This window comes from Elusimicrobiota bacterium (genome assembly GCA_016180815.1).
GTDB lineage: Bacteria > Elusimicrobiota > Elusimicrobia > JACQPE01 > JACQPE01 > JACPAN01.
In genome coordinates, this window is sequence record JACPAN010000004.1 from 80,644 (window position 1) to 127,812 (window position 47,169).

At 55.8% G+C, this 47,169-nt stretch carries 46 protein-coding genes (1 of these 46 only partly in view); 17 read left to right on the forward strand and 29 right to left on the reverse strand.

Translation table 11 applies throughout. From position 1 onward, the window contains the following. Both HYT79_01720 and metG read right to left on the reverse strand, forming a co-directional pair. A protein-coding gene (locus HYT79_01720; GenBank protein MBI2069293.1) for an NYN domain-containing protein crosses the window boundary here: on the reverse strand, positions 1-2 show a 2-nt sliver of it. It extends 763 nt beyond the left edge of the window; a 2-nt sliver of its 765-nt coding sequence is all that appears in the window; the start codon is cut by the window's left edge — 2 of its three bases fall inside, at positions 1-2; its stop codon lies off the left edge, out of view. A gap of 5 nt (positions 3-7) precedes the next feature. Next, complete coding sequence (gene metG / locus HYT79_01725; protein MBI2069294.1) at positions 8-1,654, reverse strand: methionine--tRNA ligase; 1,647 nt, start codon at positions 1,652-1,654, stop codon at positions 8-10. A gap of 207 nt (positions 1,655-1,861) precedes the next feature. Between metG and HYT79_01730 the strand changes: the two genes are divergently transcribed. Both HYT79_01730 and HYT79_01735 read left to right on the forward strand, forming a co-directional pair. Continuing rightward, complete coding sequence (locus HYT79_01730; protein MBI2069295.1) at positions 1,862-2,896, forward strand: hypothetical protein; 1,035 nt, start codon at positions 1,862-1,864, stop codon at positions 2,894-2,896. A 154-nt stretch (positions 2,897-3,050) separates the two neighbouring features. After that, entirely contained in the window at positions 3,051-3,713 is a 663-nt protein-coding gene (locus HYT79_01735) for a hypothetical protein (GenBank protein MBI2069296.1), read from the forward strand. Here HYT79_01735 and HYT79_01740 read toward each other — a convergent pair. Beyond that, entirely contained in the window at positions 3,710-4,900 is a 1,191-nt protein-coding gene (locus tag HYT79_01740; protein MBI2069297.1) for an MFS transporter, read from the reverse strand. The genes HYT79_01735 and HYT79_01740 overlap by 4 nt on opposite strands. Further along, on the reverse strand, positions 4,900-5,385 hold the full coding sequence (locus HYT79_01745) for a type II secretion system protein (protein ID MBI2069298.1): 486 nt from the start codon (positions 5,383-5,385) through the stop codon (positions 4,900-4,902). The genes HYT79_01740 and HYT79_01745 overlap by 1 nt, the downstream gene beginning before the upstream one ends. 76 nt (positions 5,386-5,461) lie before the next feature. Between HYT79_01745 and HYT79_01750 the strand changes: the two genes are divergently transcribed. Further along, positions 5,462-6,235 (forward strand): hypothetical protein, encoded by a 774-nt coding sequence (locus HYT79_01750; GenBank protein ID MBI2069299.1) that lies wholly within the window; start codon positions 5,462-5,464, stop codon positions 6,233-6,235. On the opposite strand, the gene HYT79_01755 is transcribed toward HYT79_01750, so the two are convergent. Beyond that, the gene (locus HYT79_01755; protein MBI2069300.1) at positions 6,232-8,400 is read right to left on the reverse strand and encodes a hypothetical protein; all 2,169 of its coding nucleotides are present in this window, start codon (positions 8,398-8,400) and stop codon (positions 6,232-6,234) included. The two genes, HYT79_01750 and HYT79_01755, sit on opposite strands and share 4 nt — an antisense overlap. 134 nt (positions 8,401-8,534) lie before the next feature. Here HYT79_01755 and HYT79_01760 point away from each other — a divergent pair, with 134 nt between their 5' ends. Continuing rightward, positions 8,535-9,182: an endonuclease III gene (locus HYT79_01760; protein ID MBI2069301.1), complete on the forward strand. Its 648-nt coding sequence runs from the start codon at positions 8,535-8,537 to the stop codon at positions 9,180-9,182. 6 nt (positions 9,183-9,188) lie between these two features. Here the strand turns inward: HYT79_01760 and HYT79_01765 are convergent, their stop codons facing one another. The 15 genes from HYT79_01765 to HYT79_01835 form a co-directional block, all read right to left on the reverse strand. Continuing rightward, a complete protein-coding gene (locus tag HYT79_01765) occupies positions 9,189-10,355 on the reverse strand; it encodes a tyrosine--tRNA ligase (GenBank protein ID MBI2069302.1) in 1,167 nt (388 codons plus the stop codon). A 30-nt stretch (positions 10,356-10,385) separates the two neighbouring features. Continuing rightward, the gene (locus HYT79_01770; protein MBI2069303.1) at positions 10,386-11,519 is read right to left on the reverse strand and encodes a D-alanine--D-alanine ligase; all 1,134 of its coding nucleotides are present in this window, start codon (positions 11,517-11,519) and stop codon (positions 10,386-10,388) included. Continuing rightward, the gene (gene mnmA, locus HYT79_01775; GenBank protein MBI2069304.1) at positions 11,509-12,576 is read right to left on the reverse strand and encodes a tRNA 2-thiouridine(34) synthase MnmA; all 1,068 of its coding nucleotides are present in this window, start codon (positions 12,574-12,576) and stop codon (positions 11,509-11,511) included. Before mnmA ends, HYT79_01770 begins: the two co-directional genes overlap by 11 nt. Before the next feature lie 28 nt (positions 12,577-12,604). Continuing rightward, entirely contained in the window at positions 12,605-15,289 is a 2,685-nt protein-coding gene (gene acnA, locus HYT79_01780; protein MBI2069305.1) for an aconitate hydratase AcnA, read from the reverse strand. 35 nt (positions 15,290-15,324) lie between these two features. Beyond that, the gene (locus tag HYT79_01785; GenBank protein ID MBI2069306.1) at positions 15,325-16,128 is read right to left on the reverse strand and encodes a hypothetical protein; all 804 of its coding nucleotides are present in this window, start codon (positions 16,126-16,128) and stop codon (positions 15,325-15,327) included. After that, positions 16,125-16,583, reverse strand: coding sequence for a protease complex subunit PrcB family protein (locus HYT79_01790; GenBank protein MBI2069307.1), 459 nt, complete (start codon positions 16,581-16,583; stop codon positions 16,125-16,127). Before HYT79_01790 ends, HYT79_01785 begins: the two co-directional genes overlap by 4 nt. Next, positions 16,580-17,983: a TldD/PmbA family protein gene (locus HYT79_01795; GenBank protein MBI2069308.1), complete on the reverse strand. Its 1,404-nt coding sequence runs from the start codon at positions 17,981-17,983 to the stop codon at positions 16,580-16,582. The genes HYT79_01790 and HYT79_01795 overlap by 4 nt, the downstream gene beginning before the upstream one ends. Next, positions 17,980-19,548, reverse strand: a complete 1,569-nt coding sequence (locus HYT79_01800; protein MBI2069309.1) for a GAF domain-containing protein — start codon at positions 19,546-19,548, stop codon at positions 17,980-17,982. The genes HYT79_01795 and HYT79_01800 overlap by 4 nt, the downstream gene beginning before the upstream one ends. Positions 19,549-19,589: 41 nt before the next feature. Then, positions 19,590-20,270, reverse strand: coding sequence for a hypothetical protein (locus HYT79_01805; protein MBI2069310.1), 681 nt, complete (start codon positions 20,268-20,270; stop codon positions 19,590-19,592). 1 nt (position 20,271) lies between these two features. Next, complete coding sequence (locus HYT79_01810; protein ID MBI2069311.1) at positions 20,272-21,048, reverse strand: triose-phosphate isomerase; 777 nt, start codon at positions 21,046-21,048, stop codon at positions 20,272-20,274. A gap of 67 nt (positions 21,049-21,115) precedes the next feature. Beyond that, complete coding sequence (locus HYT79_01815) at positions 21,116-21,685, reverse strand: hypothetical protein (protein ID MBI2069312.1); 570 nt, start codon at positions 21,683-21,685, stop codon at positions 21,116-21,118. Between the two features lie 5 nt (positions 21,686-21,690). Further along, positions 21,691-22,494 (reverse strand): hypothetical protein, encoded by an 804-nt coding sequence (locus HYT79_01820; GenBank protein MBI2069313.1) that lies wholly within the window; start codon positions 22,492-22,494, stop codon positions 21,691-21,693. Next, a complete protein-coding gene (locus tag HYT79_01825; protein MBI2069314.1) occupies positions 22,491-24,107 on the reverse strand; it encodes a bifunctional metallophosphatase/5'-nucleotidase in 1,617 nt (538 codons plus the stop codon). Before HYT79_01825 ends, HYT79_01820 begins: the two co-directional genes overlap by 4 nt. Positions 24,108-24,131: 24 nt before the next feature. Continuing rightward, complete coding sequence (locus HYT79_01830; GenBank protein ID MBI2069315.1) at positions 24,132-24,746, reverse strand: DUF47 family protein; 615 nt, start codon at positions 24,744-24,746, stop codon at positions 24,132-24,134. Further along, a complete protein-coding gene (locus HYT79_01835) occupies positions 24,746-25,732 on the reverse strand; it encodes an inorganic phosphate transporter (GenBank protein ID MBI2069316.1) in 987 nt (328 codons plus the stop codon). Before HYT79_01835 ends, HYT79_01830 begins: the two co-directional genes overlap by 1 nt. Positions 25,733-25,843: 111 nt before the next feature. On the opposite strand from HYT79_01835, the gene HYT79_01840 reads away from it, so the two are divergent. The 6 genes from HYT79_01840 to upp are packed head-to-tail and all read left to right on the forward strand — an operon-like array spanning position 25,844 to position 29,973. Continuing rightward, the gene (locus tag HYT79_01840; protein ID MBI2069317.1) at positions 25,844-26,284 is read left to right on the forward strand and encodes a GAF domain-containing protein; all 441 of its coding nucleotides are present in this window, start codon (positions 25,844-25,846) and stop codon (positions 26,282-26,284) included. Continuing rightward, the gene (gene rsmI / locus HYT79_01845; GenBank protein MBI2069318.1) at positions 26,188-26,988 is read left to right on the forward strand and encodes a 16S rRNA (cytidine(1402)-2'-O)-methyltransferase; all 801 of its coding nucleotides are present in this window, start codon (positions 26,188-26,190) and stop codon (positions 26,986-26,988) included. The genes HYT79_01840 and rsmI overlap by 97 nt, the downstream gene beginning before the upstream one ends. After that, positions 26,957-27,583: a threonylcarbamoyl-AMP synthase gene (locus tag HYT79_01850; protein MBI2069319.1), complete on the forward strand. Its 627-nt coding sequence runs from the start codon at positions 26,957-26,959 to the stop codon at positions 27,581-27,583. The genes rsmI and HYT79_01850 overlap by 32 nt, the downstream gene beginning before the upstream one ends. Continuing rightward, positions 27,580-28,044 carry a low molecular weight protein arginine phosphatase gene (locus tag HYT79_01855; protein ID MBI2069320.1) on the forward strand — a complete coding sequence of 155 codons (465 nt, stop codon included), beginning with the start codon at positions 27,580-27,582 and terminating at the stop codon, positions 28,042-28,044. The genes HYT79_01850 and HYT79_01855 overlap by 4 nt, the downstream gene beginning before the upstream one ends. 15 nt (positions 28,045-28,059) lie before the next feature. Beyond that, a complete protein-coding gene (locus HYT79_01860; GenBank protein MBI2069321.1) occupies positions 28,060-29,346 on the forward strand; it encodes a serine hydroxymethyltransferase in 1,287 nt (428 codons plus the stop codon). Beyond that, on the forward strand, positions 29,347-29,973 hold the full coding sequence (upp, locus tag HYT79_01865) for a uracil phosphoribosyltransferase (protein MBI2069322.1): 627 nt from the start codon (positions 29,347-29,349) through the stop codon (positions 29,971-29,973). Here the strand turns inward: upp and HYT79_01870 are convergent. After that, a complete protein-coding gene (locus tag HYT79_01870) occupies positions 29,970-30,311 on the reverse strand; it encodes a 4a-hydroxytetrahydrobiopterin dehydratase (protein ID MBI2069323.1) in 342 nt (113 codons plus the stop codon). The genes upp and HYT79_01870 overlap by 4 nt on opposite strands. Positions 30,312-30,339: 28 nt before the next feature. On the opposite strand from HYT79_01870, the gene HYT79_01875 reads away from it, so the two are divergent. From HYT79_01875 to HYT79_01885, 3 genes are read left to right on the forward strand one after another with little or no spacing between them, the layout of a single operon-like run. After that, the gene (locus HYT79_01875; GenBank protein MBI2069324.1) at positions 30,340-31,455 is read left to right on the forward strand and encodes a permease; all 1,116 of its coding nucleotides are present in this window, start codon (positions 30,340-30,342) and stop codon (positions 31,453-31,455) included. Positions 31,456-31,461: 6 nt separating this feature from the next. Then, complete coding sequence (locus HYT79_01880; GenBank protein MBI2069325.1) at positions 31,462-33,726, forward strand: PBP1A family penicillin-binding protein; 2,265 nt, start codon at positions 31,462-31,464, stop codon at positions 33,724-33,726. Continuing rightward, positions 33,723-33,890: a hypothetical protein gene (locus tag HYT79_01885; GenBank protein ID MBI2069326.1), complete on the forward strand. Its 168-nt coding sequence runs from the start codon at positions 33,723-33,725 to the stop codon at positions 33,888-33,890. Before HYT79_01880 ends, HYT79_01885 begins: the two co-directional genes overlap by 4 nt. Before the next feature lie 12 nt (positions 33,891-33,902). Here the strand turns inward: HYT79_01885 and HYT79_01890 are convergent, their stop codons facing one another. Genes HYT79_01890 through HYT79_01905 form a run of 4 tightly spaced genes read right to left on the reverse strand, consistent with a single transcriptional unit; the run spans position 33,903 to position 38,209 of the window. Next, positions 33,903-34,865, reverse strand: a complete 963-nt coding sequence (locus tag HYT79_01890) for a DUF4340 domain-containing protein (protein ID MBI2069327.1) — start codon at positions 34,863-34,865, stop codon at positions 33,903-33,905. Beyond that, the gene (locus HYT79_01895; protein MBI2069328.1) at positions 34,865-36,505 is read right to left on the reverse strand and encodes a GldG family protein; all 1,641 of its coding nucleotides are present in this window, start codon (positions 36,503-36,505) and stop codon (positions 34,865-34,867) included. Before HYT79_01895 ends, HYT79_01890 begins: the two co-directional genes overlap by 1 nt. Next, on the reverse strand, positions 36,502-37,299 hold the full coding sequence (locus tag HYT79_01900) for an ABC transporter permease subunit (protein MBI2069329.1): 798 nt from the start codon (positions 37,297-37,299) through the stop codon (positions 36,502-36,504). The genes HYT79_01895 and HYT79_01900 overlap by 4 nt, the downstream gene beginning before the upstream one ends. After that, positions 37,283-38,209 carry an ATP-binding cassette domain-containing protein gene (locus HYT79_01905; GenBank protein MBI2069330.1) on the reverse strand — a complete coding sequence of 309 codons (927 nt, stop codon included), beginning with the start codon at positions 38,207-38,209 and terminating at the stop codon, positions 37,283-37,285. The genes HYT79_01900 and HYT79_01905 overlap by 17 nt, the downstream gene beginning before the upstream one ends. A gap of 252 nt (positions 38,210-38,461) precedes the next feature. Between HYT79_01905 and HYT79_01910 the strand changes: the two genes are divergently transcribed. The 4 genes from HYT79_01910 (at position 38,462) to HYT79_01925 (ending at position 41,768) form a co-directional block, all read left to right on the forward strand. Next, positions 38,462-38,905, forward strand: a complete 444-nt coding sequence (locus HYT79_01910) for a response regulator (GenBank protein MBI2069331.1) — start codon at positions 38,462-38,464, stop codon at positions 38,903-38,905. After that, positions 38,898-39,683 carry a response regulator gene (locus HYT79_01915; GenBank protein MBI2069332.1) on the forward strand — a complete coding sequence of 262 codons (786 nt, stop codon included), beginning with the start codon at positions 38,898-38,900 and terminating at the stop codon, positions 39,681-39,683. Before HYT79_01910 ends, HYT79_01915 begins: the two co-directional genes overlap by 8 nt. Continuing rightward, a complete protein-coding gene (locus HYT79_01920) occupies positions 39,680-40,057 on the forward strand; it encodes a response regulator (GenBank protein ID MBI2069333.1) in 378 nt (125 codons plus the stop codon). The genes HYT79_01915 and HYT79_01920 overlap by 4 nt, the downstream gene beginning before the upstream one ends. A gap of 76 nt (positions 40,058-40,133) precedes the next feature. After that, a complete protein-coding gene (locus HYT79_01925; protein MBI2069334.1) occupies positions 40,134-41,768 on the forward strand; it encodes an NAD+ synthase in 1,635 nt (544 codons plus the stop codon). Positions 41,769-41,859: 91 nt separating this feature from the next. Here HYT79_01925 and HYT79_01930 read toward each other — a convergent pair whose 3' ends face one another. The 4 genes from HYT79_01930 to carB form a co-directional block, all read right to left on the reverse strand. Next, positions 41,860-42,906, reverse strand: coding sequence for an AAA family ATPase (locus tag HYT79_01930; protein MBI2069335.1), 1,047 nt, complete (start codon positions 42,904-42,906; stop codon positions 41,860-41,862). Then, positions 42,903-44,093, reverse strand: a complete 1,191-nt coding sequence (locus HYT79_01935) for a putative DNA binding domain-containing protein (GenBank protein ID MBI2069336.1) — start codon at positions 44,091-44,093, stop codon at positions 42,903-42,905. Before HYT79_01935 ends, HYT79_01930 begins: the two co-directional genes overlap by 4 nt. Positions 44,094-44,284: 191 nt before the next feature. After that, positions 44,285-44,677 (reverse strand): SEC-C domain-containing protein, encoded by a 393-nt coding sequence (locus HYT79_01940; GenBank protein MBI2069337.1) that lies wholly within the window; start codon positions 44,675-44,677, stop codon positions 44,285-44,287. A gap of 7 nt (positions 44,678-44,684) precedes the next feature. Continuing rightward, on the reverse strand, positions 44,685-47,169 hold a 2,485-nt coding region (gene carB, locus HYT79_01945; GenBank protein MBI2069338.1), incomplete at its 5' end, for a carbamoyl-phosphate synthase large subunit.

Below are 47,169 nucleotides of genomic sequence, written 5' to 3' on the forward strand. Positions count from 1 at the left end.
ATAATTTTTAAGGCGCGACCGGTTCCCTCTCGATTTTTCGAAATAGGGGGCCGATCTCGCCGAACAAGCGTCCGGGCTCAAGCTTGGGGGCGCGCTCCCCCCAGTCTCCGGGACCCAGCGGCTTGTCAAAGCCCAACATGGACCAGGCGCGGGTCGCGGAAAAAGGCAGGTAGGGATGAATGGCCACGGTCAAACAGCGGCAAAGATCCAACGCCGCATACGTCACGCTTTGGCAGCGCGCAGGGTCTTGTTTGGCCAATTTCCACGGCGCCTGGCCGTTGACATACTGATTGCCGGCCTGGGCCATGGCCAAAATTTCGCGCAGTCCCTTTTTGAATTCGCAGGCTTCGATGGCTTGGCCGGCGGCCTCAAGATGACGCTTGGCGGCGGCCTCAAGCATCGCTTCATCGGGTCCAGGGATGGCCGACGGTTGAGGAATTTTGCCGAATGTCTTCTGGGCGAATAACAAAACACGGTTGATCAAATTGCCGACCGTCGACAGCAGCTCATCGTTATTTTTTTGGATGAAATCATCCCAGGAAAAATTGGCATCCGACGCCTCCGGCATGATGGACGCCAGGTGATAGCGAATTTGATCGGGATCGAACGCCTCCAGGCACTCGGTCAAACTCGCGCCGATACCCCTGCTCTTGGAAAATTTCTCGCCGGATAACAGCAGGTACTCGTTGGCCGGGACATTGGTCGGAAGATTCAAGCCGCCCAACCCCAAAAGAATGGCCGGCCAGATAATCGTATGAAAAGGAATATTGTCCTTGCCGATAAAATAATAGGACTCTGCTTGGGGATTCGTCCAAAACTCTTCCCAGGCCTCCGGGGAACCCGAATCCTTGGCCCAGAATTGAGCCGCCGAAAGATACCCGATCACCGCCTCGAACCAAACATACAGGCATTTGCCGTCATGGCCGGGCAGGGGCACAGGCACGCCCCAATGAAGATCACGGGTGATCGGCCGGTCGTTCAATCCTTCTTTGATCCAATTTTGCGTGAAGCGCAGGACATTGGAACGCCAGCCTTTGCGGCTTTTTAAATAGTCCTCAAGTTTGGCGGATAAGGCCGGCAGCCTTAAATAATGAAGCCTGGTTTCCCGGAATTCGGGTCTGTTGCCGCAGAGCCGGCAGCGCGGACTTTTCAGGTCGGCAGGGTCCAAGGTTTTTCCGCAGCGATCGCATTGATCCCCGCGCGCGTCAGGCGCTTGACAATGGGGGCAGACGCCTTCCACGTAGCGATCCGGCAAAAAACGATTGCAGGCAACGCAAAAAAGGGCCTGCGAGGCCCTTTCAACGATTAATCCCTTCTCCAGAAGCGTTAAAAAAATCCGCTGGGCGACTTGTTTATGAAACGTATCTGTGGTGCGGAAATAGCATTCGATGTCCACGCCCAAACGCTTCAACGCGTTGTGATTTTCCGCATGAAAACGATTGACGATTTCCTGCGGAGTCTTTTTTTCCTTGTCCGCGGTGACCGTAATGGGCGTGCCGTGCTCGTCCGAACCCGACACCATAAGCACCCGATGACCCCGAAGGCGATGATAACGCCCGAAAATGTCGGCCGGCAGCCAGGTGCCGGCCACATGCCCCAAATGAAGCGCGCTGTTGGCATACGGCCAAGCCACGCCGATGAGAATCGTCCGCATCAAATAATTGTAGCGGATTCCCAAGCGAGGGGGTCCGCCCGGTATTGAAAAATTCGCCATAACGGCCTAACCTAAAATATGGAACGCCGCCGCTTAAATGCTTCAGCGCCGGTCAAGGCCAAAGCAACGCCAAATACACGGCCGGAAACGCCAAAAACAGGCTTTTCCGCGAATCGGGAAACCCTAATAGTCGGGGGCGTCGGTTTCTTGATGTTTCTGTTGGGCGCCATGGTCATGTCCAAAATGCTGGGCGCCAACAACGAAGAAGTTTGGGAAAACCCCTTATCCGACGAAACCATTCAAACGAATGACCAGGATCAACATGCTTCCTTAGTTACCGCCGAATCCTCGGCCGTATCCGAGGAATATCTGCATGCCATCGAAACTTCGGCTCCCCCCAACATTCCATCGCCGCCCAAAGCGCACGATGAACCGAAACAGGAAACGACGGAGGATATCCCCGATTTAACGGTGGAATACGCGGCGCCGGATCATTCCGCTCAAGCAACGGCCAGGGGGCGCAGGCTCGCCCCGCTCCTTGAATTTAAAACCACGGAGCCGAGCAAAAAAATTTATTGGGTGCTTGCTTCATCCTTGCTGGATAAGGCGCTCAAAAATACGAGCACCACGCGAACCCTCCAGGGTCCGGCCATAGCGCCTAAACGTCCGCCGGCCACAAAAATTCACGGCCCCGGCACTAGAAAGCTGCCGAATAAACGCGGCGGAGGCACGGGCATTGTGCGCGGGACTCAAAGCACAAGCTGGCTGATCAGCGGCCCTGTTTCTATGGGGATCGTGGGTCCTGGAGGCGGAAACGAACCGGGCATTGTTTCAGGAGAACCGCCGGGAAGCCTGCCCGTTGACGTCACCGTCAGAGGTCTTCAAATCAGAATCGCTGTCTGGGATTGCGGAGGAGTCGATGACGAGGATATGCTTAAGCTCACGCTTAATCCCGATGAACCCACGGCCCAGCAAGCCGTGATCACGCCTCATTTCCCCCGCGGCCGCACGGTGGATTTCGACCCTCCGGATTCAAGCTTGACCACCGCGGTCAGCTTCACTTTGAAAAAAGGCCGCAACAAGCTGCGGTTTACGGCTCTCTCCGAAGGCAGCTCACCCCCCAATACCGGCTGCCTTCGCTATGTGCCGCCCACCGACCTCATCAAAGGGCCGGCCAACCAAAATTGGAAATCCGGACTTAAGGCCGGGCAGACGCACGACATCATCATTGACTCGCCTTAAGGGACCGTTAAGGAATTAATGATCCACGTTCCGGACAAAAGTCCCTAATTTACCCAGGTCCTTGCCTGCATATTTTTTAGGACCATGGGCTCAGGCGGATTTTGAGTGTTTCAAGATACGCTTATTTGGAATCGCTGAATTTTTAGGAGGTTTGATGAAACGCTCATTCGCCGCCGTGCTTGCCGCCGTATTATTTGTTCCCGCGTTATGCGGAACCGTCTTAGCCGATGATTTTGAAAAAATCCGCCTTACTTTTGACGACGGCCAAGGCGGCATCCTCCAGGCAGACAGCGGCGGTGGAACGCCGAATCAATCCAAGAAAAAACAGAATCCTCGCCGGCGCGAGCGCCGGCCCGATCCCCCGCCGAATCAAACCCCGGCCCAAACCGGCGGATCAGTGGTTCGAGACGTTTCTCCGGATGATGTCGATGCCGTCATCCAGAATTCAACAGCGGCCTTCGTGGTCACGTTTTACTCCCCCACCTGCCCGCACTGCCACAGCTTCCTGCCGCTTCTGGAGGAAGTAGCCCGCGATTACCAAGGCCGGGTTCTTTTTTTCAAAATCAATGTGGATTCCCATTCGATCTCCGGGCCCGTGCCCACGACCCTTTTTGTCCGGCCTGACCGGAAAGTCGCGGTTCTGGAAGGCACGCACCCCGACCCGGATGTAGTCAAAACAACGTTGCGCGACACCATCGATAATTTTGTCCTAGCGCCTAATCCGCCGTCCAACGGGCAACAAAACGGCGGTCAAAATCAAATGCAGCCTCATGTTGCACCCAACCCCGGAGCCAGGCCAGGGAGAATAGACCTTTAAACCTGTTGCCTAGGCGCCCAGCGGCGAACCCAGGGTAATAAGGCAAAGGCCGGAAGCGCGAGCAGGAAAGTCAAGGCAAAATAAGTCGTATAGCCGAAGGTCTGAGCGCCGAAACCAGAAAACGCTCCGGCCACGGAACGCGCCAACCCAAAAAACGCGGATAAGAGCGCATATTGCGTAGCCGCATGCGCTTTGTCGCAAATCACCATTAAAAAAGCCAAAAATGAAGCTGTGCCTAAGCCGCCGCAGAACGCTTCCGTAATCACGGCCACATACATCATGGCATCCGATGGCGGCAGGGCTGCGGCCAAGGTATAAACCAAGTTGGAAACGGCCTGAAACAACCCTAAAATCCAAAGGGCCCGAAAAATCCCCCACTTCGTCGTCAAGCGTCCGCCCAGCAAGGCGCCCAACACCGTGCTGATAACGCCGACCGTTCCCGGGACAAGCCCGATTTGAAACGGCGTGAATTTCCGGTCCACCCAAAACGTCTTGCTCATGGGGATGAGCGAATAATCGCCCACTTTAAAGAGAAGAATGAAAATCATGACCGCGATGAAACCCGGGCGGACGAGGAATTGCTTCAACGGGGTCCAGACCGCATCCATCACCGGCTCCCCAGAAGCTTGCCGTCGCACCGTGGCAAAAGGCGTCCGAGCAGCGGCAGCGGACATCAACAACAAAATCCCCGAGGCAGCCATCAGCGCGCCGCGCCAGGAAATCGCTCCGGCCAACGCCACCAGCAGGCCGCCGGAAACAATGAGCGCAATCCGGTAAAACATGACGCGGATGCCGTTGGCTTGCCCCATTTCGCGGGGATCCAAAAATTCGATCGTGTAAGCGTCGATGGCGATATCCTGAGTGGCTGAAAAAAACGCCATGGCGACGAGCAAGCTCCAAAAAAACACGCCCGCGGACGAGGGGCTCGGCCCTAAGGCGAAAAAAAGCCCGGATACGGCCAAGAGCGCCAGACAAGCCGAAATCCACATTTTGCGTTCAAAAAAAACGTCGACGGCCGGAGCCCAGAGGAATTTCAAAGTCCAGGGCAGCCCGATCAAACTCAAGAGCCCGATTTCCTGAAGGCTCACGCCGTAAAAACGGAAATAAACCGGAAAAGCCTCGTTGATCAAACCGAACGGAAACCCTTCCGCGAAATAAAGAACCGCGACCCAGAAAAGCTTGCCCATCAACGAGTATTCCAAATAACGGATTTGGAATCATTGTGCGCGCAGCCGATGTAAAAGTGGCCCCAATTGATCGAGGTGTTATTGTTGATGTACTTCCAATTGCCTGTATCCACGGTGGAGGAGAACTCGACGCTGTTGACCTCGTCGCCCCCGGTATTGTGATGCCCGGGATTACCGACATCCGAAAAAGCCGGGATAATGCAATCAAGAGCATCCTGGGATTTTAAATACTTGCTGTTGGCGAACAGCGCGTCGATATCCAATGGCGGCATGCCTTCGGAATCGCTGTAATAGATGGAGAGGGCGCTTCGAATCGCCGACAAATTGCCCCGCGTCCTGCCTTCCTGGGCTTTTCTGACCAGTTCGGCGAATTTAGGAATCGCAATGGCCGCCAAAATGCCGATGATGGCGACTACGATCATCAGCTCGACCAAAGTGAAGCCTCGGGGCCGTTGAACATGAGCCGATGATCCCACGCGCAACATTCTAACTTTATGGATTTAAAAATATCAGTATGGAGGGTATGGAGATAGCCGGAGTGTATTCGATAAAATAAATGCCGTGGGCAAATTTTTACATGTCAAATCCCCCTGGCTTTTAAGCGGCGGCGCCGTCATCGCCGTGGGGCTGGCCACCGTCGTCGCCTTGCGCCAGCTTGGGCGCGTGGCCGAATCAATCAACCGGGAGAGCGCGGCATCCGCCCGGGCGGCCAAAGAACGCGGCCGCTCGCTCGAGTCTCTTCCCCGGGAACTTGCCGGCAGCCTCAACGAAGCCGCGGCCGAGGCTCGAGCGCCGATTCCCGGCCGGCCGGACAACCCTCCGGCAACCGTTTCGAAAAAAAAGAAAAAATCCGAAACCGCCAAGCAACCCGCGCCCCCGGCAAAAACAACGGCGCCATCCAGGGGCCCTTCAAAAAGCGATTTGACGGAATCCGAACTCCTGGCCATACTCGCTCCTCAGGATGATTCCTGCTCCCCCAAAAAACCCGAGCCATGCGCCGAAGAAACCGCGAAAAAAGAATGGTCCGGAGGCGGCGGGCCTGAACAAGCGGGGACGCTCATCGCCAAAAACGAAACCGAATGGAAAATTCTTTGGGGCAAGGTATCGTCCGAGCCGCCGCCTGTCGTGGATTTTTCAAAGGAAATGGCGGTGGTTATATTCGGCGGCAAGACGAGGGAATTCAGCCTGGAAATCGCGGGGATTGGCGAAGAGCCCGGGAAAATCGTGGTGCGCTACCGGCGCTGGCCGGGGCTGCCCAAGGGCGGGCATCCCTACATCATTCGCCTGGCTCCAAAATCCGATCTTCCGGTTGAATTCAAAATAACGGATCGCTAGCGATCCATTCGATCGAATGCATCAAGCAACGCGCCGCGTCCGACCTCGGCCGGCGCCAGGCCGCGCGTAACGCCGAATTGCGAATTAAGCTCCTCGCCCGCCATCAAGAGTTCCAAGCCTTCGCGATTACCCTGGGTGCGCCCCGCCTCAAACAAATAATCGGCGAACGCATCCACGAACTCTTCCGGCGTGCCTTGCCTTAGGATATCTTCCATGCCCGCCGGGATCATATTGTTTCTAATCCAATCAGCCACCAAACGCAATTTCTCCTGATAGGATAGGGCGCTGAAGGTCCCCGGATTCATGTTCATGGCTTTGATGCCGACATTGTAAATCAACCAGTCTTTAAACGCGTCTCTGTCTGAGGCGGTCAACGGCGGCAAGGGCGTTAAGCGGCCGCTCATCATGGCGCCCATGGCCAATAAATCGCCGGCGTTGCGTCCTTCCCCGCTTAATTCGTTCATCAGGCGATTGCGCGTAATCCTTAGGGCCAAGTCGCTCAAGAGCTCAGGGTCTTGGGTGATGCCCAGCGTAGCGTCGACCACCGGCAAGCTGCGATAAAGCGACATGCAATCCCTCAGCTCGGGATTTGTATACGTATAGCTGCCGTCTCCCGCCGGACCGGAAAATTGATGCCCTTCTTCGTCGGCCATGATGCTCGAACAGGCCAACCGCAGCAATCCTTCCCGAACCCCCGGCGAGCTGTCGAGAAACAAAGAAATAATCCTGCCGTCTTCGGGGTCATTGCGCAGTTCATCAAGCACTTGATCCCGGGCCGCCACCAACCCATCCGACGACGGCACGGGTTCGCGGCGGGAATTCCTGGAGTTCACGCCGAAGGCGCCCTGTCCGTAGACGCTGACGGGGCCCGCATCCAAATTTCCGCCCACCGCGAAAAGAACGCCGCCGGCGGTGCGCTGGGCTCCGCCATAATCGATCGAGTCGACAAAACCGTTGACGCCCACGGCCAACCCACCGACCGGTGAAACCGTCAAGCCGGCCATACCGCCTTGCCTGAAAAACTCGATGTCGCGGCCTTCCTCCCGGTAATATTCCCCCGTCACTTCGAAAGGCCGGTCCCAGGCCCTCCCTCCTACGCGAAGAACGTGGCGCTGCTCAACGGTCATGGGCGGCCACCAATCCGTGACCGTTAAACCATTTAATTGGACCCGGCTTTGCACCTCAAAAAAACCGTCGGGAATAAACGGCAATCCGCTCCAAACGCCGACGCCCGCATGGGGAGCATGGTCGAAATGAAAACCGACCAAATCGCTGTAAGAACCTTGGGCGTCCTCTCGAACCCTCAACGCCTCGCGCAAAGGATTAAGCCCGACGGGCGAATAATTTTGGCTGTCGCCGATAAAAAGGGCCGCGGCCGCGCCGAGGGGATTCCTCGGCCGCCAGCGCAAACCGAAGCTTAAATCGGTTTGGCCGTTGCCGTAGATATGCGGCTGTCCTGTGCCGCCGTCTAAATTGGTCCAGGTATCCACCACCGCGGTCACCGCGGTCGCTAAATCAAAATCTCCGCCCAGATGAAAACCCCGCGCCAATTGAGCCTCCATGCTGGCAAACAACAGATGATAAGCGTTGAATGAAGAATCCGGGGCCCCGGTCATTGCCAAAGCATCCTCAAGACGCTGCGCTCCAACCGAATCCGGATTAAGGCTTGAGCGAAAAGCGTCCCGCTGGGCCTGGTTCCAGCCGCGGCTGAAATCTTGGCTCTCGACCAATTCCTGGGCGAAGGCGTCGGTTTGATCGCGAGAGGAGGCCGCGCCTTCATGATAGCCGTCAAGAAGCCGCGCGCTGCGGGCGTTCTCGCCGGGGAAAGGGCGGCCCTGTAGTTGAAGGTAACCGGTGCGCAGACCAAAAAGAAAATGGGTTCTCGTGTCCGGACTTGTCTGCCAGCGGCCTTCCAAGGCCGCAAAAGGGCTGGGGTCGAAGTGATCGGAGCCGTTATTTAATCCAAAAATCCCCAGTTGAAGCTCAAGATGCGCCGGGTCCAGATTGACGGCCATATACGTATTGGCGTCAGGGCGAACGGGGAAGCCCTGCGGCCGATGGCTGCCGTCAAAGACTTGGGCTCCTTGCTCGGCGTCCTGAGCAAACGCCGGGGAATCCACCCAAAGCAAGGGCGCGCCGAAAAAAAGGAACAGGGTCCAGAGCAACCCTTAATGGTACTGAGTTTCCCGGCAATCTGACATGGGTCTTAAGACCCTTAAATGCTGGGCCAAAAGGCCCTGATCAAAAAAGATCGAAAGGCCTTCCTCAAAGGCTCCCGGCAGGGTAGAATGCGCTATCCATGAACGATCGCGACATTCATCAAGCAATTCGAATTTTACGCCGCGAAGTCCGCCGATGGAACAAACCCATTGTCGGGCATTATAAAAACAACCCGTTTACCGTACTGATCAGTTGCGTTCTTTCGTTGCGCACGCAAGACAAGACAACCGAAGGCGCCAGCAAACGCCTGTTCGCCCAAGCCGAGACGCCGCAGGTCATGACGGCATTGCCCGTCAAAACAATCGAAAAGCTGATTTACCCGGTCGGGTTTTACCGGACTAAAGCTAAAAATATCAAAGAAATTTGTCGAATTTTATTGGAACAATATCAGGGCAAGGCGCCCGATGAAATCGACGAGCTGATGAAACTCCCGGGCGTCGGGCGAAAAACGGCGAATTTGGTGGTGACCTTAGGCTACGGCAAGCCGGGCATTTGCGTGGATACGCATGTCCATCGCATCAGCAATCGCTGGGGCTATGTCAAAACCAAAACCCCGGAGGAAACGGAAATGGCCCTGCGGCGCAAGCTGCCCAAACAATACTGGATCAAAATCAACGATTTGCTGGTCGCCTACGGTCAAAACCTTTGCAAACCGGTGTCGCCCCTATGCAGCCGATGCCGGCTGCGGCCCTATTGCGCCAGGAGAGGAGTTGAGAAAAGCCGTTAAAAGGACCTACGGCAAAACCTTGACGAAGCCGCGCTTGCCCAGATTCACGACGGCCGGGGAGGACAGCTCGACTAAGATATCCTCCTTGGCGACCTTGCCGTCTAAGCGCACACCGCCTTCCGCAATCTTTCGTTGAGCCTCTTTGCGGCTGGGCGCCAAACCGCTTAACGCAAGCAACTGGGACAAAAAAAGCTTCTTGTCTTTCGGCAGGCGGAATTCGGGCATGCTTTCCGGAAGCTCGCCGGATGAATGCACGCGCTCAAAATGCGTTCTGGCTGCGTCCGCGCCCTGTTTGCCGTAAAACTGAGCCGTAATCGTTAAAGCCAACAGCTTCTTGGCTTGCATCGGGTGCATGGTTCTCATTTGGGTCAAATCAAGCCCGGTCAAGAGTTCGGCCCATTGCCACATGGTGTCATCTGAGACCGACATCACCTTGCCGAAAATATCCTCAGGCTTATCCTTGATGGACACGGCGTTTCTGTAGGTCTTAGACATTTTTTTAACGCCGTCGGTCCCCACCAGAATGGGCAGCGTCATGGTCACTTGAGGCTCCTGCCCATGATCCCTCTGCATATCCCGGCCGAAGAGAAGATTGAACATTTGATCCGTTCCCCCCAATTCCACGTCCGCTTTGACGGCCACGGAGTCGTAACCCTGGAACACCGGGTACATGATTTCCAGCATGGTGATGGGTTCGCTTTTTGAAATGCGCGTTTTAAAGTCTTCCCGCTCCGTCAAACGCGCATGGGTGACTTTGGGCAAATACTCCAAAATTTTCCCGGAGGACATGAAGGGGTCAAGCCACTCCGAATTAAAACGCAATTCCGTTTTTTCCGGGTCCAAAATCCCAAAGGCCTGCTCTTTGTACGTTTGGGCGTTGGCGTGGATTTCCTCAGGCGTAACCACGGGCCGCGTTTCGCTCCTGCCGGAAGGGTCGCCCACGCGAGCGGTGAAATCCCCGATGATCAAAACGCCCGTATGGCCCAGTTCCTGGAACGCGCGCATTTTTTTGAGGCAAACCGTATGGCCCAAATGAAGGTCCTTGGTCGTGGGGTCGACGCCTAATTTCACCCTCAACGAGCGGCCGCGGCTGAGTTTTTCGGCCAGCTCTTTTTCGGTCGTGACCGAAGTCGCGCCGCGCAGAAGGATTTTCAGTTCTTGCTCAAGGGCCATGTTTAAAAAAAGGGACAATGGTGTCTGTCACTATTTTTTGGGTTGATAGTCGATGAGGCGCGCGCTTTGGCGCCCCTTTCTTTTCATCGCCAACTCGATGAGGCGATCCAGCAAGCGCGCGTAGGGAACGCCCGAGGCCTCCATCATTTTAGGGTACATGCTGATGGAAGTGAACCCCGGGATGGTGTTGATCTCCCCGAAATAAAAAACGCCGGAGCTCTTATCCAGAAGAAAATCCACGCGCGCCATGCCTTCGCCTTCAAAAGCCAAAAATACGGTTTTAGCCGCCTCCCGGACCGAGGCCGCTTCCGAAGCCGTCAATTGAGCCGGGATTTTTAATTGGGCGCCGTCAGGGTCGATATATTTAGCCTCGTAAGAATAAAACTCGTGTTTGGGAATCACCTCGCCCGGCGCCGACACCAAAATATCCTCATGATCCCCCAGCACCGCGCATTCGATTTCCCTGGCGTCGATGCCTTTCTCGATGATGATTTTGTCGTCGTAGCGGAACGCCTCGCGGCAAGCCTCGCCCATGGCGTCGGCGGTTTTGATTTTGCTGACGCCGACCGAAGAGCCCAGGCGGGCCGGCTTGACGAATACCGGAAACCCCAATTCCCGGCCGAACTCGGCGGCCGCGGCATCGGCTTTTCTTACGAATTTATTCCATTCATAGCGGCGAAGCACATGATACGCAGGCACGGCAAGGCCGGCCTGAGCCGCCAGCCTGAAGGCGACGTCTTTGTCCATAGCCACTGAACTCGCCAATACGCCGCAGCCCACATAAGCCGTATCAAGCAGTTCCAACAGCCCCTGCACCGTGCCGTCTTCACCCATGGGACCGTGCAACGCCGGAAAAACAACGTCGAATTTGGGAGAAATCTTGACCGCAGGTTTGGCCGGAACCAGGGTCTGGCCGTTGATTTTAGGGTTGATCAATAAATCGGTCGCCTGATCGAAAACCGGCAACGTATCTTTGGCCGAAGCCAGCAGTTTGCGGGCGTCCTGAAAGCGCCATTGCCCGTCTTTGCCGATGGCAATGGGGATGACCTCATATTTTTTCGGGTCTAAATTGCGCCAAATGGACAAAGCTGAAACCCGGGAAATTTCATGCTCCGCGGAACGCCCGCCGAAGAGCAAGGCGACTTTGATCTTTTTACCGGGCATGGGTAATCTTGCCGCCGCCTAAAACCCGGACGTCATCGTAAAAAACCGCAAACTGGCCGGGCGTCGGCGCGCGCTGGGGTTCGTTGAAACGCACCATCGCGGTTAAGCCGTCCCGCGCTTCGATCATCGCTTCAACAGCCGGGCTTTTGGAACGAATTTTGACCTGGGCCGGGATTCGGGACCCCGGCGCGTCTCCATGAACCCAGGAAATATCCGCGACTGAAATTTCGCTTCTCAACAGCTCGTCATCCGCGCCCACATAAACGGTTTTCTGCGCCGGATCGATGGCCGTCACATACAAAGGCTCGCCGACGGACACGCCGAGACCGCCGCGCTGGCCGATGGTGTAATTAAAGTAGCCCTGATGCCGGCCCAAAACCCGGCCCGAGCGTTGTTCAATAATCGGTCCGGCCTGATCGCTGTGATTGAGCAAATTCCGGTAATCCCCATCCGCCATCGCGCCCACGAAACAAATCTCCTGGCTTTCCGCCTTTTGCGCGGTGGGCAAACCAGCCTCCTCGGCGATGGCTCTGACCTCGGTTTTCTTTAAACCGCCCAATGGGAACAAAATCCGGCTCAGTTGATTGTCCTTAAGCATATAAAGGAAGTAGCTCTGATCTTTCCGCTCATCATGCGCCCGATATAAACTGAGGCTTTTCTCGTCCTCGTTTAAACCGATCCTGGCGTAATGGCCGGTGGCTACGGCATCGAAGCCCCAGGACTCGGCCAATTCCAACATGGGGCCGAATTTCATGGAACGGTTGCACTCGACGCAGGGATTCGGCGTTTCGCCCTCTTCATAGGAACGCTTAAAAACATCGATAACGCCTTTTTGGAAGGCTTCGGTTTCGTCAAGGGTATAGTGAGGAATGCCGATCATGCGCGCGCAGTCTTTGGCGTCATAAACGTCGCGCGGGCTGCCGCAGCAGCCGGGCCCCTCCTTGCTTAATTCAAAAAGTTTAAGCGTGGCCCCGACCACCTCATGGCCCTCTTTTTTCAACAGATACGCGGTCGCGGACGAATCCACCCCGCCGCTCATCAACGCTAAGACACGCATCAACCAATTATAACCGGATCAGACGGGTTTATTTGGAACGCAGCATCTGCCTTAAGACAGCCGGCAGGATGCCGCCGTTGGCGTAATAATCGACCTCGATGGGACTTTCGAGGCGCACGGTGACCGGGAAACTTGATGCCTTGCCGCTCTTGACCGCTTTGACGACAAGCTCCTGGCGCGGCTTAAGGCCGGATTTTATCCCCTCGATGGTAAATTCTTCTTCGCCGGTCAATCCCAGATCGGCGGCTGAATCGCCTTTGTTAAATTGAAGCGGCAGCACGCCCATGCCCACCAAATTGCTTCTGTGGATGCGCTCATAGGTTTGCGCGATCACGGCTTTAACGCCCAAAAGCGCCGGGCCCTTGGCCGCCCAGTCGCGGGAGGAGCCGGAGCCGTATTCTTTTCCGGCCAGAATGACCGACGCAACGCCGTTGTTCTGGTAGCGCATAGCCGCGTCAAAAATCGACATCAATTCGCCCGAAGGTTGATGTTTGGTCCAGCCCCCTTCTTTGGGCGCCGCCATCAAATTTTTCAAGCGGATATTGGCGAAGGTTCCGCGCATCATCACCTCATGATTGCCGCGGCGGGCGCCGTAGCTGTTGAAATCTTTGGGCGCGGCGCCGCGCTCCACCAGGTAACGTCCGGCCGGGCCGTCGGCGGCGATGGAGCCGGCCGGGGAAATATGATCGGTGGTCACCGAGTCGCCCACGATCGCCAAGGCGCGGGCCTTCAGGATATCGCCCGGCGGCGAAGGTTTCAAACTGAACTCTTTGAAAAAAGGCGGCTCTTGGATGTAGGTCGAGGCCGGGTCCCAGGCGTACAAATCCCCTTCGGGCGCGGGGATTTCCCGCCAATGCTCATCCCCGTCGAAAACTTCGCCGTAGCGCTCGGTGAAGGTTTTAGCGTCCACAAATTTGGCGACGGCATCCTTGATTTCCGCAGGCGTCGGCCAGATATCTTTCAAATAAACCGGGGCTCCGTTTTTGTCCTTGCCCAAAGCGTCTTTCGTTAAATCGACGTTCATGCCCCCGGCTAAGGCATAGGCCACGACCAACGGCGGCGACGCGAGGTAACTCGCCTTGACCAAAGGATTGATCCGCCCTTCGAAATTTCTGTTGCCCGAGAGCACGGCCACGGCCACCAAATTTTCGTTCTTAATGGCCTTGGCGACATGCTCCGGCAAGGGGCCTGAGTTGCCGATGCAAGTCGTACAACCGTAACCCACCAAATGAAAATTGAGTTTTTCAAGATAGGGCAGAAGCCCGGATTTCTTCAAATACTCCGTGACCACGCGCGAACCGGGAGCCAAAGAGGTTTTCACATGGGGTTTGACCGAAAGGCCGCGTTCCACGGCCTTTTTAGCCAACAAGCCCGCGCCGATCATCACCGAAGGGTTCGACGTGTTGGTGCAGCTGGTAATGGCGGCGATGACCACCGAGCCGTCGGCGATCTGGCCTGAGCCTCCGTTGAGCGCGACTTTGCGCTGGCCCTTAGGCGCCGAGCCTTGGGGAAAAAACGTGGGGAAGGATTCGGCAAAATTTTTCGTTGAAGCAGCGAGCGCGACACGATCGTGCGGACGCTTGGGCCCGGCCAGCGAGGGCTCGACCGTTCCCAAATCAAGCTCCATGGTTTCGGAAAAATCAAACTCCTGCCCCGTCCCCGCAAAAAGCCCCTGTTCTTTCAAATAGCGCTCGGCCAAGTCCGCGGCCTCGGACCGGCCCGTCATTTTAAGGTACCTTAATGTCTCGTTATCCGCCGGAAAAAATCCCACGGTGGCGCCGTACTCGGGCGCCATATTGGCGACCGTGGCCCGGTCGGCCAAGGACAGCGCGGCCAAGCCCGGACCGAAAAATTCAACGAATTTATTCACCACGCCTTTTTTGCGCAACATCTGCGTGGCGGTCAACACCAAATCCGTGGCCGTGGCTCCGGGCTTCAACTCGCCGGTCAGTCTAAACCCGACGACTTCCGGCGCCAGCATATAAAGCGGCCGGCCCAGCATGGCGGCTTCGGCTTCGATGCCGCCCACCCCCCAGCCGAGAACGCCCAAGCCGTTGATCATGGTCGTGTGAGAATCGGTGCCGACCAACGTGTCGGGGAACGCCGTGGTCGCGCCGTTTTCTTTTTTCGTCAGCACAACTTTGGCGAGGTACTCCAGATTCACCTGATGCACGATGCCGGTGCCCGGCGGAACGACCGAAAAATTATGAAAAGCCTTCTGCGCCCAGCGCAAAAAGGCATAGCGCTCCCTGTTTCTTTCATATTCAATGCGGACATTCGTCTCATAAGCCTCGGCGGTTCCGTAAACATCGACCTGCACCGAGTGATCGATGACCAGGTCGACGGGGACGAGCGGGTTGATGCGCTTGGGGTCGCCTCCTAATTTTTTGAACGCGGACCGCATGGCGCTTAAATCAACGACAGTGGGAACGCCGGTGAAGTCCTGCAGGATGACGCGGGCCGGGATAAATCCGACGTCGCCCGCGCCCGGGGATTGAGGGCTCCAACGGCCTAAAGACAGCACATCGTCTTCCTTGATCAGGCGGCCATCGCAGTTTCTCAAAACGTTTTCGAGCAAAATACGGATGGAAACCGGGAGCCGGGTGAGATTTTTAACCCCCGCTTTCTCCAGCGCAGCCAAACGAAAATACGCGAGATCTCCGGCCGAAGTTTTAAGCGCCGCGCGGGAGCCGAAGGGATTATTATTGGCCATGGATTTCCTTTTTATTGTAACAATCCCTTGAGGGCCTAGGGGCCGATCAGCAAATCAACATGCGCCGCGCGTTTAGCGAATTCGATGCGGATGGATTCGGCCAGTTTCTTGTTAATGGATTTCGGCAGCTGCATGGTCAGCACCTCGCCCGGGTAAAGGCCCCGGAACCTTTTGAGAAAATCGGGCGCATTAAGAATTTTCCGATCCGAATGAACGACGTCGACGTCCCGAATGCGGCCGTTGGGATCGGCCGATAAGAAAAAAATGTGCATTTCCGCGCCTTTGGAGCTTGTTTCGCGCAGGCTCACATAGCACGATCCGCCCACGACCCCATCGCGGCCCTTGGCCAGGAAAACGACCCCATAATGGTCGATATCCTCGATGTTTTTGGCGCCCGCGATTTTCTCAAGCTGATTCATTTGAATGGCCGACAATTTCTTCTCAAACGTCGAGAACGCAACGGCTTGCGGAAAAACCAGGGCCATGGATTTTAGCGGCGGCTTGATCGGCACGATTTCCAACAGCCAGAGCCCGGGGTCTTCCGGCGTGCTCGAGGCGTCGCCGGGATTGGACTTGGCCTCGATTTCCCGATTGGTCGCAAAACCGTCTTTATCGACGTCGATTTTTTCCAAATTCTTCATGGTGTCCGACGACGCCCCCAACGCAAGGATGGCGTCGCCGTAATGATTCAAACTCCAGTCATTCTGCAGGTGGCAAAGGGTGCAATTGACGCGGTAACCGTATTTCGATTCATAAAGACTCTCAAAGGGAGGAATGCCCCAAGAGAACACCGGAGCGAACACGAGCAAGAAAAACCAAACCCTGCCCGCAGCCGTCATGGAAGCGCCTTAAATTCCACCGGTTCGTTGAAACGATCCACAACCTTAATGTGATAGGGGCTGGTGACGGCCTGAATCACAAAGGCGTCCCCGGACGGTTTAATTTCCTTAAACCGGACCAGCGCCTTCTTTTTTTTCCTCTCGACGCGAACGATTTCCACGCCCCAGCCGCCCGTGTTTTTGGTTCCCAAAAACGAGGCCAAGACCATTTTCTTTTCGAAATCCACGACCGGCAAAGCGTCCTGACGGATGCGCGTCCAATAATTTTTCCAGGTTTCGGAATCCCGGATCACATGATGGCCGCCTTCAGGCAAGCCGCCGAACGATTCTTTCCATTCCATAATCTGCGCCTGTTTCTCCTTATTCTTGCCCGTCGCCGAAGCCTTGGATTGCGCCGAAACATCCGCAGCGATCAACCCAAAACCTAGCGCTAAAACAAAAACCGCAACACTCACTTGGCATTTCCTCCCACCAAGAGTTTATCAATCAAAATCGTCGGCAGGCCATCGGACACGGGCACGCGTTGGCCCCCTTTGCCGCAGGTGCCGACCGCCCAGCCCAAATCCCGGCCGATACGGCTGATGCGCCGCAACGCCTCGGGGCCGCCGCCCAATAAATTGGCGTCGCGGATCATCCCGGCCAAACGCCCGTTCTTGATGCGCCAACCCTCCTCGACTTCGAACATGAATTGACCGGTCGCGGTGTCCACCTCTCCGCCGCCCATGCGGGTTACCAGCATCCCATCGGCGACGGCGCCGATGATTTGCTCAGGGTTGTCGGCGCCCGGCTTTAGGAAAAGATTGGACATGCGCGGCAGGGGGCGGTTGCCCGGCGCTTCGCGCCGGCCATGGCCGTTGGAAGCGCGCCCGGCGCGAAAACCGCCCGCGCGATCAAAAAGAAAATCCTTGAGGATGCCGTCCTCAACCAGAATCGTAGGCCGGGCCGCCACCCCTTCATCATCGAAACGATAGGAGCCCCGCGCCCCCGGAAGCGTCGGGTCATCCACGATGGTCACCCCCGCAGCCGCCACGCGGCGCCCCAACCGACCCGCAAAATAAGGGCTGGCGCCATCTAAGACCGCATCCGCTTCAAGGGCATGGCCGACGGCTTCATGCAAAAAAGTTCCGCCCGCTGAAGACGCGATCACAATCGGAAATTCGCCGGCCGGCGCGGGCGAAGCCTCCAGTTTGCCCAAAGCGCGGCGCACGACCATGTCCGCCAAGGCCCCGAGATCGGCACGTTCGATCAATTCCCATCCGCCCGCGCCGCCGATGGACTCATAAGCTCCCTGACGCATCCGCCCGGATTCAGCCAGCACATAAAGGCTCAAATTCACCAACATTTTTTCCTCACCGATGAGCGTTCCCTCGCTTGTCCACTGAACGACCGTGGTTTGAGCCTCGGCATAATGGGCCGTCACCTGGCGCAGGTTTGGACCGCCCAAGACGCGCATCCTGCGGTCAAGATCGAGAAGAAAACGAACTTTGCCATCGAGGGTTTGGCCGGCCACGGAATCAGCCGCCTCATGGCGAAACCATTGCAGATCCGGCAGAGGCCGCGACAATTGTTTTTTGCGCGACGCTCGGAATAATTCCCGGTCGATCAAAGCGGCCAAAGTTTTGGGGTGCGCGTCCGACGCGCTGAATAAAAGCGTCGGGCCTTTTGGGGTTTTCAGGCAGCGCCAAGCCGCTTCACGATCTTGCGTTTGGGCCGCCTGCTCGATGGCTCCGGACTCAAGCCTAACGACGAGCGAGCGGCTCTCTTGCCAATGAATATCTCCGTAACAAGCCCCCTTAGGCAAATAGCGCCAAAGAATATCCCAAAAGGATCGCCGGTCTGATTCCGCCGGCGTCAAACGCCGTCCTGCGCTTTGGGCAAAGTGACGGTGAAGGTCGTCCCTTCGCCGACTCGGCTGATCAACTCGATGCTGCCTCGATGCAAATCAATCACTTTTTTGACGAACGCCAAACCCAGGCCCATGCCGCGCACTTGACCGGTGAAATCCTGTTCGATTTGACGAAATCCGCGAAAAACCCGATCCCGCTCCTCCGGCGGAATACCGGGGCCGTTGTCTTCGACGCTCAGGAGCACCGCATTGGCCTCGCAGCGGACGCCTAATTTCAAAACTTTGCCGCTTTTCGTGTTGAAGCGGATGGCATTTTCCATCAAGTTTTTGATCATGTCGATGAGCATCACCGTATCGCCCATGATCTGGGCCTGAGGATCGAAATTTTTGACCACGGAAACGCCGTCGCCCTCGATCAAAATAGCGACTTTGCTCAAGGCGTCTTCGACCAAGCGCGAAGCCAATGACTTGTTTTGAGCCAGCTTGGTGTCCCTGGTAAAACCGGCGACCGTCGTGAACCGCAGCAAATCCTCAATGAGATAGGCCAGATGCCGGCTCTCCTTGTCGATCGCGTCTAAGGCGCGCCTATTATGCTCCGAAAGCTTATTTGCCTCTTCTTTAATGAACGGCAGATAGCCGGTGATCGCGACCAACGGCGTTCTTAGCTTATGCGAAATCACCGAAAGGAAATTTCTCTGCAACATTTCCTCGCGGCGCACGTCGGTGACGTCGCGAAAGATGAAAATCATTTGATTTTCTTCGCCGTCGGGACCCGCCAAACGCGCCCAGGAACCGGAAAGAATGAGCAGCACGGGTTTGGCCCGTTGGATTTCAAGATGACCGCTTTTGGCCGGGCTGGCCAACAAGCCGTTGGGCTCGGGGTCCCAAATGTAGCCCTGAGGGTCGAAATCGCTCAAATGCTGAATATTCAAATCCTTGAACCAGGCGGCCGCTTTGTTGTTCATGCGCAGGATTTCGCCTTCGGACGTCACCAGCATGGCGCCGTCGGCCATTTTATTGAACGTTTCCTCGATGGTTTGTTTTTCCGAGCGCAGGCTGGAAAACAAGCGGGCGTTTTCGATGGCCACCGCGGCTTGGCTGGCGAAGGCCTCGAACAGGCGCAATTCCGCCGCCGTGAAGTCCGAGCCCTCCGCCTTGTTGATCGCCTCGACAACGCCGATGATCTTGCCCTTGACTTGCAGGGGACAGGCCATCATCCGGCGCGTTTCAAAACCCGAAGAGCCGCCGGGGCCGCCTTTCCAACGCTGGTCTTTGCTGACATCGTTGACGATGACGGATTTTCCTTCCTGGGCGACCCAGCCGGCGATGCCTTGTCCCAGCGGAATACGGATGCCTTTGATCTCTTCCCCGGCCCCGCCCACGGCGACGTCGAAATAAAGCTCTTTTTTCTTCTCGTCAAGCAGCAAGACCGAACTGGCCTCCACCTTCATGACGCGACCGGCCAAATCCATAATGGAATACAGCAGCTCCGCGATATCGAGTTTGGAAGAGAGAAGACGATTGGTTTCTAAAAGAAGTTCTAAGTCGTCGGCCGTGATTTCCGGATTAGGCATGGATACTTAAAGGTTAAGCTTTGAAAAGCCTTTCGTCAAGGCTATTTTTTGACAAGGTCCCGCCAGCCCGGCGTCTCATACTCTTCGGGAAAAAACTCACGGTAGTTTGCGGGGGCTTCCTGGCGTCCTAAAATTTCGATTTCTTCAACGCCTTTTAAGCCCGCGGCATTGGCCTCATCCGTGTCCAAATGAAATTCGAGGCAATACCAGGGCGCCGCGCGCACCCAAACGTACTCAAAAATAACTTCGCGTCCCGACCCGTCGCCGGCTTTGATGCGGACAAAATCATTGGGGCCCAATCCCAACGAGCGAGCCTCCTCAGCGCTCATGTGGATATGGCGCCAAGCCACAATGCAGCCTTCTTTGAGCTCGAGCGTGCCTGCCGGACCAACCAAAATAATCGCGGCTGAGCCGGCCACATCCCCGGACTTCCTCAACGGAGCTTTAATGCCCAGGGCAATGGCGTCCGTCCTGGTCACCTCAACCTGGGTTACCGGGCGCCACGGATGCACGACGCGGGCATGTTCGATTTCCCCTTTGGGACCGATTAATTTGACCGTTTCCCATCCGGCGAAATAACCGGGCTGGCGCACGCCTTTCAAGCGGCGGGGCTTGGCTTGGGCGCCGAAAAGAAGCCCGAAATGTTCCTGAGTCAGATGCACGTGGCGCGGATCGATGCCCACGGGCGCTTTACCGGTCAACGCTTGTTCCTGTGCGGGCATTTTATTTTCCCGTTAAAATTTCGATTAATCTTAAAAATTTTTGAGAATCAAGGCTGGCCCCTCCGACCAAGCCCCCGTCCACATCCGGGCCGTTGGCCAGCGAAGAAAAATTTTCGGGCGTCACCGAGCCCCCGTAAAGCAGGCGCATGCCCTCGGCGCGCTCCGCGCCCCAATGGCGGCGCGCGGTCTCGCGCAAAAAATGATGGACTTCCTGGGCTTGCTCCGGCGCGGCGTTTTTGCCGGTGCCGATGGCCCAAACAGGCTCATAAGCCAGCACAAACGACGAAGGATCGGGCACGAGCTCGGCCGGAACATCCCTTAAAACGGACATTTGCTCCTCCAAGACCTTAAAGGTGCGCCCCTCTTCCCGCTCTTGGAGCCGTTCGCCGACGCAGAAAATGGGGATTAATCCCGCCTTAAGCGCGGCCAACAATTTTTTGGTGAGCATCTCGTTGGTTTCATGGAAATACTGCCGCCGCTCCGAATGCCCGATAATGACATAGCGCGCCTTCAAATCTTTGAGCATCGCCGGCGAAACGCATCCGGTAAACGCCCCCTTGTCCTCCCAATGACCATCCTGAGCGCCTACGGCGATACCGGCCGGCAATAAATGATCCAGCGACAGAGCCGTGATATGCACGAACACCGGGCAAATCACGATATCGACATGGCCGATGGTTCCATGGGGAAGCTTGCGCTTGAACTCCTGGGCGAATTCCCGGACCTCCTCCAAGGTTTTGTTCATTTTCCAGTTAGCGGCCAGCAATGGTTTGCGCATTGTTTTCTCCTCTTTCGCAGAGCTCCGAGGACGCTGGCCCGCCCTAGGCGGGACCCCTGCAGTCCTCTCAACCGGTAAACGGCAATATCCATTCGCCGTATTTCCCCGGCGAATAATTTTCTTTATACGAACTTTTTGAGGACCGGCGCGCGCGGATTGCCCAGATGCCGGCCTTGCGGCACTCCTCCATATCCGAATCCGAATCCCCGATGAAACACAGATAACGGTGGCGCTTCATGACCAACGCCTTGTCACGGGTGAAGATGAAGCCGTCATGCAGCCAGTCCCACTTGGCGACCAGCTCATCGGCATCAACCGGCAAACGCACGGTGATGATGACGATGTCGAAACCAAACGCCTTGGCCAGCGCCATCCAGCACGTCACGCCCCAGCGGGGTTCTTCAAGGTGATGATTGCTGTTGACGATCTGCCAGAATTCAGGGCTCATGGGTTTGATGCCCTGCTCATTGACGGCCGCGAATGCTTTGCTGAACGCGGGCGTGGAAAACGACAATGTGTCGTCGTAATCGAGCCCGATTTTGATATTAAATCCCGCCACCAAAAAATGAACGGCTGCGAATGCAACGAACACTCTAAGCGCCGTCGACGCCCACGAGGACGAGGGGGTCTCCGCCATCAGGCTTACAACAGCGCAGCCATGACGCCGGCGACGGCCAAAGCCACCCAAAAGTCACGGGCCGGCTTAAACGTTTCGTTGATCGCGGCGCGATTGGCCGAAACTTGAATATCGAAGCCCAATTCCTTGGATTCCACCCGCGCGGAAAAAAAACGCGCCATGACGGTTTTCAGCGGATCCGGGCTTGTTTTATGCGCCAGGAGCTTGCCTTGCCGGTCGCGCAGTTCCAAATCGAAACGATGGCCCAAAAGTTCCTGGGCGGTGGCGGTCGGGGGTTTTAAAAAATCCCATAAATTGACTCTGGCCAGGATGAAACCGCCTTCGCGGCCGTCCAAGGGATAGCTTAAATGAAACACGGGGATTTTATCGGGCCCGTATTCAAGCGGAGAAACCACGACCTGGCCCTTCTCGTGCGCCGCGAACAGCGGGCTGCTTTTCAACGACCCGTTCGACGCTTTTTCCGCGATGCCGTTGCTGGAGCGGATTAAGGTCAAGGAACCCTCACCGCTGGGAGCGATCAAGGAAATTTCCTCAAGCCATGGACTGACCCTGAGCAGGCTTCCCAAGGCCTTGGTCGCCTGAGGCCCGGACTGATTCGACCAGGCTCCCATCGCCTGGGCCGACATGGCCAGGTGCTCCTCGATCATGTTCAGGCGCAGCGTCAAAACTTTTTCCGTGAACACCGCCAATTCGTCGACGCGCCGGCGCAAGTCGATGATTTTCCAAGCCGTGCCCACGGCCAGGAGGCAGACGGCGACCAGTAGAAACCGTTTGATGCCGGTGAAAAACTTGACGATTTTTTCTTTCACTCGGATGCGATTCTCCCGTCCATGCCGGGGGCGACCGGGCTTTTCATGCGCACATATTCGACAAAAGCGTCGCGCAGCAAAACCCCGGAGTCCTTCTTGTTTTCACCCCGCAAAAAGGTGCCGTAGCCGTCGCCGCCGTCGGCTAAAAAACTGTTGGTGGCCACCAGGTAGCTTTTGGTAACCAGGATGGGCTTGCCGTCGATCCGGAGGTCCGTCAAACGGTGGCCTTTGGGACGCCTGGGATCATAACGCAGGCGAAGCCCGGAAATCTGCATCTTCCCCTTATCGTCGGCCAGCGTTGCTTCCACGATTTCCTTGATCTGGCCGCCGGTCAACTCCATGGTCACGATGGTATTGTCGAACGGCAAGGTTGCGTAAACTTGGCGCAGCGTAATGGCGCCGGCCGGGATCGGGGAACGGATGCCGCCGGGGTTCTGCATCGCGATATCCGCCTTGGCGCGCAAACGCATGGCGTCGGCGATGGCGTTGCCCAACACCGATTCGCCGTCGCGGTTGGGGAACAGATCGCTTTTAGCCTCGCCCACGACCGCGGCCAGCTTGGCGTCGACTTTATCCTTATATGGTTTTGCGATGGTTAATATTTCCGGATCCTCTCCGACTTGATCGATCCAAAGATCGATGAGACGATGATCAAAGCGCTTTATTTTTTTGCCGCCGTCCAACGTCAACTCCAAACGCCCGACCGCGGAAAGGTACGACCCGCTTTGGATGATGATGGTTTTGTGGCTTTCATCCTGATACGCCCGCTCCAAACGGGTATGGCTGTGCCCGCCCAAAATCACATCGATGCCGGGGACGTTTTTAGCCAGATATTTGTCATCCTCGAACTCCTCGCCCGCCTTGGCCCAGCCGATATGCGACAACACGATAACCAGGTCGCAGCCTTGTTTTTTGAGCTCGGCGACCAAATCCTTGGCGACATTGACGGGCCTGGGAAATTTGAGCTTGCGAACATGCTTCGGCAGGGTCACGGTCGGCGTCGCCGGCGTGATCAAACCGATGAGACCCACTTTGAGCCCGGCCACATCGCGGATCACATAAGGCGTGGCGTATTCGGGCCGTTCTTGCGGCGCGGCCCTGGTTTCCCCAGCCGCTGCCGCGGCGGCGGCCGCAGCGGCGGCGGACGGACCGCTTTTTTTGGAGAGGCGATTTAAAATATTGGCCCCCAATAAAGGAAATTTGACTTTTTTGGCGATCTCCCCCAAACGTTTTTCTCCCATATCAAACTCATGATTGCCGATGGCGCCGGCGGCAAAACCCAAAGCGTTGGCCAGGGTTACGACGCTTTCCCCCATCGTTAAATTGCCCTCCGGCGAAGCAAAAAAGAGATCGCCGGAATCAAGCAGAAGGCGCGGGTGTTTCTCTTTTTTGACGACTGCAGCCAACGCCGCGAAACCCCCGATCAAGCGCTTGGGATTTTCCTTATGGAAGGTCGCCTCGCGGGCGGAAATATACCCATGAATATCATTGGTATGGTAAATGACCAATGTCTGGTCGGCGAAAACGCCGGAAGAAAATAAACAAATAGAAATAAAAGCGGCGGCAACGGCCGGCGAGGACCGTTGATTCCACGCCCGTTGTTTTTTGCTCATCGTGTTCTCCTTCAATTAATTTCCTTATGCTGATTTCACCAAAATATCGCCCAGGATGTTGGCCGCCTGATCCATCCGGTCCGCGGCGTTGGACAAATGCCGGTAGATTTCCCTGGTTTTCAAAATCGAAATCACGTCCGTCGACTCAAAAAGCTCGCGCAAGGCCCGGCGATAAATTTTCTCGGTAAAATTTTCCAGTTTTTTAACCTTGATCAAAAGCTCGGCGATAGCCTCGCCCCGGCGGCGCAACTCGGGCAACAGGCTCACCGCTTCGACTAAAAGCCGGGCGCCGTTTTCGAGGGCCACGGCCATTTCCCTCAAGTGAGGGGTCGGGGCTACTTCGAAAACCGTCATTTCCGCGACCGTGGACCTGGCATAATCAGCCATATCGTCCAAGGCGCGGGAAAATTCGTACAGATCCGCTCGATCGATCGGCGTGACGAACGAGGCGTTCAACGCATTGACGAGATCGGTTCTTTTAAGATCCGCTTCCTTCTCCAGAAGCTTCACCTTCTCGCGCATGTCCTTGCCGGGCTGATCCATGAACACGACCAGCGCTTCCAGGGTTTCCCGGCTTTTCTTAGCCTGCTCGGACAGCAGGTGGTAAAAATTAAAACGTTTCCGGAAAATCCAAAACATCAGCTTAAGATCGTTGCGGTGATATAACCCAAGACCAGGCAAGCCGGAAGGGTTACGACCCAAGATAGCAAAATCTCACCGACCACAAGCCAGCGCACGGCTTTGGGATTTTGAGAGGCGCCGGCGCCGAGCATGGAGCCGACTAGAATTTGGGTCGAGGACACCGGAAACCCCAACGCCGTGCAGGCGCCGAGCGTCCCTGCGCCCACGATGCTGGCGCCGAACGCCTGAAGGGGCTGGATGGAAAAAATTCGCAAGCCCAAGGTTCTTAAAATTCTGTTTTCACCGAAGAGCACGCCCAGGCTGATCGCCGCCGCGAAAATGAAAGGCGCGTATTGTTCGATAGCCGCGGCCCAGGCATCGAGCGGCCGCACGCCTAACGCCAGCAAAAAAAGGCCCAGGCTCTTGGGCATGTCGTTGGCGCCGTGAAGAAGGGCCATGAGACTCCCTAAAAAACCGTTGGCCGCAGGCACGGTGGCCCAGCCGAGATCGCGAGGAATGTGTAATTGATGCAAACCGGCGGTCAATAAATACCCGAGCGTGCCGCCGGCGATCGCGCTCGCCACTAAAACGACGAACAGCTTGCCCATAGCCAACAACAACACGCCTCCGGACGAGCCCAAGGCCAGCGCAGCGCCGGTCATGGCTCCGAAAAGGGCGTGCGTGGATGAGGAAGGGAATCCCAAATACCAGGTCGCCATATTGAACACAAGAGCCACGAGAAGGCCGGTCAGGGCGAACATCTGGATTTCACCGGCCGCCGCAGGTGAAATCCAATAGCCGGAAATATTTGCAAAGGACATGGTCTTGAGCACCATCGAGGAAAAGAAAACCGCTCCTAAAAATTCCATCGCGCTGGTGAGGATGAGGGCGGTAACGGGACGAATGCTCCGGGAAGACGACAATTGGGCCAAGATGACCGGGGCATCATGAAGGCCGTTATAGAAAGCGTAAGCGAGAGCGACAATTAAAATAATCGCGATCACAGAAAAAGACCCACTTATCCCTAGGCCTTTGGGACCTCGAAAAAAACCCTAAAGACCCTACTCAACATTGCGGCCAATGCCTAAAATAGCATAAATCGAATTTTTACCGAGATGATGGAAAACGCGCTGGACAGTATTCTAATGCACGCCCGAGCAAAAATCGGGTCCTTAATGCTCCTTGATCCGAAATCCCGGTTCCTGCGCATCGTCGCCGCGCGAGGATTCTCCAAGGACGTGATGGACCATGTCAAAAAATTGACGCTGGCGCCGGGGCAAGGCATCGCCGGGCATGTTTACCAAACGGGCGAACCCTATTACCTCAGGGACCCGCGCAAGGATCCACTGTTCGTCCACCAAAACATCACACTGGGCGGCAATTTTCAATTCCTTTCGCTTCCGATCAGGGACGGACAAGGCGCGGTGATCGGCGTCTTGAACATTCACTTCCCGACGGAATTGGTCCTTGGCCCCGAAGACCTCGATTATATCTGCCGCTTAGCCGGCAGCTTGACGAACCGGCTTCTGGCGCCCGCGGCTCCATTGCCCTGCTGACTCACGCGACCGGACAAGTCTTCGTCGTCGCCACGCCCATCGGCCATCTCCAAGACATCACGCTGCGCGCGCTCGATGTTTTACGCTCCGTGGATCTCATCCTATGCGAGGATACGCGCGTCACCAGGAAACTTCTATCCGCCCACGGCATCGAGGGTAAAACGCTTATGCGCCTCAACGAACATTCGCCGGCGGCCATCGATCGCTTGATTGAAACGATGGCCGGCAAAACGATCGCCTTGGTATCGGACAGCGGCACCCCCGGCATTTCGGACCCGGGAGCGCGTTTCATCGAGCGTCTGAGCCGTTGCGCTCAATTTAAAATTATCCCCATCCCCGGACCTTCGGCCGCAGCCGCCATCATGAGCGCGTCGGGGCTGGGCCGCGACGGTTTCGTCTTTTTGGGATTTCTTCCAAGAGCGCCCAGAAAAATCCGAAAACAACTCGCGGCTTGCCGCAGCGACCGCAAAGCCGTCGTTTTTTACGAATCCCCCCACCGCCTGACGGCCACAATCGGCTTAATCGCCGAAGCCTGGCCTCAATCGCAATTAGTCATCGGCCGCGAACTGACGAAAGAGTATGAAGAAATCATCCGCGGCCGGGCCGCCGATGTCGGGCGCGCGCTTGAACACAAAGGTAAAATCCTGGGAGAAATCACCGTAGTCTGGGAACATGGCGGCAAAACTCAAAACTCTTCCGCATGAAATCAAGCAAATAGCCGGGGCTCTGCGCCGGGGTTATTTGGTCATTTTCCCGACGGAAACGGTTTATGCCCTGGCGGCCGACGGCCTCGATGCCGGCGCGAAGCGCCGCATTTATCTGGCCAAAGGACGCGCGTTCGACAAACCGCTGCAGCTTCTTTTGCCTGATGCCGCGTTGATCGCGCGTTATATCGATCGACGGTCGCTGAAAAAACCGCTGCACCGCCTCGCCAAACGCCTGTGGCCCGGACCGCTGACCGTCGTTTTTAAAGCGAACGCTCTGGGCCGACGCCTCTCAGGCGGCCCGACCATCGGCATCCGCGTCCCCGATCATGCCTTGGCCCGAACGATTCTTCGCCTGTGCAAAAGGCCGGTGCTGGCCACCAGCGCCAACCGATCGGGAGGTCCGGAACCCGTGCGCTTGCGCGACATTCCCGCGATGGTTAAAAAAGCGGCAAAATATATCGCAGTGGAACCTGAACAAATACGGCGGAGGAACCCCTCGACGGTGCTTGACGCATCCGTGTCGCCGCCGCGTATTTTGCGCGAGGGAGCGATCACTCAACAAAAAATCGAACGGCTGCTGAACCGTCAATGAAATTTCTCTTCGTCTGCACGGGCAACACTTGCCGCAGCGTGATGGCGGAGCATTTGCTTAAAAAAATGCGCGGCGGCAGGGATATTGAAACCGCTTCAGCCGGCATTTACGCCAATCCTCAATTCCCCATCCCAAGCCAGGTCGTCAAGCTTCTGGCCGAAGAAGGCGTCTCGAATCTGGAACACACGCCCACGCCCCTTGACGAGCGGTTAATTACCTGGGCCGACAGCATTCTGGTTATGGAACGAACCCATAAAAAATACATCGCCGAACACTTCCCCCAAGCCGCCGGCAAAACCTTTCTTCTCAAAGAATTCGGCGCCGAGGGGCCGGTTTCCGAAAAAAGCCGGGATGTGCCCGATCCCATCGGCAGCCCGGAAAACGTGTACCGCGAATGTTTGGAAGAAATCAAAAATTCGCTCAAGAATATGCTCGAAAAAATCTCAAAATCCGCAAATTAACAATAGGGAGGCATGATGCTCGAGGCGCTGATGAAAACCGATCCGGAAATTTACAAAGCCGTTTATCAGGAGACCCGCCGTCAGGAGGAAGGCCTTGAGCTCATCGCCAGCGAAAACTACGTTTCGGAAGCCGTCCTGGCGGCGTTGGGCTCAAGTTTGACCAACAAATACGCCGAAGGATACCCCGGCAAGCGCTATTACGGCGGCTGCGAATTCGTGGACGTTTGCGAGGAATTGGCCATCACCCGGGTCAAAAAGCTTTATCGAGCGGAGCACGCCAATGTGCAGCCGCATTCGGGCACCCAAGCCAACCTGACCGCCTATTTCTCGGTGTTGACCCCGGGCGAAAAAATCCTCTCGCTGGCTTTGGATCACGGCGGACATCTCAGCCACGGCCATCCGCTGAATCTGGCGGGGCGGCTTTTCCAAATCGCCCCTATCAAAGTGGACCCTAAAACCGAAACCATCGATTACGCCGAGGCGGCCAAAATCGCCCAAAAAGAAAAGCCCAAAATGATCGTAGCCGGAGCGTCCAATTATTCGCGGACATTGGACTGGAAGCGTTTCCGCGAAATCGCGGATTCCGTAGGCGCTTACCTTCTCTGCGACATGGCTCATTACGCGGGCTTGATCGCCGCGGGCATTTATCCCAACCCCACGCCCCACGCCCACTTCGTCACCTCGACGACGCACAAAACATTGCGCGGCCCCAGGGGCGGATTCATTTTATCCACTTCGGCCCTGGCCGCTAATTTGGACAAAACGAATTTCCCCGGCAATCAAGGCGGCCCCTTGATGCATGTGATCGCGGCCAAAGCGGTTTGCTTCACGGAAGCGATGGGCGACCCTTTCAAAAAATATCAAACCCAGGTTCTCCACAACGCCCGCCTGCTGGCCAAGCTTCTGGAGCAGAGGGGATTCCGCATCGTGGCCGGAGGCACGGATTGCCATCTCTTCAGCGCCGATTTGCGGGGCAAAAACGTCACCGGGAAAGAGGCCGAGTCTCTCCTTCATAAGGCGGGAATCACGGTCAATAAAAACACCATCCCCTACGATCCCCAAAAACCCGTGATCGCCAGCGGCATCAGAATCGGCACCCCGGCCGTCACCACCCGCGGCATGGGCCCCAAGGAAATGGAGGCCATCGCCGCGTGGATCGACGAAGCGGTCATGGCCAAAGACAATGACTCCAAATTGAAATCCATCAAGGACGAGGTCGCCAAGCTCTGCCAGGATTTTCCCGTTTATCAACAGCGCATTAAAAACATGGAAGAGCTCCTGCCGGCTGAGGTCAAGTTGTAAATGAAGGGCGTTCATCTTGTCCGCCACCCTATTTTGGGCCAACACGTGGCCGAACTGCGCTCCAAAAAAACAGAATCACGCGATTTCCGCTGGCATTTGAAAGAGGCGGCCCGCATCCTGCTCCTGGAGGCGCTGGCGGGGGCGCCCGTTAAAAGCGCCTTCGTCGAAACCCCCCTGGCCAAAACCAAAGGACTGACGCTGGCCATGCCCGTTGTGCTGGTGGCCATCTTGCGGGCGGGTTTAGGCATGGTCGACGGCATGGCCGAGCTTTTGCCCGACGCCATCTTGGGGCACATCGGCCTGTTTCGAGATGAACGCACGTTAAAGCCGGTGCATTACTATTCCAAAATCCCGAACATCGCGCCCGGAGCTTGGACGTTTTTGGTCGATCCCATGCTGGCCACCGGCGGCTCGGCCGTCTACGCCGTCGATCTTTTAAGGAAACACGGCGCCAAAACGGTCAAAATGATTTCCCTCATCGCCTCGCAAGCGGGCGTCGATATCCTGCGCAAAGCGCACCCTAACGTGGATCTTTATGTCGCTGCCGTGGATAAGGTGTTAAACGACAACGGCTATATTGTTCCGGGCCTGGGCGATTGCGGCGACCGGCTCTTCAGCACACTTTAACCGCGATAAAGCCCGTCCGTTTTCGCGGCCATGACAAAATCGTTCTGATGGAGCCCGCGGATTTTATGCGTCCACCATGTGACCGTCACCTGGCCCCATTCCAAAAGAAGAGCGGGATGATGGCCCTCTTCTTCGGCCGCTTGCGCCACTTTATTGACGAAGGCCAATGCCTGCGCGAAATCCGAAAATTTAAAAACACGATCGAGGCGTTTGATGCCCTCGGCCTCGATCACCCGCCAATCCGGAATCTCTTGATTCAATCGCGCAATGTCAGCGTCGGGCAAGAGAGGAGCGCCCACCCGGCAAGGAACGCAATGTTCTTTGTTTAATCCAGCCATCAGCCGCCTCCTTAGTATGATACAAACCATGGATAAGCGCGATCCGATTTGCGGCATGGAAGGCCGCTTGGCGGCCCATGACGAAGTCTTTTGTTCCATCCATTGCCTGCGCGCATTCGAAGCCAAAAAATCTCTGGTCAAAACCGAACCCGTCAACATAGCGGCCCGGCGTTGGCGGCGTTTTTTCACGCCGGCCGTTTATTTCGCTTGCGCCGTTGTTCTTTTCGGCGGCTTCTTCATCGATCCTCTTCACGCGGCCCAAGCGTCCTTCTGGGGATACCTCCGCCTGATTGGTCCGGCTTTTGCCCTGGGCCTTCTCATCGCCTCTATTGTGGATGTTTTTATTCCCAAAGAACTGATTTCCTCAGCCTTGGGCCGAGGCGGATGGAGTGATGTCGTCAAAGGCTCGGCCCTGGGCTTTGCCGCATCGTCGTGTTCGCACGGATGCCTGGTCATTGCCGTTGAGCTTTATAAAAAAGGGGCGTCGCCGGCCGCTTTCCTGTCTTTTCTCATGGCTTCACCCTGGGCGTCATTGCCGACCACGGTGCTGCTGATACGCCTCTTCGGACAAAAAGGCCTGCTGATCGTCGGGCTCGCGTTTGTCATTTCCATCGTCACGGGACTGGCGGTTGCGGCCCTTTGGCGGCGAGGCTTGATCGAAGCCAATCCCTACGGGAAGGTTCGAACGAACAAAGGACCCTGGACGCTGTTGAGGGAAGAATTCCACGTCAATAAAAAACCGGCTGTGCTGTGGCCCCGGTTAAGGGATGCGTTCCTCAGCCTGACGGGGATGACGTTGCCCTGGATTTCCCTGGGCATTTTATTATCAGCCGTCATCAGCGCCCATTTCGGGCATTGGATCGGCGGCTATATGGGCCGGGGCGCCACAGGCCCCTTGGCCGCGCTCGTCGCAGCGAGCGCCATTGAAATTTGCTCGGAGGGATCGTCCCCGGTCGCTTTCGAAATCTACCGGCAAACAGCGGCTTTGGGCAGCGCTTTTGTCTTTCTTCAAGCCGGCGTGGTCACGGATTTCACGGAAATCAGCCTGGTTGCGGCCAATGCCGGCAAAAAAACCGCGTTGGCCATGGTCGCCGTGGCCCTGCCCCAAACGCTGCTGGCCGGTTACCTGTTGAATCTTCTCTGACAACCGATGATGGGCCGGCGCCGGCGATTCACCAAAAAATTCAAACAAGCGTTGCGCGCCCTGATCGCGATCGTCGTCGTCATCCTGGCCGGGCTGATTTTCTATGCGGATCGCAAACTTTCGAAGCTTGTGCTGGGCGGTTTGGGGGAAGCGTTCCCAACCAAAGTGTATGCCGCTCCGTTTATTCTAGGAGAAGGCGTCCATATCTCCCCGGATCGATTGATCGAGCGCCTGAAGCGCCTGGGTTACAGGCAAACTCACGCCCCGTTATCGGCTCCGGGAGATTACGCTCTCGATCAAACGCTGATCCATATTTATGTCCGAGGTTTCGAACTGCCCATCATCGCGCAGCAGCCGGCTTTGGTGAGCTTGACTCCCAATAACGACAACGGCTGGACCATCATCGGACCCGACGGCGGCCTTCAAACTCAAATCGCCTTTGAACCCGAATTAATCGCCGAGCTTTCGGGCAGACAAAAAATCCGCCGCGATCCCGCCGCCGCCAAGGACATCCCCCGGCGCCTAAAATTAGCCGTCGTTGCGGCTGAAGATCGAAGATTTTACCGCCATTGGGGCATTGATCCGGCGGCCATTGCGCGGGCCCTTTGGATGAACTTGGTCAAGGGACGCGCCATGCAGGGCGGCAGCACCATCACCCAGCAATTGGCGAAAAACATCATCCTGACCCCCAAGCGCACGCTCTGGAGAAAGGCCGCGGAAGCGGCCGTGGCCGGCTACCTTGAACTGCGTTACGACAAAGATGAAATCCTGGCCATGTACCTTAATCACATTTACATGGGGCAAGACGGGCATGTCAGCATCGCGGGCGTCAGAGCAGCGGCCCAATTTTACTTCAGCAAAAATCTTTCGGAGCTGACCCTGGCCGAATCAGCGACGCTCGCCGCCATTATCCCCTCGCCCTATCGTTTTAACCCTTTGCGCGATCCGGGAATCGCCAGAACGCGCAGAAACCGCGTTCTATCCCTGATGCATAAAGAAGAATGGATTTCACAAGACGAATTTAAGTCGGCGGCGGCTGAACCCATGACGGCCCGGCCATCGCGCCTGGGGGATGAATCCGCCAATGAATACGCCTATTTCACCGCCGAATTGCTGCGCGACCTGCTGGAGCGCTTCAGCGAAGAACAACTCTTTCGCCTGGGACTGACCATCCATACGACCATGGACCCCTTGATGCAAATCGCGGCCCAGCGCGCCGTGGCCCGCGCCCGGCATCAGGCGGCGCTAACGGCCATCGATCCGCATACCGGACGCATCCTGGCCTTGGCCGGAGGCAAAGACTTCCGTCAAAGCCAATTCAACCGGGCGACGCAAGCCGCCCGGCAGCCGGGGAGCGCCTTCAAACCCTTCGTTTACGCGGCGGCGCTGGAAAAAGGCTGGACCATGATCAGCCCGTTGCTTGATGAGCCGCGGCGCTATCCCAAGGGAGCAAACGGCGGATTTTGGGAGCCTAAAAATTACGACGGCGTCTACCGGGGCACGGTGACCGTGCGCCAAGCGCTGGCTCTCTCCTTAAACGCGGCCACGCTTGATTTGGCGCGCCGGGTCGGCCCCTCGGCCGTCGCCCGCCTTGCTCGAGGGCTCGGGATCACCAGCCCGCTCGAAGAAAATCTTGGGCTGGCCCTCGGCGTGTCCCAGGTGACGCTCCTGGAAATGACCGCCGCGTATGCGGCGTTTGCCAACGGCGGGTTCCGCGTCAAACCCCATCTCATCAGCGCGATTTTAGACGCCGAAGGCCGCACGCTTGAGTTCACGGCCTTTGAACGCGAATCCGTTCTTAGTCCGGCCGCATCCTACCTTATGAGCGCGATGCTTGAAAGCGTGGTCGCGGAAGGGACGGCCAAGAGCTTGTCCCTTTGGTTCGGCAACAGACCCGCAGCCGGAAAAACGGGAACCACCAATGACGGCCGTGATGCTTGGTTTATCGGATTTACCCCGCAGTTGGCCGCCGGCGTTTGGGCGGGTCATGACGAGCATATACCCGTCAATGCTTCCGGCGCCAAAGACGCCCTCCCCCTCTGGGCCGAATTCATGAGCAAAATGCTTCAGGATTATCCGGAAGAAAAATTCACCCGGCCCGAAGGCTTGGTGGCCAAAACCGTGGATCCACAAACAAATCTGCTGGCCGTAGCCGGCTGCAAACAAAGACGCGAAGAACTTTTTGCTCCCGGCACAGAGCCTAAAACAGACTGCCCGCTGCATAAAAAAGGCGTGGTCGGATGGTTCTACCGGCTGTTCGGAAAAGAATGATGGATGACGAAAAAGACGGCGCCGTTGCCGACGGAAAACCTCAAGCCGGGCCGGGAGGAGAGGATTTATGCCCGCGCTGCGGGTTCAAGGATTGGCTTAAGGCCAAATGCAAAAAAATTTGTCAAAACTGCGGGTATACCGAAGATTGTTCGGATTTGTTTTGAAAAAAACGGCCGCTAATTCGAGGATGATGTTTTTGCCGCGCGTAAATCGTCTTCTTTGATCAACAACGGGCTGACTTTCCAATCGGCCAGTTTCCAGATCACGGGCTGATCCGCCAGCTTGGCGAAGTACATCGTGTCTTTTTTATGGCCGATCAACAGCTCATATTTTTTGCCGTCAAGGGTTTCGATTTTAGCCGCAATCGTCGCCGGGCGGCCCTCCAGCCCCAACTTTTTCAACCCGTCCTTGGTTTCCCAGGGTTCGGCAAAATCGTTCGCCTCAAGAAAACCGAACATCCCGATGATCTCGCCGACTTTGTCTTCCTTGGCCGGCTTGCCCCCGACCTTCCATACATTGCCGTCGCGCTTAATCGCGACGGATTTTTTTCCGGCAGAAAGAATAACCGCCGCGACTCTCTCTTTGGACGCCTCGAACATCAGACGGCTCCTTAAATCATTGGGCCTTTTCTCAAAATAATAACGGGGCAGGCCTTTGACCACATACGCCGTCGATGAACCCTCAAACGCGAAATAGGACCGGTCCCAACTGCCTGAGAGCTGCTTGCCGATGCGCCCATCAAGCGCGGTTTTGCCCCGGCTGTTGCGAACGGTCAGCCTGATGCTTCTCGCTTGGTCCAGCTCAAAATCAAGAAATTTATCTTTGCGCTCGGAAATTTTCTCTTCGACGACGGCCGAAGCTAGGGCCTGGACCATATCCTTGACCGCATTGTCCTGAACCGGATAATCCACGGGCGACGTCATGCGCCATGCCTGAGCGTTTTTCTCAAGAGTGATTTTGTCGAAAAACAACCGCTCAATCGAAATTTGGACGATGTTATTTTCCGGATCCTTGGTTTTGGACAAAAACGGAGGAAAGCGCTTCGATTCAAAAAGGCCGCGCCCGGCTTGAAAAGCGATAACGGCGGCTAAAATAACGCCGCTTGAAATCCACAGCGCCTTGACGGTGGAAAATCGCATTAAGACGCCAAAATTCTGTCCCGGACAAGCGCTTTCCAGCGACGGCGGCGGCGCCAATTCGCGACGCCGGCAGCCACAACCCCGGCCGGCATCAGCAGCATAGCCGCGAATTTGACCAATTGCCGGGCGTGATCGCTAAGGGCGCGGGTGAACGGCCGCAATTTCGCGCCTTTGGAACGCACGGCCACCAAATCCGCGTCTTCGCTCAACCAATCCACGACGTTTAAAAAGAAAATTTGATTGGAACGGTCGGCTGGAATATTGGTGTCGACCAGCTTGGACGTGCCCGCGAGAAAAATCCGAATATCGTTTTTGCTTTCGGTCAGCCATGGGCCCGCAACGAGCGGCGTGCTTTTAGCCAAATCAGCCGGCGGCGCCGGAAACATGGCCGCAAAACGGCCTTCCAGAGTCACCGCCATCGCAAACGGGCCGCGCGGATCCTCCTCCGCCGGATTAAAATCGGCGAGCGGCGACAAACTGACGAGATTCTGCTTCATCCAGGAAAGCCGCGTGGTCCTCGCCAAAATTTCCACGCGCCCCGCTTTCACATTGGCCGTCGAAACCGGGCTGGCGAACGGCAGCATCACCTGATCCATGTCTTTAGTAACGGGGCTTTCTTCGGACAGGCCAGTAATGATAGGCATTAAGGGATAACTGACGATATTATTGATCAGGAACGGGCCCGCCCGCTGCTGAATGGAAATATTTTGATTCTGCAAATCAAGGGCAAAGCCCTTGGTCAACTCCAGCCCCCAATGCCCCAGCAGCCGCCCCAGGCCGGTTTCAAGATTGGACGCAAAAAAAGCGCCGGATTCCATGTTGACTTCCTTGGCATCCAAAAAAAAGGCGGCGGGCACCCCGGCTAAAATCATCTGTTCGAGCTTCGCCAGCTCTCCGTCTGAAAAATTCTCCCTTGGGCCCAAAACAATCAAGGACTTCGGGTAACGGCCAGGGTCCAACGGTTGAGTCAAATCAATATCCCGGGTCTCATAATTCTCATGAACGGCCTGGGTCAATTCCGGAGCCAATCCCGGCGTTCCCTTGCCCCGCAGGATGCCCGCCACGCGCGGCTCCTTGGCCGTAATTTTTTTGATCCGGGTGGTCAAATCGTATTCCAGCCCGGCGATGTCCCGGATGACAGGGATCGTTTCCTTTTTATCGCCGTAGAGCAGGACCGCGCCCATGAAGCCGTCTTTAATTTCATACTTATCCTTGGCGATTTGAGTCAGGCGCACCGGAGCCACGCCCATGGACAGCGCCTCGCTTTTGAACTTGGCGTCGTCCTGATAATAATCGATAAAACGGTATTCGAAATTTTCCCCTCCATAATTTGCATAGGCCCGCAGCAGGTCCTTTAAATAATCCCGGTACGTGGCATAAGGCTGGGGCAGTTCCCTGGAAAAATAACACTTGACGATGACCGGGTCCTCGAGGGATTTCAAAATCCTTTTGCTGGCTTTCGACGGCGAATACACCCGGCCTTCGGACATGTCGAGCCGTCCGTACGCAAGCTGGCCGGCCATGTTGACTGAAGCCAAAAAAACGACCAGGCCAAGCACCGCGCCCGCGCCGCCTTTGGCCTGGTTGAACAAAACGCCGCGCCCGCGCGCCAAGAATCGGCCGCCGGGGACTTTCGTCATGAATTCCTCCGAGCCGCCACAAAAGAGCCCCGCAAGCGCCGTTCAAATCGAAGCAGCGGCAGGGTCAAGAAAAATCCCGCCAAGCTGACGAAATAAAGAATATCCCGGCTGTCTAAAACGCCGCGCGCGATATTTTCCACATGAGCGTCAAAGCCGAGAAAATTGACGATTTCGGATAACGGATACGGGACAAAAACAATGACCTTGCCCGCCAGAAAAAAAGCGAAACCCACGGCCCACGCCACCAGATAGGCGATCACCTGATTTTTGGTCAGGCTCGAGGCGAAAACCCCGATAGCCGCCAAAGCCGCGACCAAAAAACAATTGCCCAGATAAGCGCCGATCACGGCGCCCCAATCCGGCTCCCCCAAAAACTCAAGGATCAGAGGATAAATTCCGGTCAACAGCAGCGCCAGGCTGATCACGCCCAAACCCGCCAGGTATTTGCCGATGACGATTTCATAAGTTTTCAGCGGCAAGGAAACCAGAATCTCGAACGTTCCGGTTTTCAATTCTTCAGCGAATAGCCGCATGGTGACCGCGGGCGTCAAAAAGACCAGGATCAAGGGAACCAAATCCATAAACTGCGCCAGATTGGCCTGATTGACCACGAACAAGGGCTGAGCGAAAAAATATCCGGTGACCAAAAGAAAAATGACGTACAGCACATACGCCATCGGGGAATTGAGCATTTCCGCCAAGTCTTTTTTAGCGATGACCAAAAGTCCGGAGAACCGGGAGCCCCCAGGCGCGGCCTTAAGCTGCGGACGCTCCGTTTTAGCGGGTGAGCTCATGAAAAATTTCCTCCAGCGATTTGCGCTCCATCTTCAGCTCGATCAAGGGGAGTTTCTTTTGCGCCGCCAAATCGAAAATCTCGCGCCGGATATCCCTGCTTGCGCGCACGCGGTAGGTGAACTCCTTAACTCCTTCGGCGCTCACGGGACCCTCCAGGGCGATCAAACCCGGTATGCTCCCCAGCTGGGTTTCCCCGTTCGACAACGAACGCGCGAAGCCGACGGTGATGAGATGCTCCTGCGAACCGGAAAGCTCCGCAAAGGTCCGGTCCGCGACCAAGCGCCCTCGATGGATAATCAGCACTCGATCGCAAACAGCCTGAACCTCGGGAAGAATGTGGGTCGACAGCAAAATGGTTTTGCCCTGCGACTTAAGATTTAAAATTAATTCGCGGACTTCCCTGGCCTGGATGGGATCAAGCCCGCTGGTCGGCTCATCCAAAAATAAAACCTCCGGGTCATGCAGAATCGCGGCCGCTAGACCCACCCTCTGACGGTACCCCTTCGAGAGTTCGCCGATGTCCTTGCCCAGGGCCGTGGCCAAACCGCAGGAAGCGACGACCTCCTTTAAACGCCGCCGGAAAGCATCGCGGCCGGCCAAGGCTCGCGCCGACCATAAAAAGAACAGGTATTCGCTGGTTTCCATATGCTCGTAGATGGGGTTGTTCTCAGCCAGGTAACCGATGCGGCGCTTCAAGCCCAGGGCATCCGAGGCATGGTCCCGGCCCAAAATACGCACGGTGCCGCCGTCTTGAGGCAAGGACCCGGCTAAAATTCTCAGCGTGGTTGTTTTGCCCGCGCCGTTGGGGCCCAAAAAACCGACGATTTCCCCCTCGTTGACGGCGAAACCGACGCCGTCAACGGCCCGGACCGAGCCATAACTTTTTTGTAATTCTCGAACTTCGATCATCGAGGATAAGTATAAAAAAAATCCTATTTTTTTGCCCGCTTGACACCGCAGGAAGCTGACATATAATTTATATAGAACATTCGCAGCGCTGACAGCTTTAGGTCAGCATCAGCCCGCCCCGCGCGGGCCTCGGGAGGGAGCGACGGCTCCACGCGCGCCCGAGAGCAACTCACCATTGTCTTCCTTCATCATTTGGACCGGCCCGTTGCGCCGGCAAAGGGCTCAACGCTTCGACGCGCATGAGGAGGGAATATGAAAGTATTAATCGTCGATGACGAGCCGACGACGCTTAAAATCCTTGCGGCCGCGCTGAAAAACCTGGGGCACCAACCCGTGCCGGCGGCCAGCGCCGAAGAAGCCTGGGCTATTTTCGATAAGGAGCCCGTCTCCATCGTCGCCAGCGACTGGATGATGCCCGGAATGAACGGTCTGGCGCTGTGCCAAAAAATTCGCAAGCGTCCCAACACCAGGAATACGTTCGTCTTCATTATGACGGGCAAAAAAAACTCCGCCGAAGACTACTGCAGGGCGTTCTCCAGCGGCGCGAATGACTTTCTCTTTAAACCCGTGGACCCTCATGTTCTGGATAATCAGCTGCGTATGGCTCAACGGGTTCTCGACATCACCCCGCCCAGCCAAGGATCGCGCTCAACGGCAAAAATATCGCAAAGCATTGCCAAGGATGATCATGATTAACGACTTCCCTGAATCTCAAAAACCAAAAATTCTGGCTATCGATGACAATGAAGACCAGTTGATCTTCATCGGCGCCTTGCTGGAACAAATCGGCTGCGATGTGAAGGCGTTTTCCAACCCCGCCCGGGCTCTCGATGTCGCCGCCAAGCAAAACTTCGACCTTGTCGTTCTTGATTTAAGAATGCCCGAGATGGACGGCTACCAAACGTTGTCCGCCCTGCGCCGCGGCGCCAAAAATCAGGATACGCCCGTCTTGGTTCTCACCGTCGCCGATACCATGAAAGACGTCGACTCCTGCTTTCGCCTAGGCGCCAACGGCTACCTGACCAAACCCATCGACACCCAACGGCTTAAGCTTAAAATCCGCAAACTTCTGTCCTGGTCCGCGCATTCCCCGGCATCCGCGCCTCAAGGCGACGGCTCAGGCGCCGTCACGACGCAGCCGTGGGAAAATTTACGCTCCATCGGCGGCGACCGTTTGGTCAAAGACGTCATCCGCTCTTTTCTGATCAAGGTTCCGGAATTAATCGCCGCCGCGCGCGGCTATTGCCTGACCGGCAATTTCAAAGCGGCCGAAAAAACGCTGTATTCGCTCAAATCCCATTGCGCCAATCTTCACCTGATGAATCTGTTCGCCGCCTGCGAGGAAATCGAGCTCCTTGTGCGCAGCCGCAAGGCCTCCCCAGCGGCCGATGTCCTCAACAACCTGACGAGGTCGTTTGCCAATGTCAAACCCTCGCTTGAGCAGGAACTCGAACGAAACGGAGGTCAATCATGAAAAAAAGAATCGCGGTCGTCGAAGACAACGAAGACAATCGCATGATCATCAAAGCCATGCTGGGCGATTTCTATGATATCCAAGAGTACGCCACCGGCTTCGAGGCGGTCGAAGGCATCCCCGCCAACGTGCCCGACCTTCTGTTGGTGGATATCTCGCTGCCGGATATCGACGGGGTCGAAGTGTTGAAACGCCTCAGGCAGCGCCATGAGCTTCGCGGCGTGCCCGCCATTGCCATCACCGCCTACGCCATCGTCGGCGACCGTCAGCGTTATGAGGCCGAAGGTTTCGACGGTTACATCGCCAAGCCCATCTACGATGAAGAAGTTCTCCTGGGCATCATGGATCAATGGATGAGCAAAAGCGCCTCATAACCCCCCCCTGGCAAGGGTCTGACCAACAATAAATGTGCATTTGGTCAGACCCTAAATAGGGGATAATAAATCCCCTATGCGTATTGCGCTGGCTCAACTCAATTTCCTGGTCGGCGATGTGGCCGGAAATGCGGCCAAAATCGAGCGCGCCATCGTTGAGGCTCAAAACCGCGGCGCCGCCGTTGTCCTGGCGCCGGAATTGTCGCTATTAGGCTATCCGCCCAAAGATATTCTCTTAAACGGGGCTTTGATCGCGGCCCAACAAAAAGCGCTCAAAACCCTGGCTCGTTCATGCCGCAGCACAGCGGCCCTCATCGGCTGGGCCGCGCCGCGCCAAGGGCACGGCAAGGGGCTGTTCAACTGCGCAAGCCTCCTTTACCGAGGAAAAATCCTGGCTAGCCATCATAAAACGCTTCTGCCCTATTACGATGTCTTTGACGAAGGCCGGTATTTCGAGCCCGGTGAACAAATCACGATTTGCCGTTTTCAGGGCCGGCGCCTGGCTCTGTCGGTCTGCGAAGATATTTGGAACGACAAAAACTACTGGGAAAAAAGAAACTACGCCGAGGATCCTCTAGTCAAGCTCAAGAGCGCCAAGCCCGACCTTCTGCTCAATATTTCCGCCTCGCCTTACTGGATCGGAAAACCCAAGGAGCGCTTGGGCATGATGGCCGCCATCAGCAAGCGCTATCGGGTCCCCCTCGCCTACGCCAATGCCGTCGGCGGCAACGATGAGCTGATTTTTGACGGATCAAGCATGGTTCTCAACGCTCAAGGCAAGCTGTTGGTTCAAGGGCCGCCGTTTAAAGAAGGCGTAATTTATGCCGATCTCAGCGGCGACCGGCGGCCGGGGCCGGATCGCCCCATGCCGGAGGATCGGGAGGCTTATGAAGCCTTGGTTTTAGGAACCCGGGATTATGTTCTCAAATGCGGCTTCAAGCAAATCGTCTTGGGCCTATCGGGCGGCATCGATTCTTCGCTGGTTGCAGCCATCGCCGCGGACGCCGTCGGGCCGAAAAACGTGCTGGGCATTTCTTTGCCGAGCCGTTATTCATCAGGGCACAGCAAAGAAGACGCCGAATCCCTGGCCCGCAATTTCGGCATCGGGTTTAAAACAATTTCCATCGAGCCCGTTTTTCAAGCATACCTGAATATCTTCGGCGAGCTGTTTTCCGGGCTTGCGCCGAATATCGCCGAGGAAAATATTCAAGCGCGCATCCGGGGAGCCTTGCTCATGGCTGTTTCCAATAAATCGGGCCATCTGGTTTTGGCGACCGGGAACAAATCCGAGCTGGCCATGGGTTATTGCACCCTTTATGGGGATTTGATGGGAGGCCTGGCCCCGATTTCGGATTTGCCTAAAATGATGGTTTATCGCCTGGCGCGATATCGCAATACGCTCGGCGCCGTGATTCCGGAACGCGTGTTCACCAAGGCCCCGTCCGCTGAGCTCAAACCCGATCAAACAGACCAGGATACGTTGCCCCCCTACGAGCTTCTGGACGCGATTTTGGAAGACTATATCGTTAATGAAACCAGCTTCAAACGCCTTAAAGCCAAGTACCCGCCGGCTACGGCACTGAAGGTTTTAAACACAGTGGATAGGAATGAATTTAAAAGGCGCCAGGCGCCGCCGGGCTTAAAAATTACGCAAAAAGCCTTCGGCGTCGGCCGAAGAATGCCGATTGCCTGCCGCATCGAGCATGAATAAAAACTTAAGAACTGTCAGAAAAAAACTTAATAATGCCGCCATTCCCACGAAGATGGAAATCCAGGCTGGCCGATTTGGCCGGAATACGCAGCTACCCACTATTTTGAACTTCTCCCGTCAGGGGCCTCTCCACACGCTGCTTAGACTCCAGCTTAAACCCAACTTTTTTACCTATCTCAAAAGCCAACCGCTGAAAATCTTTAGAGGCTTCCTGAACCGCCTGAACATGGGCTCCGATAGCGCCGTCCGCCGGTTTTAGATGAAAAATAGGTTTATTGGCCTCTTGAGCCAACGGCATAAGACTTCGGTAATGTTTAATAAGCGCCAAGCAATCAGGATCCTCTTGAGGCGTCTGGATTGTACCCGGCTTGTCTTTCAATACCTCTTCCCTGTACACCTTGGGGATTTTATGAATCCACCGTTCGTAAGCCTTAACGGGACGATCTAAACGGACGGCATGCTGAAGAACAATATAACCAATCGGCTGCATGCCTCCCTTCGGGATTTCCAGGCTGGGATCAGGGTTTTTCTTAATCCGCTCTTTCCACTCCTGTCTCCATTTCATTAAAGTCGGTCCCAGGTTCTGGAGGCCTTGGATAGAAAATAAATCCGGGGATAAAGGAACCACAACGAAATCTGCGCAGATCAACGCCGCCCGATTGATCGCGCCTAAATTTGGTCCCACATCCATTAAAATTAATTTGGCTTCCTTGACCTTCGCGGCCTGGAGTAGAATACGTCCAAAAGAAGAAATAACCCTGAAAGCCCTCGGTTTACTGTCCATGCAATCCGTCCATTGGCTGCTCAACTCATCTTCAAAGCCTGAGAGGTTCAGGTCGCCTATTATCAAATCAAGATTGTCCGCGACATTTTCCACATGAGGCGCAGCTATGTCTCCGGTGCCTTTTATGATAGGCAGAATAGAACCATATATTGTTTTGGGATGGACTTTATCGGTCCACAACTCCTCCAAACTCTTCTCATCCAAAAATGCGGAAGTTAGATTTGCTTGGGGATCCAAATCAGCCGCAATCACACGCACTCCCAAATCGGCATACATCCAGGCTAGATGATAGACGAGCGATGTTTTTCCAACGCCGCCTTTGTTGTTAAAAAAGGCTACTACCGCAGTTTTCACAGATTTCTCCCAATGATAACCAAAATATGCGAATCTTCAATACAAAATTTAGGCCTGGGATTCCCATTATCTTGCAAAGCCTGTTCAGCCAAAGGAATTCCTATGCCAAACCTCTGAACATAGCCCAAATTTTTCATTGCCTCAGCCAAATGCGGATTTCTGTAATCCGTCACTCCGGGCTTTCCAAAATTTACTTCATTAACCTGCCCAAAAGGCCCCCCGGGGCTCAGTATTTCAATTCGATCATTAAACCAAGTTATGCGCACGGGAGCGTTGGTCCCTTCATAAGTTCTATGCAAAACGGCATTACGCACGAGTTGCCTCAAGGCTTCGATTGGATAATCGGGCCTGCGAACCTCCACGGATTGTGATACATCCGATGAAATAGAAACATGGGCTCGCAACACTTCTTCCATCTCACGAAAAAGCTGAGTCAGAGGTCCGCTGATCTCTTTTTGAGACTTTATTGGATTGGCAAGCGTGATGCCATCTACCCTCAAAAATTGCACATAAGCGCCAGGAATAAAACGCCTCGATTCTTTGCCGGCTACAAGCATACCCAAAACTGTCGGTTTCACCTCCGGAGCAACGGATATAAAACGGAGGGATGCCAATTGCTCCTCCAGGGAGCGTTGATTCTGCTCAAGAATCTCCGTGGCAATGCTTGAAGGCAGGTATTCTTGACGAAATAGGTTGGAATCCAGGTCTTCTAAATTAGCGGAGTCCAGAGGGCGAAGATCATATGGCAAATCCCTGGCCCGTCGTTTTTCAGTTAAGATTCGCTCTTCGGCTTGGGTTGCCGTGGCTCTGCGCGGCCCAACGCGAATCCAGGTTACCCCTTTATACCGAATAGGTGTATCGTCAGAAGGCCGCACAATGACAACCGCAACCTCGCAACTTCGCACAATCCGCTTCTCAACGGTCATGCTGGGAAATGGATGTATATTCCCATTGGACCGCATATCTGCAAGTTCCTGCAATCGTTGGTCTGAAACTTGCCAATTGGCACAAGTACTATCGTCGTTAAGGCCCACAAATATCACACCGGATTTTTGATGATTGGGTAGATCATTGGCAAAAGCACAAATGGCCTGACCAATTCTTTCTTTGTCTGCCAACGATGCTTTCCGTTCGACTAAATCTGACTCCAGATTTTTTGCTAAGTTGCCCAGCTCTTGATCTGTCATATTTATTACCAATTAAACCATTTTGACGTTAATGACCGCCCAAATCCACAACCCTGTGTCTATATTTTTGCTAGTGGTGGCCGTAATGGCACACTTTATACCGGCGTTACATCCGATTTATTGAGAACCGCTTTTGTTCTTGAAATTCAAATTAGACACCTGGAAAAGAATTCGGGGCTTTTTACGAAGATTTATTGTTTCTCGGCGGCGCAGCACTTTTTATACTTCTTGCCGCTGCCGCAGGAACAAGGGTCATTGCGGCCCAAAGGTTCCCGGTCGTACACGACCTGCTCGACTTTGGGCGCTTGGCCGGGCTTCTCAAATTCATCTTTATGCTTGTTGGCCCATTCCTGGACCTGAGCCTCGTTTTTAAGGTCCACGCCGTCGGCCTGCATGCGCTGATAAAGCACCGCAACCTGCTGGCGGACCTGGGGGTTCCTCAACATCTTAAAAAGCTGTTTTCGGTCCCCTTTGAATTTCTGAAGCTCCTCGAGCGCGGTTTCTTTGGCGCTGGGTTTGACCTTGGCCTCTGAGCCGTTGTCTTTTTTTCCGACAAACTTATCCCACAACGATCGAATGGACATAGGCTTATTATACCTTCGGGTTCAACGGACTTAAATCCTGAAGCGCATAGATAAACGCCGGATCATGGCCGTTTTGATTTAAAGCGCTCAACACCGCTTCCAAGGCCCTGGGCGTGGGCACCACGGCAATGCCGTGCAGCAGCGCCTCGTTGCGGATGGCATAGCCGTCCTCACGGGATTTGCTTTGATGCGACGGGGTGTTGACCACCAGCGTCACCTCGCCGTTGGCGATGATATCGACGACATGCGGCCGGCCTTCGTCGATTTTAAAGACCTCGCGGACGTCGATGCCGCCGTGATCCCGGAAATAACGCGCCGTATTCTTAGTGGCGACGATGATGAAACCCGCCGCCGCCAAACGCTTGGCCAGGCCTAAAAATTTAGATTTGTCCTCATGTTTGAGCGAAAATAAAATCGTTTTCTTGCCGCTCGGCAAATTTCCGCGCAAGGCCTTTTGCGCCTTGGCGAATGATTCGGCGAAGGTGCGCCCAAAGCACATCATCTCACCGGTGGAGCGCATCTCCGGCCCTAAAATAATGTCCACCCCCGGAAAACGCTCCCACGAAAACACCGGCGCCTTGATCGCGCAAAATCCGGGGGGCGATTCCAACTGCTTTCGGTAGGGCGCGATCAAATCAGGGAGAGCCCGGCCCAAGCAGGCTTTAGCCGCGATTTTGGCCCAAGGGATGCTCCGCGCCTTGCTGATAAAGGGAACGGTTCGGCTGGCCCGCGGGTTGGCCTCAAGAACATGCAGGGCGCCCCGATGAAGGGCGAATTGAATATTCAAAAGCCCGATCACGCCTAAATTTTTGGCCAAAATCAACGCGGCTTTCTCCACATCCTCCTGTTGTCGCTTGGTCAAGGTCACGGGCGGCCAGACGCAATAAGAATCTCCGGAATGAATGCCCGCTTCCTCGATATGCTCCATGACGCCGCAAACAGAAAAATTGCGCCCGTCCCCGACCACATCCACGTCGATTTCCATGGCGTCTTCCAAAAATTCGTCCATATAAATCGCGGATGAGCGCTCGGTGATTTCGGGCAAACCGGTCAAATGATCCTTGAGCGCCGCCGCATCATAAAAAATCCGCATGCCCCGGCCCCCCAGCACATAAGACGGCCGCACCAGCACGGGGAACGGAATTTTGCGGCTGGCTCGATCAACCAGGCGCACAGCCTCTTTTTTATCCTTGGCCAACACCCATTTGGGATGCGCCAGGTCCAGGCGCTTGAGCAAACGAGCGAACCGGCTGCGGTCTTCGGAGGCGTCGATCTGAGCCACCGGGGTGCCTAAAACCATGCGCGGCCCCAAAGCGTCCGCAATGCGATGGGCCAAATTCAGCGGCGTCTGCCCCCCGAATCCCAACAGCACACCCATCAAATTTTCTTTTTCCCGATCGGCCACGCGGGCCACGTCCTCAAATGTCAAGGGCTCGAAATACAGCCTATCCGCGGTGTCATAGTCCGTGGATACGGTTTCGGGATTGGAGTTGATCATGATGCTCACGAGCCCTTCCTCGCGGATGGCCTCGACCGCATGCACGCAGACATAATCAAACTCGATCCCCTGGCCGATGCGATTGGGCCCGGAGCCTAAAACGATCACTTTTTTGCGGGGATCCCCGGTCGACGATCGGGGACCGGTTCCGGAGCCGGAGCAAAACGTGGAATAGTAGTAAGGCGTTTGCGCCTCAAATTCCGCGGCGCAGGTATCCACCTCGTAAAAAACAGCCGAACGATTTTGGACCCGGCTTAAGTCCGCAATTTTCAACACGGATGCTCCGGTTAAGGCGGCCAGCTGCTCATTGGAAAAACCCAGCCGCTTGGCCTCTCCCAGCATATTATTGATGCGCCGGGGGGCGCGTTTTAATCCCTGGGCCAAATCAGCGGCTTTTTTAATCTCGTTTAAAAACCAAGGATCGACGCCGCAAAGCTGATGAACGTCGGCGATGGTCCACCCACGCGCCAAAGCCGTGTAAATAGCAAAAATGCGCCGGGCGTTGGGTTTGCCCATCAACGCGGAAAGCTCCTGGTCGCCGGCCTCCATCGCCTCAAGGCCTCTGGTGCCGTCCTCGAGGCTTCTAAGGCTTTTCTGCAAAGCCTCTAAAAAATTACGCCCAATGCCCATGGTTTCGCCGATGGATTTCATCTGGGTGTTCAGCGTCACGTCCGCGCCGGGAAATTTCTCAAAATGAAAACGGGGCGCCTTGACCACCACGTAATCGATCGAAGGCTCGAAGGAAGCGGGGGTCTTCCCCGTGATTTCATTCGTAATTTCATCGAGGGTCATGCCCACGGCCAGCATGGCCGCAATTTTGGCGATGGGGAATCCCGTGGCCTTGGAGGCCAAGGCCGACGATCGCGAAACGCGCGGGTTGATTTCGATGATCACCATGCTCCCGTCTTTGGGATTGACGGCGAATTGCACGTTGGAGCCCCCGCAGGAAATACCCAGTGCTTCATAAGCCCGAAAGGCCGCCTCGCGCATGCGC

Bases quoted from the DNA above. Each gene is read 5' to 3' on its own strand.
- metG (MBI2069294.1), bottom strand. From the start codon at position 1,654: ATGCGGACGATTCTCATCGGCGTGGCTTGGCCGTATGCCAACAGCGCG.
- HYT79_01735 (MBI2069296.1), top strand. From the start codon at position 3,051: ATGAAACGCTCATTCGCCGCCGTGCTTGCCGCCGTATTATTTGTTCCC.
- HYT79_01740 (MBI2069297.1), bottom strand. From the start codon at position 4,900: ATGGGCAAGCTTTTCTGGGTCGCGGTTCTTTATTTCGCGGAAGGGTTT.
- HYT79_01745 (MBI2069298.1), bottom strand. From the start codon at position 5,385: ATGTTGCGCGTGGGATCATCGGCTCATGTTCAACGGCCCCGAGGCTTC.
- HYT79_01760 (MBI2069301.1), top strand. From the start codon at position 8,535: ATGAACGATCGCGACATTCATCAAGCAATTCGAATTTTACGCCGCGAA.
- HYT79_01765 (MBI2069302.1), bottom strand. From the start codon at position 10,355: ATGGCCCTTGAGCAAGAACTGAAAATCCTTCTGCGCGGCGCGACTTCG.
- HYT79_01770 (MBI2069303.1), bottom strand. From the start codon at position 11,519: ATGCCCGGTAAAAAGATCAAAGTCGCCTTGCTCTTCGGCGGGCGTTCC.
- mnmA (MBI2069304.1), bottom strand. From the start codon at position 12,576: ATGCGTGTCTTAGCGTTGATGAGCGGCGGGGTGGATTCGTCCGCGACC.
- acnA (MBI2069305.1), bottom strand. From the start codon at position 15,289: ATGGCCAATAATAATCCCTTCGGCTCCCGCGCGGCGCTTAAAACTTCG.
- HYT79_01785 (MBI2069306.1), bottom strand. From the start codon at position 16,128: ATGACGGCTGCGGGCAGGGTTTGGTTTTTCTTGCTCGTGTTCGCTCCG.
- HYT79_01800 (MBI2069309.1), bottom strand. From the start codon at position 19,548: ATGCCTAATCCGGAAATCACGGCCGACGACTTAGAACTTCTTTTAGAA.
- HYT79_01805 (MBI2069310.1), bottom strand. From the start codon at position 20,270: ATGCCCGCACAGGAACAAGCGTTGACCGGTAAAGCGCCCGTGGGCATC.
- HYT79_01810 (MBI2069311.1), bottom strand. From the start codon at position 21,048: ATGCGCAAACCATTGCTGGCCGCTAACTGGAAAATGAACAAAACCTTG.
- HYT79_01815 (MBI2069312.1), bottom strand. From the start codon at position 21,685: ATGGCGGAGACCCCCTCGTCCTCGTGGGCGTCGACGGCGCTTAGAGTG.
- HYT79_01825 (MBI2069314.1), bottom strand. From the start codon at position 24,107: ATGAGCAAAAAACAACGGGCGTGGAATCAACGGTCCTCGCCGGCCGTT.
- HYT79_01830 (MBI2069315.1), bottom strand. From the start codon at position 24,746: ATGTTTTGGATTTTCCGGAAACGTTTTAATTTTTACCACCTGCTGTCC.
- HYT79_01840 (MBI2069317.1), top strand. From the start codon at position 25,844: ATGATGGAAAACGCGCTGGACAGTATTCTAATGCACGCCCGAGCAAAA.
- HYT79_01850 (MBI2069319.1), top strand. From the start codon at position 26,957: ATGGCGGCAAAACTCAAAACTCTTCCGCATGAAATCAAGCAAATAGCC.
- HYT79_01855 (MBI2069320.1), top strand. From the start codon at position 27,580: ATGAAATTTCTCTTCGTCTGCACGGGCAACACTTGCCGCAGCGTGATG.
- HYT79_01860 (MBI2069321.1), top strand. From the start codon at position 28,060: ATGCTCGAGGCGCTGATGAAAACCGATCCGGAAATTTACAAAGCCGTT.
- upp (MBI2069322.1), top strand. From the start codon at position 29,347: ATGAAGGGCGTTCATCTTGTCCGCCACCCTATTTTGGGCCAACACGTG.
- HYT79_01870 (MBI2069323.1), bottom strand. From the start codon at position 30,311: ATGGCTGGATTAAACAAAGAACATTGCGTTCCTTGCCGGGTGGGCGCT.
- HYT79_01875 (MBI2069324.1), top strand. From the start codon at position 30,340: ATGGATAAGCGCGATCCGATTTGCGGCATGGAAGGCCGCTTGGCGGCC.
- HYT79_01880 (MBI2069325.1), top strand. From the start codon at position 31,462: ATGATGGGCCGGCGCCGGCGATTCACCAAAAAATTCAAACAAGCGTTG.
- HYT79_01885 (MBI2069326.1), top strand. From the start codon at position 33,723: ATGATGGATGACGAAAAAGACGGCGCCGTTGCCGACGGAAAACCTCAA.
- HYT79_01890 (MBI2069327.1), bottom strand. From the start codon at position 34,865: ATGCGATTTTCCACCGTCAAGGCGCTGTGGATTTCAAGCGGCGTTATT.
- HYT79_01895 (MBI2069328.1), bottom strand. From the start codon at position 36,505: ATGACGAAAGTCCCCGGCGGCCGATTCTTGGCGCGCGGGCGCGGCGTT.
- HYT79_01900 (MBI2069329.1), bottom strand. From the start codon at position 37,299: ATGAGCTCACCCGCTAAAACGGAGCGTCCGCAGCTTAAGGCCGCGCCT.
- HYT79_01905 (MBI2069330.1), bottom strand. From the start codon at position 38,209: ATGATCGAAGTTCGAGAATTACAAAAAAGTTATGGCTCGGTCCGGGCC.
- HYT79_01910 (MBI2069331.1), top strand. From the start codon at position 38,462: ATGAAAGTATTAATCGTCGATGACGAGCCGACGACGCTTAAAATCCTT.
- HYT79_01915 (MBI2069332.1), top strand. From the start codon at position 38,898: ATGATTAACGACTTCCCTGAATCTCAAAAACCAAAAATTCTGGCTATC.
- HYT79_01920 (MBI2069333.1), top strand. From the start codon at position 39,680: ATGAAAAAAAGAATCGCGGTCGTCGAAGACAACGAAGACAATCGCATG.
- HYT79_01925 (MBI2069334.1), top strand. From the start codon at position 40,134: ATGCGTATTGCGCTGGCTCAACTCAATTTCCTGGTCGGCGATGTGGCC.
- HYT79_01935 (MBI2069336.1), bottom strand. From the start codon at position 44,093: ATGACAGATCAAGAGCTGGGCAACTTAGCAAAAAATCTGGAGTCAGAT.
- HYT79_01940 (MBI2069337.1), bottom strand. From the start codon at position 44,677: ATGTCCATTCGATCGTTGTGGGATAAGTTTGTCGGAAAAAAAGACAAC.